The 56,857-nt window shown below is 66.7% G+C and carries 51 protein-coding genes, 2 tRNA genes and 1 pseudogene (1 of these 54 cut by a window edge); 26 read left to right on the top strand and 28 right to left on the bottom strand.

Annotated features, from left to right (window positions below):
• The 4 genes from H261_RS23295 to acs form a co-directional block, all read right to left on the bottom strand.
• On the bottom strand, positions 1-329 hold the beginning of the coding sequence (locus H261_RS23295; protein ID WP_081608886.1) for a bacteriohemerythrin. Its footprint begins 1,297 nt before the window's first position; the window shows 329 of its 1,626 coding nt (coding positions 1-329); it begins with the start codon at positions 327-329; the stop codon falls past the left edge of the window.
• 243 nt (positions 330-572) lie between these two features.
• Positions 573-1,517 carry a trypsin-like peptidase domain-containing protein gene (locus H261_RS08940; protein ID WP_008616646.1) on the bottom strand — a complete coding sequence of 315 codons (945 nt, stop codon included), beginning with the start codon at positions 1,515-1,517 and terminating at the stop codon, positions 573-575.
• Entirely contained in the window at positions 1,518-2,324 is an 807-nt protein-coding gene (locus H261_RS08935; RefSeq protein WP_235062902.1) for an alpha/beta hydrolase, read from the bottom strand. It lies immediately after the preceding gene.
• A gap of 82 nt (positions 2,325-2,406) precedes the next feature.
• On the bottom strand, positions 2,407-4,344 hold the full coding sequence (gene acs, locus H261_RS08930) for an acetate--CoA ligase (RefSeq protein ID WP_008616643.1): 1,938 nt from the start codon (positions 4,342-4,344) through the stop codon (positions 2,407-2,409).
• Positions 4,345-4,686: 342 nt separating this feature from the next.
• Here acs and H261_RS08925 point away from each other — a divergent pair, with 342 nt between their 5' ends.
• The 6 genes from H261_RS08925 to H261_RS08900 all read left to right on the top strand — a co-directional run bounded on the left by H261_RS08925 (position 4,687) and on the right by H261_RS08900 (position 8,199).
• Positions 4,687-5,073, top strand: a complete 387-nt coding sequence (locus H261_RS08925; protein ID WP_235062901.1) for a hypothetical protein — start codon at positions 4,687-4,689, stop codon at positions 5,071-5,073.
• Positions 5,063-5,785 (top strand): response regulator transcription factor, encoded by a 723-nt coding sequence (locus H261_RS08920; protein ID WP_008616641.1) that lies wholly within the window; start codon positions 5,063-5,065, stop codon positions 5,783-5,785. Before H261_RS08925 ends, H261_RS08920 begins: the two co-directional genes overlap by 11 nt.
• Positions 5,778-7,262, top strand: coding sequence for a sensor histidine kinase (locus tag H261_RS08915; RefSeq protein WP_008616640.1), 1,485 nt, complete (start codon positions 5,778-5,780; stop codon positions 7,260-7,262). Before H261_RS08920 ends, H261_RS08915 begins: the two co-directional genes overlap by 8 nt.
• 102 nt (positions 7,263-7,364) lie before the next feature.
• Positions 7,365-7,649, top strand: coding sequence for a hypothetical protein (locus tag H261_RS08910; protein ID WP_008616639.1), 285 nt, complete (start codon positions 7,365-7,367; stop codon positions 7,647-7,649).
• An 18-nt stretch (positions 7,650-7,667) separates the two neighbouring features.
• Positions 7,668-7,964: a hypothetical protein gene (locus H261_RS08905; RefSeq protein ID WP_008616638.1), complete on the top strand. Its 297-nt coding sequence runs from the start codon at positions 7,668-7,670 to the stop codon at positions 7,962-7,964.
• 25 nt (positions 7,965-7,989) lie between these two features.
• Positions 7,990-8,199 carry a hypothetical protein gene (locus tag H261_RS08900; RefSeq protein WP_008616637.1) on the top strand — a complete coding sequence of 70 codons (210 nt, stop codon included), beginning with the start codon at positions 7,990-7,992 and terminating at the stop codon, positions 8,197-8,199.
• On the opposite strand, the gene H261_RS08895 is transcribed toward H261_RS08900, so the two are convergent.
• Complete coding sequence (locus tag H261_RS08895; protein ID WP_008616636.1) at positions 8,196-10,697, bottom strand: cation:proton antiporter; 2,502 nt, start codon at positions 10,695-10,697, stop codon at positions 8,196-8,198. The genes H261_RS08900 and H261_RS08895 overlap by 4 nt on opposite strands.
• Positions 10,698-10,875: 178 nt before the next feature.
• Positions 10,876-11,712 (bottom strand): autotransporter outer membrane beta-barrel domain-containing protein, encoded by an 837-nt coding sequence (locus H261_RS08890; protein WP_008616635.1) that lies wholly within the window; start codon positions 11,710-11,712, stop codon positions 10,876-10,878.
• Between the two features lie 37 nt (positions 11,713-11,749).
• On the opposite strand from H261_RS08890, the gene H261_RS25410 reads away from it, so the two are divergent.
• Together H261_RS25410 and H261_RS08880 are read left to right on the top strand one after the other, a co-directional pair.
• Positions 11,750-11,977, top strand: a complete 228-nt coding sequence (locus H261_RS25410; protein WP_161625019.1) for a hypothetical protein — start codon at positions 11,750-11,752, stop codon at positions 11,975-11,977.
• A gap of 351 nt (positions 11,978-12,328) precedes the next feature.
• On the top strand, positions 12,329-13,612 hold the full coding sequence (locus H261_RS08880; RefSeq protein WP_008616633.1) for an Hsp70 family protein: 1,284 nt from the start codon (positions 12,329-12,331) through the stop codon (positions 13,610-13,612).
• On the opposite strand, the gene H261_RS08875 is transcribed toward H261_RS08880, so the two are convergent.
• On the bottom strand, positions 13,609-16,971 hold the full coding sequence (locus H261_RS08875; protein WP_008616632.1) for an indolepyruvate ferredoxin oxidoreductase family protein: 3,363 nt from the start codon (positions 16,969-16,971) through the stop codon (positions 13,609-13,611). The genes H261_RS08880 and H261_RS08875 overlap by 4 nt on opposite strands.
• A gap of 214 nt (positions 16,972-17,185) precedes the next feature.
• On the opposite strand from H261_RS08875, the gene H261_RS08870 reads away from it, so the two are divergent.
• Positions 17,186-17,662: an Lrp/AsnC family transcriptional regulator gene (locus tag H261_RS08870; RefSeq protein WP_040476078.1), complete on the top strand. Its 477-nt coding sequence runs from the start codon at positions 17,186-17,188 to the stop codon at positions 17,660-17,662.
• Between the two features lie 129 nt (positions 17,663-17,791).
• Entirely contained in the window at positions 17,792-19,972 is a 2,181-nt protein-coding gene (locus tag H261_RS08865) for a tetratricopeptide repeat protein (protein WP_008616630.1), read from the top strand.
• 22 nt (positions 19,973-19,994) lie between these two features.
• Here H261_RS08865 and H261_RS08860 read toward each other — a convergent pair whose 3' ends face one another.
• Together H261_RS08860 and H261_RS08855 are read right to left on the bottom strand one after the other, a co-directional pair.
• Positions 19,995-21,101 carry a CaiB/BaiF CoA transferase family protein gene (locus tag H261_RS08860; protein ID WP_008616629.1) on the bottom strand — a complete coding sequence of 369 codons (1,107 nt, stop codon included), beginning with the start codon at positions 21,099-21,101 and terminating at the stop codon, positions 19,995-19,997.
• 132 nt (positions 21,102-21,233) lie between these two features.
• Positions 21,234-22,016 carry an enoyl-CoA hydratase-related protein gene (locus tag H261_RS08855; protein WP_008616628.1) on the bottom strand — a complete coding sequence of 261 codons (783 nt, stop codon included), beginning with the start codon at positions 22,014-22,016 and terminating at the stop codon, positions 21,234-21,236.
• A gap of 191 nt (positions 22,017-22,207) precedes the next feature.
• On the opposite strand from H261_RS08855, the gene H261_RS08850 reads away from it, so the two are divergent.
• The gene (locus H261_RS08850; protein ID WP_008616627.1) at positions 22,208-24,235 is read left to right on the top strand and encodes an elongation factor G; all 2,028 of its coding nucleotides are present in this window, start codon (positions 22,208-22,210) and stop codon (positions 24,233-24,235) included.
• An 82-nt stretch (positions 24,236-24,317) separates the two neighbouring features.
• A complete protein-coding gene (locus H261_RS08845; protein WP_008616626.1) occupies positions 24,318-24,587 on the top strand; it encodes a hypothetical protein in 270 nt (89 codons plus the stop codon).
• A gap of 46 nt (positions 24,588-24,633) precedes the next feature.
• Here H261_RS08845 and pseI read toward each other — a convergent pair whose 3' ends face one another.
• Together pseI and pseG are read right to left on the bottom strand one after the other, a co-directional pair.
• Positions 24,634-25,680, bottom strand: a complete 1,047-nt coding sequence (gene pseI / locus H261_RS08840) for a pseudaminic acid synthase (RefSeq protein WP_008616625.1) — start codon at positions 25,678-25,680, stop codon at positions 24,634-24,636.
• Entirely contained in the window at positions 25,677-26,666 is a 990-nt protein-coding gene (gene pseG / locus H261_RS08835) for a UDP-2,4-diacetamido-2,4,6-trideoxy-beta-L-altropyranose hydrolase (protein ID WP_008616624.1), read from the bottom strand. Before pseG ends, pseI begins: the two co-directional genes overlap by 4 nt.
• 58 nt (positions 26,667-26,724) lie before the next feature.
• Here pseG and H261_RS08830 point away from each other — a divergent pair, with 58 nt between their 5' ends.
• From H261_RS08830 to H261_RS08815, 4 genes are read left to right on the top strand one after another with little or no spacing between them, the layout of a single operon-like run.
• Entirely contained in the window at positions 26,725-27,198 is a 474-nt protein-coding gene (locus tag H261_RS08830) for a GNAT family N-acetyltransferase (protein ID WP_008616623.1), read from the top strand.
• 37 nt (positions 27,199-27,235) lie between these two features.
• Positions 27,236-28,264, top strand: a complete 1,029-nt coding sequence (pseB, locus tag H261_RS08825) for a UDP-N-acetylglucosamine 4,6-dehydratase (inverting) (protein WP_008616622.1) — start codon at positions 27,236-27,238, stop codon at positions 28,262-28,264.
• Positions 28,261-29,457, top strand: coding sequence for a UDP-4-amino-4,6-dideoxy-N-acetyl-beta-L-altrosamine transaminase (pseC, locus tag H261_RS08820; protein ID WP_040476077.1), 1,197 nt, complete (start codon positions 28,261-28,263; stop codon positions 29,455-29,457). Before pseB ends, pseC begins: the two co-directional genes overlap by 4 nt.
• Entirely contained in the window at positions 29,454-30,191 is a 738-nt protein-coding gene (locus H261_RS08815; protein ID WP_008616620.1) for a cytidylyltransferase domain-containing protein, read from the top strand. The genes pseC and H261_RS08815 overlap by 4 nt, the downstream gene beginning before the upstream one ends.
• Before the next feature lie 67 nt (positions 30,192-30,258).
• Here H261_RS08815 and H261_RS08810 read toward each other — a convergent pair whose 3' ends face one another.
• Both H261_RS08810 and H261_RS08805 read right to left on the bottom strand, forming a co-directional pair.
• The gene (locus tag H261_RS08810) at positions 30,259-32,541 is read right to left on the bottom strand and encodes an NADP-dependent malic enzyme (protein WP_008616619.1); all 2,283 of its coding nucleotides are present in this window, start codon (positions 32,539-32,541) and stop codon (positions 30,259-30,261) included.
• A gap of 229 nt (positions 32,542-32,770) precedes the next feature.
• Positions 32,771-32,857 (bottom strand) — tRNA-Leu (locus H261_RS08805).
• A 92-nt stretch (positions 32,858-32,949) separates the two neighbouring features.
• Between H261_RS08805 and lipB the strand changes: the two genes are divergently transcribed.
• Entirely contained in the window at positions 32,950-33,618 is a 669-nt protein-coding gene (gene lipB / locus H261_RS08800) for a lipoyl(octanoyl) transferase LipB (RefSeq protein WP_008616618.1), read from the top strand.
• Positions 33,619-33,714: 96 nt separating this feature from the next.
• On the opposite strand, the gene glnA is transcribed toward lipB, so the two are convergent.
• Positions 33,715-35,127, bottom strand: a complete 1,413-nt coding sequence (gene glnA / locus H261_RS08795) for a type I glutamate--ammonia ligase (RefSeq protein WP_008616617.1) — start codon at positions 35,125-35,127, stop codon at positions 33,715-33,717.
• A gap of 82 nt (positions 35,128-35,209) precedes the next feature.
• Positions 35,210-35,548, bottom strand: a complete 339-nt coding sequence (locus tag H261_RS08790; RefSeq protein ID WP_008616616.1) for a P-II family nitrogen regulator — start codon at positions 35,546-35,548, stop codon at positions 35,210-35,212.
• Positions 35,549-35,784: 236 nt separating this feature from the next.
• On the opposite strand from H261_RS08790, the gene H261_RS08785 reads away from it, so the two are divergent.
• Together H261_RS08785 and H261_RS08780 are read left to right on the top strand one after the other, a co-directional pair.
• Positions 35,785-36,945, top strand: coding sequence for an aminotransferase (locus H261_RS08785; protein WP_008616615.1), 1,161 nt, complete (start codon positions 35,785-35,787; stop codon positions 36,943-36,945).
• A gap of 51 nt (positions 36,946-36,996) precedes the next feature.
• Positions 36,997-37,073 (top strand) — tRNA-His (locus H261_RS08780).
• 97 nt (positions 37,074-37,170) lie between these two features.
• Here the strand turns inward: H261_RS08780 and H261_RS08775 are convergent.
• The 4 genes from H261_RS08775 to H261_RS08760 all read right to left on the bottom strand — a co-directional run bounded on the left by H261_RS08775 (position 37,171) and on the right by H261_RS08760 (position 41,112).
• Complete coding sequence (locus H261_RS08775; protein ID WP_008616614.1) at positions 37,171-38,541, bottom strand: tetratricopeptide repeat protein; 1,371 nt, start codon at positions 38,539-38,541, stop codon at positions 37,171-37,173.
• Positions 38,528-39,637: a hypothetical protein gene (locus H261_RS08770; RefSeq protein WP_008616613.1), complete on the bottom strand. Its 1,110-nt coding sequence runs from the start codon at positions 39,635-39,637 to the stop codon at positions 38,528-38,530. The genes H261_RS08775 and H261_RS08770 overlap by 14 nt, the downstream gene beginning before the upstream one ends.
• Positions 39,638-39,728: 91 nt before the next feature.
• A complete protein-coding gene (locus H261_RS08765; RefSeq protein WP_040476076.1) occupies positions 39,729-40,217 on the bottom strand; it encodes a flagellar biosynthesis regulator FlaF in 489 nt (162 codons plus the stop codon).
• A gap of 40 nt (positions 40,218-40,257) precedes the next feature.
• Complete coding sequence (locus H261_RS08760) at positions 40,258-41,112, bottom strand: hypothetical protein (RefSeq protein WP_008616611.1); 855 nt, start codon at positions 41,110-41,112, stop codon at positions 40,258-40,260.
• A 196-nt stretch (positions 41,113-41,308) separates the two neighbouring features.
• On the opposite strand from H261_RS08760, the gene H261_RS08755 reads away from it, so the two are divergent.
• The gene (locus tag H261_RS08755) at positions 41,309-41,686 is read left to right on the top strand and encodes a flagellar biosynthesis regulator FlaF (RefSeq protein ID WP_040476075.1); all 378 of its coding nucleotides are present in this window, start codon (positions 41,309-41,311) and stop codon (positions 41,684-41,686) included.
• On the opposite strand, the gene H261_RS08750 is transcribed toward H261_RS08755, so the two are convergent.
• The 6 genes and pseudogenes from H261_RS08750 to H261_RS24760 form a co-directional block, all read right to left on the bottom strand.
• Positions 41,687-42,709 carry a glycosyltransferase family 9 protein gene (locus H261_RS08750; RefSeq protein WP_008616609.1) on the bottom strand — a complete coding sequence of 341 codons (1,023 nt, stop codon included), beginning with the start codon at positions 42,707-42,709 and terminating at the stop codon, positions 41,687-41,689.
• 4 nt (positions 42,710-42,713) lie between these two features.
• Positions 42,714-44,627, bottom strand: a complete 1,914-nt coding sequence (locus tag H261_RS08745) for a tetratricopeptide repeat protein (protein WP_008616606.1) — start codon at positions 44,625-44,627, stop codon at positions 42,714-42,716.
• Positions 44,620-46,623 (bottom strand): flagellin glycosyltransferase Maf, encoded by a 2,004-nt coding sequence (locus H261_RS08740; protein WP_040476074.1) that lies wholly within the window; start codon positions 46,621-46,623, stop codon positions 44,620-44,622. The genes H261_RS08745 and H261_RS08740 overlap by 8 nt, the downstream gene beginning before the upstream one ends.
• 114 nt (positions 46,624-46,737) lie before the next feature.
• Entirely contained in the window at positions 46,738-48,300 is a 1,563-nt protein-coding gene (locus H261_RS08735; protein ID WP_008616603.1) for a flagellin N-terminal helical domain-containing protein, read from the bottom strand.
• 498 nt (positions 48,301-48,798) lie between these two features.
• Positions 48,799-51,507 carry a type I DNA topoisomerase gene (gene topA / locus H261_RS08730; RefSeq protein WP_008616602.1) on the bottom strand — a complete coding sequence of 903 codons (2,709 nt, stop codon included), beginning with the start codon at positions 51,505-51,507 and terminating at the stop codon, positions 48,799-48,801.
• 33 nt (positions 51,508-51,540) lie between these two features.
• Positions 51,541-51,672: pseudogene (locus H261_RS24760) on the bottom strand (DprA-like winged helix domain-containing protein); the annotation flags it as partial.
• Positions 51,673-51,892: 220 nt separating this feature from the next.
• On the opposite strand from H261_RS24760, the gene H261_RS23815 reads away from it, so the two are divergent.
• The 3 genes from H261_RS23815 (at position 51,893) to H261_RS08715 (ending at position 53,783) form a co-directional block, all read left to right on the top strand.
• Positions 51,893-53,080, top strand: coding sequence for an integrase family protein (locus tag H261_RS23815; protein ID WP_081608883.1), 1,188 nt, complete (start codon positions 51,893-51,895; stop codon positions 53,078-53,080).
• Positions 53,081-53,145: 65 nt separating this feature from the next.
• Positions 53,146-53,430: a toxin-antitoxin system TumE family protein gene (locus tag H261_RS08720; RefSeq protein ID WP_008616593.1), complete on the top strand. Its 285-nt coding sequence runs from the start codon at positions 53,146-53,148 to the stop codon at positions 53,428-53,430.
• A complete protein-coding gene (locus tag H261_RS08715) occupies positions 53,427-53,783 on the top strand; it encodes an HVO_A0114 family putative DNA-binding protein (protein WP_008616589.1) in 357 nt (118 codons plus the stop codon). Before H261_RS08720 ends, H261_RS08715 begins: the two co-directional genes overlap by 4 nt.
• 40 nt (positions 53,784-53,823) lie before the next feature.
• Here the strand turns inward: H261_RS08715 and H261_RS08710 are convergent, their stop codons facing one another.
• Genes H261_RS08710 through H261_RS23810 form a run of 3 tightly spaced genes read right to left on the bottom strand, consistent with a single transcriptional unit; the run spans position 53,824 to position 55,054 of the window.
• On the bottom strand, positions 53,824-54,330 hold the full coding sequence (locus H261_RS08710; protein WP_152426784.1) for a helix-turn-helix domain-containing protein: 507 nt from the start codon (positions 54,328-54,330) through the stop codon (positions 53,824-53,826).
• Between the two features lie 21 nt (positions 54,331-54,351).
• A complete protein-coding gene (locus H261_RS08705; protein WP_008616582.1) occupies positions 54,352-54,765 on the bottom strand; it encodes a MucR family transcriptional regulator in 414 nt (137 codons plus the stop codon).
• Positions 54,755-55,054, bottom strand: coding sequence for an HU family DNA-binding protein (locus H261_RS23810; protein ID WP_161625018.1), 300 nt, complete (start codon positions 55,052-55,054; stop codon positions 54,755-54,757). Before H261_RS23810 ends, H261_RS08705 begins: the two co-directional genes overlap by 11 nt.
• Before the next feature lie 167 nt (positions 55,055-55,221).
• Between H261_RS23810 and nrdR the strand changes: the two genes are divergently transcribed.
• From nrdR to H261_RS08690, 3 genes are all read left to right on the top strand, one after another.
• Positions 55,222-55,683, top strand: a complete 462-nt coding sequence (gene nrdR, locus H261_RS08700; RefSeq protein ID WP_008616579.1) for a transcriptional regulator NrdR — start codon at positions 55,222-55,224, stop codon at positions 55,681-55,683.
• Positions 55,684-55,748: 65 nt separating this feature from the next.
• A complete protein-coding gene (locus tag H261_RS23805) occupies positions 55,749-56,543 on the top strand; it encodes a hypothetical protein (protein WP_081608882.1) in 795 nt (264 codons plus the stop codon).
• A 16-nt stretch (positions 56,544-56,559) separates the two neighbouring features.
• Positions 56,560-56,857: exonuclease domain-containing protein (locus tag H261_RS08690; protein ID WP_008616577.1), on the top strand; the 298-nt coding region annotated here is incomplete at its 3' end.

The following is a 56,857-nucleotide window of genomic DNA, read 5'->3' as shown; positions in this document are numbered from 1 at the left end:
ATGGAATCGGCGAACGAGGCGGTCACGCCGTCGCGCCGGCCGGCGCGCCAGTCGTTCAGCACCGCCGTCGCCTCGTTGGCGAAGCGGTCGTGATTGGCCTTGTGGCCGGAGAATTCGGGATAGCCGTTGCCTTCCAGCAAGGCTTCCTCGCGGCGGAAATGGTAGGCGGCGAAGTCGATCATGCGCTCGAGCAGGAACTCGATGTCGTCGGGGTGGGCCTGACGCACCGCCATGCCGCGCAATTCGTCGATCATGGTGAAAAGTTTCCGGTGATCCTCGTCAATGGCGACGATACCCACCGAGAATTGAGAGCCCCATTGTACCGCCATGATGCATGCCTCTGGCCAGCCAGTGCGCGTCGCCGGGCCGGCCCTCGCATCTGGCGTGATGATAAGAAATCAAGACGGTATCTTCCGGCAAAGCCAGACGACATCGACTTGACGCCAGTCAATGGGGCACTAAAGGCAAAAACAGTTTAAGTTCAGTATTTATGGGGATCATTGTTGACGTAGATCAAGATGATCATGGTTTTTATTTCCCCCCTGCATAGGCACACGGCCGTTCGGCCAATCCTACTTATCGGAAGAAAAGCGGGCGCCGGGAAAGATCCGGACGATCCAGTCGCGAAGGGGAGAGACGCGGGTGAACCACGAGGAATCGCCATAGCTGGCGTTGCCCGATCCGTTGGAATTCACCCCCACGACCACCCAGCCGTTCCCCTGGGGCATCCAGGCCGAGCCGCCACTGTCGCCCGACCCCAGCAAGCCGACGAGGGGCGTGGCCGGTTTATTGGAGCCGCCATAGGGATTGGCAAGACCGCCGTCCTCGCGCGGCAGCCAGACGCTCAGATAATTGCCGGAATCGCCGTCGCGGGGCGGGGGCGACGCCAGTTCGGCCACCTCGTCCACCACGCCCTGCGCGGCGGCCTTGTCGGAACCGCGATAAAAGCGGTCCTCCTCGCCGATGGAACCGATGCCACGGCTGCCGAATCCCACGAAGGTGATCAGCCGGCCCGCCTCGCCCGTTCCGCCGTAAAGCACCGGCGGCGGCCCGGCCTCGGCCAGGGGCTCGACAAGACGGAGAATGGCCAGGTCGAAGCCCGTCCGGCTGTCGAAATCGCCGTTCCACTTCGGGTGCGTCCAGACCCGGTCGGCGGCCAGAATCTTCCCGCCGGGGGTGCGGACCACATAGGCGTCGGCCGTGGCCGGCAGCTCAAAAATATGGGCCGAGGTTAGCACATAGGCATGGCCGGCATCGTTGCCGATCCAGGTGCCCGAGGCATCGCCCCAGGTCCGGCCATCCTCGGACAGGGCGAGCACCGCCCGGAACTGCGGCTCCGCCGCCAGCCGGAGATTGGCGCCGAACCCCGCCCATTCCCGTCCCTTGCCGCCGCCCTCGTCCCGCCAGAGGCTGTCCTGGATCACCACGGCCGACGCCGGGACATGCGCCGCGGCCACGGCCGCCGCCAGGATAGCGGCCCCCACCCATTTCCCCGGCTTCCGATACAGTCCCGGCATTCACTGGCTCCGGCGCGTGATGAAGTCGATGATCCGCTGGCCGGCGCCGTGCTCCCACACATCGTTATGGCCGGCCTCGGGCAGGAACAGCCCCTCCTTGACGCTGCCGGCGGCGTTCAGTACCGCATGCCCCATGCTGACCGGCACCAGGCTGTCCTTGTCGCCATGCACCACCAGAAGCGGCATCCGCAGGCTGGAGGCCTTGTACAGGTTGTCGTAGCGGTCGCGGGTCAGCAATTGGGCCAGCGGCGGCAACACATAGGCGGGCGCCAGATCGGCCAGCGAGGTGAACGGACATTCCAGCACCAGCATCATCAGTTGGCGGCGGATGGCCATTTCCATGGCAACGCCCGAGCCCAGCGACTCGCCGTAGAGCACTAGGCGGCGGGCCGGCACGCCCTGGCCGGTCAGCCAGCCGACCGCCGCCTCGGCGTCGGCGTAGAGCCCCTGCTCGCTCGGACTTCCAGCGTTGCCGCCATAGCCCCGATAACCGGCCAGCAGCACCCCGAATCCGGCATCGAGAAAGGCGCGGGCCTTGTGGGCGCGGTCAGCCAGGGTGCCGGAATTGCCGTGAAAGAAGACGATGGTCGGCCGGCCGGAGCTTTTCGGCGGCGCATACCAGCTGGTGACCATCCAGCCGTCGGCGGTCTTGATCGACACCGGCACCATCTCGGGCAGGCCCGCCTGGTCAGGGCGGGTACGGGTGGCATCGGGATGGTAGATCAGGCCGCGCTGCATCAGGGCGACGAAGCCGACCAGCAGCAGGTACGCCCCGCCCAGTCCCAGCGCCGTCTTCACCATGATCATCAGCACGCCGCCGCCCCTCCCAAAAGGGTGGGGCCCGCGAACGGCTCCGCGGGCCCCGGTCTCCCCACTTGAGCGTGGAGTATTAGCCGCGATTCATGCGGCTGTCGATCAGGTCGTCCACCACGCTCGGGTCGGCGAGCGTCGAGGTGTCGCCCAGCGAGCCGAAGTCGTTCTCGGCGATCTTGCGCAGGATGCGGCGCATGATCTTGCCCGAACGGGTCTTGGGCAGGCCCGGCGACCACTGGATCAGGTCGGGGCTGGCGATGGGGCCGATTTCCTTGCGGACCCAGTTGACCAGTTCCTTGCGCAGATCCTCGCTCGGCTCCTCGCCCGACACCAGGGTGACGTAGGCGTAGATGCCCTGGCCCTTGATATCGTGCGGATAGCCGACCACGGCGGCCTCGGCCACCTTGGGATGGGCGACCAGGGCGGATTCCACCTCGGCGGTGCCCATGCGGTGACCGGACACGTTGATCACGTCGTCGACGCGGCCGGTGATCCAGTAATAGCCGTCCTCGTCGCGACGGGCGCCGTCACCGGTGAAGTACATGCCCTTGTAGGTGGCGAAGTACGTCTGGATGAAACGCTCGTGATCGCCGTAGACAGTGCGCATCTGGCCGGGCCAGCCGGGCTCGTCCAGGCAGAGGTTGCCCTCGGCCTTGCCTTCCAGGACCTTGCCCTCGGCATCGACCATCACCGGCTTGACGCCGAAGAACGGACGGGTGGCCGAACCGGGCTTCAGCGGCGTGGCGCCCGGCAGCGGGGTGATCAGGATGCCGCCGGTCTCGGTCTGCCACCAGGTGTCGACGATGGGGCAACGGTTGTCGCCCACCACGCGGTGGTACCAGGTCCAGGCCTCAGGATTGATGGGCTCGCCCACCGACCCCAGCAGACGCAGCGACTTGCGGCTGGTCTTCTTCACCGGCTCCTCGCCTTCGCGCATCAGCGAGCGGATGGCGGTCGGCGCGGTGTAGAAGATGTTGACCTTGTGCTTGTCCACTACGTCCCAGAACCGCGACACAGTCGGGTAGTTGGGGATGCCCTCGAACATCAGGGTGATGGCGCCGTTGGCCAGCGGGCCGTAGACGATGTAGGAGTGGCCGGTGACCCAGCCCACGTCGGCGGTGCACCAGTAGATCTCGCCCTCGTGGTAGTCGAAGACGTACTGGTGGGTCATGGAGGCGTACACCAGGTAGCCGCCCGTGGTGTGCAGCACGCCCTTCGGCTTGCCGGTCGAACCCGAGGTGTAGAGGATGAACAGCGGGTCTTCGGCGTTCATCTCCACCGGGGTGTGAGTGGGCGCCGCCTTGGCGACGATGTCGTGGTACCAGTGGTCACGGCCGCTGACCATATGGATGTTGCCGCCGGTGCGCTTGACGACGATGACGCTCTTGCACGACCAGCAGGTCTCCAACGCCTTGTCCACATTGGCCTTCAGCGGAACCTTGCGGCCGCCGCGCAGACCTTCGTCGGCGGTGATCACCAGATTGGAATCGCAATCCTGGATACGGCCGGCCAGGGCGTCGGGGGAGAAGCCGCCGAACACGATGGAATGGACGGCGCCGATACGGGCGCACGCCAGCATGGCCACCGCCGCCTCGGGGATCATGGGCAGGTAGATGGTGACGCGGTCACCCTTCTTGATGCCCATGTCGGTCATGGCGTTGGACAGGCGGCAGACGCGCTCGTGCAGGTCGCCGTAGGTGATGTGGGCGGACTCGTTGGGGTCGTCGCCTTCCCAGATGATGGCGGTCTGGTCCTTGCGGGTGGCCAAGTGGCGGTCCAGGCAATTGGCCGCCACGTTCAGCGTGCCGTCCTCGAACCACTTGATGCTGACGTCGCCGGAATAGCTGACATTCTTCACCTTGGTGAAGGGCTTGATCCAGTCGATGCGCTTGCCGTGTTCGGCCCAGAACCCGTCGGGGTCCTTCACCGAGCGCTCATACCATTCATTGTACTTCTTGTCGTCGATGAGAGCGTTCTTCGCAGTCTCAGCGGGAACAGGATAGACCTCGGACATCTTGGGGGTGTCTCCCTTTTCTGATTGACCCGCGTCCATCCGTAGGCTGGCGCGGGATGTTTCCCCGGTAGGCAGGCGACGATTATGTTCGACTCGCCAGGACGACACAAGCCCGCTCAAAGGGGTAGGTGTCATGCCGCCATCAAATGGCCGCCAGGGTCCATTCGGATATGTCCGGAAGAGCAAATGGCGGGGTGGGTGGGCGCGCACGCCGGTGACGGCTTTTCCCGACAGAGCCCCCTTTGCGGCGCTCCCTCTGTGACCCAAGCCATACCCGAGCATTCGAGTATGGATTAGGATGAGGACAAATCCCCCGAGGGAGCGTCGAAGGTCGTGTGGCGAGTGCTGACTGTCGTACTGATGATGGGACTGTCGTCCTGTTCCACGCCGCCCGTCCCGCCGTTGGAAACCCCCATTCCCAAGCCGCCGCCGCCGCGGCCCGAACCGCCCCGCTTCCGCCCGACCCCGGCCCCCGCCACACCCGAAAGTCTGACCGGGCTGAGCCGCGACGAAGCCCGCGCCCTGCTGGGCCGTCCGGCCAGCGAGACGGCGCGCGCCATGGGCACGGTCTGGCGCTACCGCCGGGGCGATTGCGCCCTGTCGCTGGTGTTCTATCCCGAGGTGGAGACCAATGTGGAGCGGGTGCTCAGCTACGAGTTCGAAGGCCGCGAGGAGGCCGGCGCCTGCTTCAGGCGCCTGCGGGACGCGGGAGGGCGCAATGGCAAGTGAGTCCCCCCTGATCGGCATCGTCGACGACGACCCGCTGTTCCGCGAAACCCTGGCGGGCAATCTGGCCGACGCCGGCTATGGCGTGCGGGCCTGGGAGTGCGGCGAGACCTTCCTGGCGGCCATGGAAAGCGGCCGGCGGCCCGACCTGCTGCTGCTGGACTGGAAGATGCCCGGCCTCAACGGCATCGAGGTGCTGCGGCGGATGCGCGCTGCCCAGTTGGCCCTGCCGGTGATCTTCCTGACCGTGCTGAGCGACCAGATCTTCGAGGAGGCGGCGCTGCTGGGCGGCGCGGTGGATTTCGTCGAGAAGTCGCGCAGCTTCACCATCTTGGAGCGGCGCATCCAACTGACGCTCGGACGCAACGCCGCCGAGCCCGGGGCCGCCCCCGCCCGGGTCGGCGGCCTCAGCCTGGACAGCGCCAGCCGCCGCGCCCAATGGCGGGGACGGCCGGTGGACCTGACGGTCGGCGAGTTCGCCATGGTCGAGACTCTGGCCGCCAAGGCCGGCCGCGACGTCAGCTACCGCGAATTGTATGATTCCGGACGCGGCAAGGGCTTCCACGGCGGAGCCGGCGAGGACGGCTACCGCACCAACGTCAGGGCCGCCATCAAGCGTATCCGCGAGAAGTTCAAGGCCATAGACCCCGATTTCGAGCAGATCGGCAACTATCCCGGCTTCGGCTATGTCTGGCAGGCCGGCCGCGATGCCTAGGCCCGCGCTGCGGCTGCGCTCCTTCGCCGTCAAGCTGGCCAGCGTCGCCCTGATCTTCGCCGTGGTCCCGGTATTGCTCTACCTGCAGTTGGAAACGGTGGAGAACCAGCGCAACGCCCTGATGCTGCGGCTGGCCCAGGAACAGGGAAAACTGGTGGGCGAGGCGCTGTTTCCCCTGCTGGAGCAGTTCTCACCGCGCAACGCCGACCGCATCGATCCGGCGGTGAAGCGCCTGGCCGAGGGCGGCATGTCGGTCAAGGTGCTGTTCCGCCCGGCCCCGGCCACCGGCGCCCGCACCTTCCTGCTGGTCGCCTCGGCCCCCGAGACCGGACCGCAGCAGGCCCGCGCCGCCATGGACCGGCTGGTGGACAGCGGGGTCCTCGCCCATCTGGCCGCCAGCTGCGAGGGCCGCGCCCCGCTGGCCGTGCGGCTGGCCGGGGCGCAGGAGGGGGCGGAGCTTCTCACCTATCTGGCGCCCCACGCCACCCGCCTGGGCTGCTGGGTGGTGCTGACCGCCCAGCCTACCGGCACCCTGCCGGAACAGGTGATCGGCCGCCCCTACTGGCAGTCGCCCGACGTGCAGGTGGCGGCCTCCATCTACCTGCTGATGGCGGTGCTGGTCCTGTCCATCCTCACCGACGCCTGGGGCAATCTGCGGCGTTTCCAGGCGGTGGCTCGCTCGGTGATCCGGGGCGAGTCCAAGGTATCGTTCGCCACGGGCAACCGGGTGCCCGAACTGGCCGAGACGGCCGCCGAGCTGGATTCCATGGTCGCCACCCTCAAACGGTCGGAACGGCTGCTGCGCCAGGCGGCGGAAGAGAACGCCCACGCCCTCAAAGCGCCCCTGGCGGTGATCTCCCAATCCCTGGAGCCGCTGGGCCGCGCCGTTCCCGCCGGCAACGCCCGGGCGCTCCGCGCCCTCGAACTGATCGGCCGGTCGGTGGAGCGGCTCGACGGCCTGGTTTCGACCATCCGCCGCACCGACGAAACCATCGCCGCCCTGATCGACCTGCCGCGCCGCCGGGTGGAAGCCTCCACCCTGCTCAACCGGCTGGGACGCGGCTACATCCGCATGGCCGCCGAACGCTCCATCGGCCTGGACATCGCCGTCGCCGCCGGCCTCCAGGTGTCCGGCCGCGACGAGATGCTGGAAGTGATCGCCGAGAACCTGCTGGACAACGCCCTCGATTTCTCGCCCCCCGGCGGACAGGTCGCCATGCGTCTGCGGGAAGAGGAGGGCATGGCGCTGTTGCGGGTCCAAGACAACGGCCCCGGCGTGGCCGAGGACGAACTGGAGCGCATCTTCGAACGCCACGTGTCGCGGCGCTCCGCGGGCCAGGGCGGCGATGTCGAGCATTACGGCCTGGGCCTGTGGATCGTGCGCCGCAACGCCGAAGCCATGGGCGGGCGCGCCTGGGCCGTCAACGCCCCCGAAGGCGGCCTGGAGGTCAGCGTCGCCCTCCCGCTGAGCGACTGAACCGGCGTCACAGCTTTATCACAGCCTTCTCACCCCCCGGTCCCGGCGGCAGGCGTATTCCTATCCGTGATGGGTTCATCCCAGCTCTGAAGGAATCAAGCCATGACCATCCGCTCGAACACCCCCGCCCGCCCCGCGACGGCCCTGGCCGCGGTCGTCCTGGCCATTGCCCTGTCGGGCTGCGCCAACATGACCAACCAGCAGCAGCGCGCCCTGTCGGGCGGCGCCATGGGCGCGGCCGGCGGTGCGGCCATCGCCGCCATGGCCGGCGGCGGCGTGGTGACCGGAGCCCTGATCGGTGCCGGCGGCGGCGGCGCCATCGGCGCCCTGCTGCCCGACAACTGGACCGGCCGCACGTCGTCGTCCGGGACCAAGACGTCCCGGTAGAACCCCCAGGAGGCGATCATGAACACCTTGATCCTTCGCTCCGCCCTGCTGGCCGCCGCCGCCGCCCTGACGCTGGCCGGCCCCGCCCAGGCCGACCCGCCGTGGAAGCACAACGGCCCGCCCGGCTGGTCCCGGCACCATCACGGCGGGCCGGACCACCGCGGCTGGCGCGGCTGGGACGACCGGCATGGCCATCGCCACGGCCCGCCGCCCTTCGTCTACGGCTATCCCGGGGTCGTGTACCTGCCGCCGCCGGTGGTCTACGCGCCGCGGCGCCCCGGCATCAGCATCCACCTGCCCCTGGACCTGCGCTAGGGGCGCGACGCCACAGGAGGAGACCATGCCGACATCCCGCCTCGCCCGCGACGCCGATATCGACTGGGATCTTCTGCGTCTCCTCGCCCGGACGGAAGCGGCGCTGACCTGGCCCGACGGCCCGCCGGACGAACCCGAGCCGTCGATCCCCCAAGGGCTGGATTTGCGCCACCCGGGAGACCTGGATTTGGTATCGCGGACGGTGATGCTCGCCGAGCTCCCGGCTCGGAACTAGGTGTTCGAGATGGCGCCGACCGGCCGGGGTGCCGCACGGGAGCGCGAGGCTTCGTGGATGCATTCCCGGAGGATGGGGTTGGTTTCGATCAGTGCGTCGAAATCGCGGGCCTGAAGGACCAGCAGCGAACAAAACCCCAGGGCGACCACGTCGGCATTGCGCCGCTCCCGGGACAGCAGCGCCATCTCGCCAAAGAAATCGCCGCTGCCTCGCCGGATGCGCGACGTCCCAGTCCAGACCTCGACGGCTCCGGACCCGACGAAATACATGCAATTTCCGACGTCGCCCTTCCTGATCAGGCTATCGCCGGGAACCGCCAGCATGGGACGCAGCAAGCCGGTGATCTCCGCCAACTGTTCCTGGGACAGGGCAGTGAACAGGGGAACCCTGGCAACCAGTTCCTGGGGACCGAGATGAAGGTCCAGGGCAGGCCGCCTGGCAAGGCGGCGGGAGCGTTCATCCAGTTCGGCCAGCAGGTCCTTGAGAACTTCGTGGCCGATGGCCGCCTCGGCGCGCAGCCGCAGATACTCCGCCTCCTCGATGCGCACGGCGGCGCGCTCCAGATACTGGAGCTGCAGCGCCCGCGAGAAATCGGCGTATTGCAGGCGCAATCCCGCCAGCGCCGTCTCGACGCTTTCCATGCGGGCGGCAATGGTCGTCATGATGGTCGCCGCGGCCTCGGCGCTGACCATCTGGGGCAGCTTGGTCCGGGCGAATTCCGTCAGTTCGCCGATGGCGGCCTGGACCATCAGCAGCACCTCGAAACGGTTGGCGATCTGCGCCGACAGCAAGCCGTCCAGGCCGAACCGGCGATGCAGCGCCAGCGCCAGCCGGAACCGCCAGCGAAACCCCGCGAACAGGGCCTGGGCTTGGTCATAGCCCCCGGCGCCGCCGGTCTTGACCCCATCCTGCAGCCGGGCGGCGCCGGCCAGCAGGGTCCGGGTGATGCGACCGCTGACCGTTCCCTCGTGATAATGGCGCAGATAGATGGCGTGCTCGCGGTCGGCCAGCATCATCAGGCCGCCGCGCACATCGTCCTCCCGGCTGAGCGCCGCGTCGCCGCCCACCTGGATTTCCGCCGCGCCCAGCCGCTCGGTATAGCGGTCGGCCAGTTCCACCGCCAGGTCCCGCTCGATGCCGTAATCGGCGGCGGCGTCGGTCACCCGTCGGCGCACCTCGGTCAGGGCGGTGGTGATGGCCCGGCTGCGCACCGCCATGTCCGACGGCGACAGCCGGTCCAGGCCGAGCAGACGGATCAGCGGCCGCAGCAGCGGCGCATTGACGAACAGGGTGAACAGCACGAAGGCGGTGCACATCACCGAGACGAACGATTTCACGTCGGCGGGGATGCGGGGGTTCTCCACCACCGCCAGGGCCAGGGCCAGCGAGATTGCCCCGCGCAACCCGCCCCACAGCACCACGGCGCGCAGCGGCATGCCCACCGGCTCGGCCCAGCCCAGCGCCGTCAACCCGGGGAACAGTCCGAACAGCACCATGGCGCGGGCGGCCAGCGCCGAGACGATCAGCACCGCCAGGACCACGAAATCGCCGCCGTCCATGCCCGCCAGCATCTCGGGAACCCGCATGGTGGCCAGCAGGAAGATCAGCGAACTGGCCCAGTACCCCACCTGCCGCCAGACATCGACCAGACTCGCCCAGGTCTCGGCCGAAACGCGGGTGCGGCCTTCGTAGCTGACCGCCAGAGCGGCGGTGACCACCGCCACCACCCCCGATACGTGGAGGTAATGCTCACCCAGCAGGAACACCAGATAGGCCGCCGCCACCGTCAGGGTGATCTCGGCGACGCTCTGGCCGCGCAACAGGACGAAGCTCCAGCACACCAGCCGCCCGCAGGCATAGCCGAAGGCCAGCCCGCCGGCGAAACCCCAGGCAAAGGCCAGGATACCCCCCAGCACGTCGGACTGGCGCTCGCCGGTCAGCATACCCAGGAACAGGGCGAACAGCGAGATGGCCGCCGCGTCGTTGAACAGGCTCTCACCCTCCACCAGCAGGCTCAGGCGGTGGGGGACGCCCAGGTCGCGGAAGATCCCGACCACGGCGATGGGATCGGTGGTCGAGACGATGGCCGCCAGCAGCAGGCAGGCGATGATGCCGATATCGGACACCCCGGCCAGGGCGAACCCGACCACGAAGGTCGACAGCAGCACCGCCACCACCGCCAGAAGCAGGATGGGCGCCAGATCGTCCATCAGCCGCCGCACGTCGATCACCACGGCGGTCTCGAACAGCAGCACCGGCAGGAACACCAGGATGAAGGCTTCCGACGACAGGTCGAAATGGCCCAGGGCGCCGAGGAAATCGGCGACCGGCCCGCCGCCCAGCATGGAAGCATTGCCGACGACCAGCCCGAGGACGATCCCCGCCGCCGCCAGAACCAGGGAGAACGCGACGTTGGCCCGTGCCGCGACCGGCACCAGCAAGGTCACCAGCCCCAGCAGCCCGGTGACGCCCAGCATCACCATGGAAATTCCCTGCATGCCCCTCCCCTTCCGGCCCGAACCGCCGAAGACGGCAACGCGCCGGCCCGACGGCCACGGCGACGCGGCCGGCGGCAATGCTATCGGCCGGCGCGTTCAAATGAAAGGCGTTGGTGGCGCCACCCCCAAGCACCGCCGGCCGGGAACCCTCCCGGCCGGCGGTCGTTCCTCGCGGCGATCAGAAGCTCAGGCGAAGATTGGCGGAAACCCCGAGTTCCTGCTGGGTCTCGCGTCCGACATTGGCCGTGCCCTCGAAGGTGAGGTCCAGGCCGGGGGTGATGGCCGAGGCGGTGCCGATGGACAGGCGGGCGGATTTCTCGGAAAGGGCAATCAGCTCCCTTTCATGCTCATAGGCGGCCGAGAAATAGCCCTGGGTGGAATCCGTCAGGGCCATCATGGCCCTGGCGCCGGCCCGGGCCAGCCAATGGGGGGAGGTGTCGCCCGGGACAAGGGTGTTCTCGCTGTCCCGATAGGTTTCGACCTTGCCATACTGGCCGCTGAAGCCGGAGAAGAGCTTCACGGCGAAGCGGTCGTTCAGGGGGATCAGGTATCCGACGTTGACGGCCGAGAAGAACGTCCTGGAATGGTTGCTTCCCGTCACCTTGCTTCCCGAGTTGTAGTCGCGCGTATCGATGAAGGAATGGGTGTAACCGACCAGGGCGTCGAAGGTGAGATTCTCGGTGGGGGCGAAGCCGATATACGGGGAAATGGTCAGCGAATCGGAGGATTGATCCAGCCGCCTGGCCCTGGAATTCCGCCCATCGGTCTCGGCCCGGCCGTAGCTCAGGGCCACACCGGCCAGCACCTGATCATTGATGGCGAAATCGACGCCGCCGACCGCGGTGTAGATATCGGTCAGGCGACGCTGCTCGCGGTCACCATCGGGAAGGATGCGGAGATAGGTGTAATCGACGCTGCCCCACGTGGCGACTCCGGACGCGGTCTCGCCGCCGGAAAGGCCGGTCGCCCCCTCGGACAGGCTGGTTTTCCTCGGGCCGGAATTCTGCTTGAACATGTTCCCGGACTGGAGAACCCGCCCCAGGCTGCCGCTGATGGCGTTCGAAATCGTCCGGACGACGTTCTGGGTCGATGCCTGGGTGACGGTGGTGGAGGTTGCAACCGCCGTCGGGAGGGTGCTGCTGCTGCTGCCCGAGGCATGGACAACACCCGTCGAACAGGCAAACGAGAAGACGCCAATTGCAAGTATCCGAGTGCGCCGCATCATATTACTCCAGAAGTGTGTTTTGACTGGTTGGCCAGGGATCTTCCTGGAATTCTGAACAAGGAAATACAGGTGCGCCTGCGACGCTCAGCCCGCGACGCAAGATCGGTCGATACCTAATTTTAGCGGATGCCATTCCCCCCGCCATACCCTCCAGGATAGCGAAAGCTGGTGCGGGCGACAATCCCCTTGGCATACATCAGCGCGTCGAAGTTCCGGCGTTCGAGACGGAAAAGCCGATACCCCCGCGAAAAGCCCGGGACTCGTTCCGCGCCCTGCCCGGCGGGGCGGGGCCGCGAATCTGTCTGGTGTTTTCACATGGCCGACACTATGACTGCGGCCGCACTCTCCCTCCCCGCCCAGGATTGGGGGCGGGAGCTCCGTCAGACGCATCACGCGGGACCATCACATGTTCGTCGGAATGGATTTCGGCACCACCAACAGCGCCGTCGCCCTGGCCGGAGCCGACCGGAACGTGGAGGTGCTGAACTTCGCCACTTCGGCCGGCCCGGCCTCGACGCTGCGCTCGGTGCTGGCCTTCGAGAATGCCCGGCGCGACGCCCAGCGCCGCATCCTGCCCCTGGTCGGCCATGACGCCATCGACGCCTATCTGCATGGCGACGGGGATTGCCGCTTCCTGCAATCCTTCAAGTCCTACCTGACCAGCCGGTCCTTCACCAGCACCGCCATCCATGGGGCGCCCTACTCCCTGGAGGACCTGGTGGCGCTGATCGTCGTCCGGCTGCGGCAAACCGCCGAGGCGGCGGGGGCCAGGGTCGAGCGGGTGGTGGCCGGCCGCCCGGTGCGCTTCGTCGCCGAGGGCGGCGAGGAGGAGGACGGCTACGCCACCGGCCGGCTGGTCGAGGCCTTCGCCAAGGCCGGCATCCACGAGGTGGTGTTCGAGTACGAACCCATCGCCGCCGCCTATTACTATGAAAGCACGCTGCGCCAGGACCAGACCGTGCTGGTGGCCGATTTCGGCGGCGGCACCAGCGATTTCTGCCTGATCCGCCTGGGGCCGGGGCGCGCCGGGCTGGCCCGGCCCGAGGACGCCATCATCGGCACCGCCGGCGTGGGCGTCGCCGGCGACGCCTTCGACCGCCGCATGGTCGAGCACGGCCTGTCCGACCATTTCGGCAAGCGCACCACCTATGTCAGCGACGGCAAGGTCCTGCCCATGCCGGCCTGGGTCTACGCCAAGCTGGAACGCTGGCACCATGTGGCCTTTCTCAACACGCCCTCGACGCTGCGCCTGCTGCGCGACCTGCGCCGCCATGTGGAACACCCCGACCGGATCGAGCAATTGCTGGCGCTGATCGAGCACAATCTCGGCTATCACCTCTATCGCGCGGTGGAACAGGCCAAGCGCGACCTGTCCCAGGCGGACGAGACCGTGCTGCGCTTCGACCACGATCCGGTGGTGGTGGAGCGCCGCATTACCCGCGCCGAGTTCGAAGGCTGGATCGGCAAGGAACTGGCCGCCATCGAAACCTGCGTCGACGGCTTGCTGGAGGCCACCGGCACCGGGCTTGCCCAGGTGGACCGGGTGTTCCTCACCGGCGGCTCGTCCCTGGTGCCGGCGGTGCGCGCCATCTTCGCCAGCCGCTTCGGCGAAGGCCGCCTCAGCGCCGGCGGCGAGTTCATCTCGGTCGCCACCGGCCTCGCCCAACGCGCCCGCGAAGTCTTCGCCTAGCTCCTGGATAGGCCTGGCGCCTCCGTGGCGATGCTGTCGAGCAGGGTCTGGCGCCGTATCGCGGCGGCCTCGGCCTGCCCCTCCCTGACCCGGCCGTATCCCCGGATGCCGTCGGGCAGCTCGGCCAGCTGGATGGCGGCCTCGTAGGTCGCCGGGGTCAGCCGGGCCAGAACCCAGGCGATGTCGGCCTCGTATTGCGCCGCCAGCCGGCGGGCGTTCCGCCGTTCCCGGCCGAAGCGGAAGGGATCGAGGACGGTGCCCCGAAGCCTTCCGGCCCGGGCCAGCAGGCGCAAAAGCGGCAGGGCGACGCCCTCCGGAACGGTCAGCTTTCCCTTGCGCCACCGGGATATCCAGGGATGGGCAAAGTGGAACTCGAGCCGCCAGGGGCCCTCGAAATCCTGCCGCAGGCCGTTCAGGAAGCCCTCGTCGCTCAATTGGCGGGCGACTTCGTACTCGTCCTTGTCGGCCAACAGATGGGCGTAGCCGGCGGCCACCGCCCCGGCCAGACGGGAAGCGCCCGGCATCACGGCGCTTTCGGCCTCATGGACACTCCGCACCAGGGCTTTCAGCATCCCGGCCTGGGCCGCCCCCCGGCGATCGGCGAGATGGGCGGCGAAGAACTCCACCCGCGCCGGCAACTCGGCGGGAGCCTGGACATCGCCTCCGCCATCCGGCGCGGCGAAGCCGGGCTCGGCAATGGCCAGGCGGCCGGCTCCAAAGGCCAGGCGGTTGTCCTCGGCGGCGGCCTCCATGCCGGCGATGGCCTGTTCCAGCGCGGCAAGGGGCACCGGCAGCAACCCTTGCTGAAAGGCCGCGCCGAGCAGGATCATGTTGGCCATGACGTTGCTGCCGAACAGCCGGTCGGCCAGCCCCGAGGCATCCAGCGCGGTCAGCGCGCCGTCGGCCCGCGCCTGCAGGAACCCGGCCAGCACCGCTCCGTCGGGCAGAAGCCCGGGATGGCGCGTGAAGTCGCCGGTCGGCGCCACATGCGTGTTGGCGACGATCCGGGTCCGATGGCGGCCGATGGCCTGGACGGGATCGTTGCCGCAGGCCACCACCAGATCGCAGGCGATCAGCACGTCGCACTGGCCGGCGGCGATGCGGGCCTGATGGGGCTGGCCCGACGCCACGATGCGCAGATGGCTGAGGACCGCCCCGCCCTTCTGGGCGAAGCCGGTGAAGTCCAGGACGGAGATTCCCTTTCCCTCCAGCTCGGCGGCTTTGGCCAGCACCCGCGCCACGGTCACCACGCCGGTGCCGCCGATGCCGGCGAACAGGATGTCGGCGTCCTTTCTGGCCGGGCCGGCCGGCGGCGGCAGATTGGCGATCCGCGCGGCGCCCCGGTCCGGGGCCGGCTTGCGCCGCCGCCCCCCCACCACCGTGACGAAGCTGGGGCAATAGCCCTCGACGCAGGTCATGTCCTTGTTGCAGGAGGTCTGGTCCACCATGCGCTTGAGGCCGAACGGACCCAGCCGCGGCACGATGGACAGGCAGTTGGAGACCTTGCCGCAATCGCCGCAGCCATCGCAGACGGCGTCGTTGATCACCGCATGGCGGGCCGGCGGAGCCATCTTGCCGCGCTTCTCGCGCCGCCGCTTCTCCGTGGCGCAAAGCTGGTCGTAGACCAGGACGGTGACGCCGGGAATATCGCGCAGTTCCAGCTGCACCGCCTCGATATCCCTGCGGTGGTGCAGCGTGGTTCCGGCGGCGAAGTCCCTGACGTCGTGGCGGGCCGGCGAATCGCTGACCACGGCGATGCGCCCGACGCCCTCGCCGCGCACCTGATGGGTGATGGCGGCGACCGTCAGCGGCCCGTCCACCGCCTGCCCGCCGGTCATGGCCACGGCGCCGTTGACGAGGATCTTGTAGGTGATGTTGGCCTTGGCCGCGACCGCCTGCCGGACGGCGAGGCTGCCCGAATGGTAATAGGTGCCGTCCCCCAAATTCTGGAAGACGTGGCGGGCGGCGGTAAAGGTGGACTGCCCGACCCAGTTGGCGCCCTCGCCGCCCATCTGGGTGATGAAGGCGGTGTCGCGGTCCATCCAGCACGCCATGACGTGGCATCCGACTCCCGCCTGTCCCCGGCTTCCCGCCGGTATGCGGGTGGACGAGCTGTGCGGGCAGCCGGAACAGAAATAAGGGCGCCGCGCCGGTGATTTGACCGGCGGCGGCGGCGGGACCGGGACCAGGCCGTCGGCCACCTGGACGAAGCGCTCCATGCCGGCCCGGCGCGACAGGCAGGCGGCCAGGGCGCGGGCGACCCGCCACGGCCGTATCTCGGCGATCTCGGGCAGCAATTCCGCCCCGGCCTCGTCGCTCTTGCCCAGGATCACGGGGCGGGTATCGCGGGGGGCGTTGTAGAACAGCTCCTTGATCTGCGTCTCGACCACCGGCAGCCGTTCCTCGACCACCAGGAGCAGCTCCAGCCCGGCGGCGAAGTCGAGCAACCCCTCGCTCTCCAGCGGATAGGACAATCCGACCTTGTAGACCCGCAAGCCGATCCGCGCCGCCTCGTCCTCGTCGATGCCCAGCAGGCGCAGCGCCTCCTGGAGGTCGCGGAACGCCTTGCCGGTGGCGACGATGCCCAGCCACGCCCGCTCGTCGCCCATGACCCTCCGGTCGAGGGGATTGGCGCGGGCGAAAGCCAGGACGGCCTTCTGCTTCACCAGGAGGCGCTCCTCGATGGCCGGGCTGGGATAATCGGGCCAGCGGATGTGCACCCCGTCGGCGGGGAAGGCGAAATCAGGGATGGCGTAGCGATGGTCGAGGTCGGGCAGCCGGGTGCACACCGTCGCCTCGACGCACTCGGAAATGGCCTTGAAGCCCACCCAGCCCCCGGAAAAGCGCGACAGGGCATAGCCGTACAGGCCGAATTCGAAATAATCGCGGATATCGGCGGGATTGAGGACCGGCATGCGCCAGCCGATCATCGCCGGCTCGCTTTGCTGGGGAAAGCTGGTGGACACCCCGCCGTGATCGTCGCCGACCACCACCAGGACTCCGCCCTGCGGCGAGCTGCCGAAGGCATGGGCGTGCCGGAAGGCGTCGCTGGCCCGGTCGACCCCCGGCCCCTTGCCGTACCACATGGCGAACACGCCATCGACCGTGGCCTCGGGATCGATTCCCGTCTGCTGCGAGCCCTGCACGGCGGCGACGGCCAGTTCCTCGTTGATCGCCGGCAGGAAGCGGATGGCCTTCGCCTCCAGCTCGGGCTGCCGCCGCCACAGGGCCTGGTCAAGGCCGCCAAGGGGGGAGCCGCGATAGCCGCTGACGAAACCGGCGGTGCGCAGACCGGAGCGGCGGTCGCGTTCGGCCTGGAGAAACAGAATGTCGATCAGCGCCTGCGTGCCGGACAGCATCCTCGGCGTATCCGGCGGGACAGCGGCGGTCGAATGCGCATGGCCGGCGGTCGGGTCTGACATTGGAACGGCTCCTCATACGCTTCCGGCGACGTCACCGCCAAGGCAGATGAGATAGGTTGCCTCATTCCCAGGAAAATGAATTTGCTATCTGGCGTGACATAACCGATTTTTAGGTAAAGCATTCCTCATTTAAGCACTATATGAGAATAAAATGGTTGCAGCTAAATTGGATTCGTTCGAGAAAGCAATTCTTTCCGCACTGCAGCAAGACGCGCGCCTGACCACACAGGAACTGGCCGAGAAAATCGGCTTGTCGGGAACACCGTGCTGGCGCCGGACGAAGGCGCTCGAGGAGGCGGGTATTATCCGCCAGTACGTCGCCTTGTTGGACCCGCGCAAGATCGGGCTTGGCGAATGCGTCTTTCTTCATGTCACCCTGAGAGGCCACGCCAACGGGGAAGGCGAGGTCTTCGAGAAGGCGGTCTGCGCCCTCCCCGAGGTCCTGGAATGCCATGCGACCATGGGAGAGGCCGATTACCTGCTGCGGGTGGCCATACCAAGCATCCAGGGCTATGGCGAATTCCTCCAGCGCCACATTTTCGGCATTCCGGGCGTCGCCCAGATCCGTTCCAACGCATCCCTGCGCCAGGTCAAATCCGAAACGGCCCTGCCCCTGGATTATGCGTAATGCCAAGGCTCACCGCCCGGCCCCCGGGCGGGAGCATTCGGATTTCCGCCGCGACTTGTTCCGTGCCGCCTTGCCTCTGCGGCCTCCTCCGTGCCATCGTTTCCCCAGTACAATTGTGGGGAAAACACATTGGCCGACGACTTCGCCAAGGCAGTCCAGCTCCATCAGGCGGGCAGGCTCCTGGAGGCCGTGGAGATCTACCAGCGAATTCTCGTCTCCAATCCCTATGACGAGGGGGCCAATCACCTGCTGGGGGTCGCCTGCTCCCAGATGGGCCAATTCGACCTGGCCATCCACCTGATCAGCGAGGCCATCCGCGCCAACGACCGGGTTCCCGACTACCACGTCAATCTGGGCAACGCCCAGTTCAGCGCCCGCCGCCTGCCCGAGGCCGAGGCCTCCTATCGCCGCGCCCTGGCCCTGAACGTCGATATTCCCGAGGCGTTGTTCGGCCTGGGCAACACCCTGGCCCAGACCGGCCGCCTGGACGACGCCCTGGTCGCCCACGAGCGGGCGGTGGCGCTGCGCCCTGCCTTCGTCGAGGCCCTGGCCAACATGGCCGGAGTGCTGAACCGCCTGGGCCGTCCGGCCGAGGCGGTGGACAAGCTGCGCCGCGCCGTGGCCGAACGCCCGGGAGAGGCCAGCCTGCACGCCGATCTGGGCCGCGCCCTGCTGGCCACCGACCGGCCCGCCGAGGCCGACGCCACCGCCGCCCGCGCCCTGCGCCTCGCCCCCGACAGCGCCCCCATCCTGGTGGCCGCCGCCGACGTGATCCGGGCGCGCGGACGCCTCGAGGAGGCCATGGAGCACGCCTCCCGCGCCGCCGAGCTTTCCCCCAATTACCCGCCAGCGGTGCTGATCCTGGCCCGGCTGCTGCGGGCCATGGGGCGCGACGAGCGGGCGGCGGAGACTTATCTGCGGCTGGCCGGCATCGAGAGCGCCGGGGTGTCGCACCTGTTCGAGGCGGCCAACGCCATGAACGAGATGCGCCGCCTGCCCGAGGCGGTGGCGCTGTATCAGACCCTGCTGGCCCGCGAGCACGATCATTCCGAGGTGTGGAACAACCTGGGCAACGCGCTGCGCGAGCAGGGCGAACTGGACCGCGCCGCTGAATGCTACGAGACCGCAGAGAAGCTCTGCCCCGACGACCCCATCGTCATGTCCAACCGGGCGGCCCTGCTGGGCAGCCTGGGCCGCGTCCAGGAGGCCGAGGCCCTGAGCCGCCGGGTGGTGGAACTGTCGCCGGGGGCGGCGGTCCCGCTCAGCAATCTCGGCCAGGCCCTCTACGCCCAGGGGCGCATGGAGGAGGCCCGGGAACAGTTCGATGCCGCCGGCCTCGCCGACCCGGACAACGACGACATCCGCTTCCACCGGGGCATCGTCCGGCTGATGCTGGGCGAGTTCACCGAAGGCTGGGCGCTGTACGAGGCGCGCTGGGGCAACCGCAAGCGTGCCGATGTCCACCGCCATCCCGGAACCCCGCAATGGCGGGGCGAGGATGTGGCGGGCCGCACCCTGCTGCTGTGGTCGGAACAGGGTTTCGGCGACACCCTGCAATTCGTCCGCTACGCCCCCCTGGCGGCGGCGCGCGGCGCAAGGGTGATCCTGGAGGTGCAGCCCGCCCTGGTCTCGCTGCTGCAAGGCATGCCGGGCATCGCCAAGGTGGTGGCGGTGGGCGGGGAGACCGGGCCGGTGGACCTCCAGGCGCCGCTGATGAGTCTGCCGCTGGCCTTCGGCACCACGCCGGACACCATTCCCGCCGCCATTCCCTATCTGGCTCCGCCGCCCGAACGGCTGGAGCCCTGGACCCGGCGGCTGAACGCCAGCCTGCCCCCCGGCTCCCGCATCGGGCTGGTGTGGGCCGGCGATTCCCGCGACCACGACATCGAATGCACGCTGATCGACCGGCGGCGCTCGCTGGCTTTGGCCCAATTGCAGCCGCTCCTGGCGGTGACGGGCGCCGCCTTCGTCAGCCTGCAGGTGGGCAGGCAGGGGCTTCAGGCCAGGGACGAGACGCGGGTCGCCGACCTGACCTCGGGCATCACCGATTTCGCCGATACCGCCGCCCTGATCGCCGGCCTCGACCTGGTGATCAGCGTCGACACCTCCACCGCCCATCTGGCCGCCGCCATGGGCAAGCCGGTCTGGCTGCTGTCGCGCTTCGACGGCTGCTGGCGCTGGCTGATGGGCCGCGACGACAGCCCGTGGTATCCGACGCTCAGGCTCTACCGCCAGCCCAAGGCCGGCGACTGGGAGACGCCCTTGGCCCGCATGGCGGCGGACCTGGCTGCCTGGTTGAAAGGACGGTAGCGGGCGGGACGCCCGCCCGTCCTCAGGACCATCCGGCGACAACCGTCTCGGCCGACGCCTCGGCCAGCGGCTTGCGGCGGCGGGGGCGCTCGCCTTCCATCAGCACGGGCAGCAGCACCTCGACCAGACCCTGCCCGCTGACATGGGTGAAGCCGCGCTCCACATGGTGGGGGTGGGTGGCGACCTCGTGGGGTTCCAGCACCGGCTCGAAGGTGCAGTCGGCGGGCTCCAGCAGGGCCGTCCACTCGGCCAGGGTGCGGCTGGCGAACAGCGTCTCCATCTCGGCGATCAGGTCGTGCTGGGGCAGGGGCTCGCCCTGACGGGCGATCCAGTCGGGCTTGCCGATACTGGTGCAGAACGCCTGCCAGAACTTCTCCTCCAGCGCGGCGATGGCGGCGAAGCGGCCATCCTTGGTCCGGTAGATGCGGTAGAAGGCGGCTCCGCCGTTGATCAAATCGTGCTCGCGCCTGGGGTCGCCCCAGCGCTGCGCCATGGTCAGCACGCCGCCCATCCACGACAGCGCCGCCTCGGCCAGGGAAATATCGATGGTGGTGCCCTTGCCGGAGGTCGAGCGCTTCAGCAGCGCCGCCAGGATGGCGTTGACCGCCAGCATGGCCCCGGCATGGTCGGCCAGCGGCGGAAAGGTCATGATCGGGCGCTCGGCGGGGCCGCTGGCCGCCAGCAGGCCGGTGACCGCCAGATAGGTGACGTCGTGGCCCGCCCTGGTGGCGAAGGGGCCGGTGCCGCCATAGCCCGACAGGGCGCAATGGACCAGGCGGGGATTGATCTGGTGCAGGCGCGCGATGCCGAAGCCCAGGCGTTCCATCACCCCGGGGCGGAAGCCTTCCAGCAGCACGTCGGCCCCGGCCACCATCTCGGCGAAGCGCGCCTTGCCGTCCGCGGATTTGAGGTCGAGGGTGACGATGGTCTTGTTGGCGTTGGCCAGCTTGTAGAAGGCGGTGGTGCCGTCGTCGTCCACCGGCCCCATGGTGCGCATGGGGTCGCCGGCCGGGCTCTCCACCTTGACCACCTCGGCGCCCAGGTCGGACAGCCACAGGGTGGCCAGCGGGCCGGGAATGTACATGGACAGGTCGAGGACCTTCAGCCCGGCAAGGCAATCGGCGATCATGCTCAACTCCAGAGTTGAATTGTCATCCCGAGCGGAGCGAGGGATCTCATCCTGGCCCGGCATTTCCATTTTGGGTGCGATGGAGCGGGCGGAGATTCCTCCTCCCGATGGTCGTCGGAATGACAGGTTTCCCTAAACGCTCCAGCTCGGCTTGCGCTTCTCGGTCAGGGCGGTGACGCCTTCGCGGCATTCGGCCCCGGCGCGGGCATCGACGAATTGGGCGACGGAATAGCGCATCAGGTCGGGGCCGGCCGGGCTGTCGTCGACCACGCGGAGCATGTCCTTGGCGGCGGCTTGGGCCTTGGGCGCGCCCTTCAGGCAGGCCTCGACCATCAGGTCGCGGGCGGAATCCAGCCTGTCGGCGGCCACCACGGCGTGGACGAGGCCCAGGCGCAGTGCCTCGCGGGCGTCGAAGCGCTCGCCCGACAGCACGTAGCGGCGCATGGCCCGCGTGCCGATGGCGGCGGCCATGGCGGGCATGATCAGGGTGGGGGAGAAGCCGGCGCGCACCTCGGGCAGCGAGAAGCTGGCATCGTCGGCGGCCACCACCATGTCGGACACCGCGACGATGCCCGCCCCCATGCCCAGCGCCGCGCCCTGCACCCGGGCAATCACCGGCTTGGCGCAGCGGTCGATGGCGTCGAGCATCACCGCCATCTGCATGGCGCTGCGGCTGACCTCCTCGGCCTCCTGGTCGAGCATGGCCCGCGTCCAGGCGATGTCGCCGCCGGCGCAGAAGCTGGGGCCCTGGCCCTCGATCACAACCACGCGCACCGCCTCGGCGACCGAGAGTTTCTGGAAGGTCTGGGCCAGGTTGCCGACCATCTGCTCGTCCAGCGCGTTGTGCTGATCGGGACGGCAGAGCGTCACGGTGGCGGTGGCGCCGTTGATCTTGACGTGGATGGTATCGGTCATGGCTTCCCCTTCCCCGGAACGACTGCTCCAGTAAACCACGCCGGGAGGGTATCGACCAAGATGCAAGCAGTGCAGCCTTGTGGCCGGCGGGCACCATTTCCTGTTGCCAGGGGGGGCTTTGACTGGAACCATGGTCCGGCTGGGCGTGGGGGTTCCGGCCTCCAGCCAAAACAAGAAGTTCCGGAGGGTCCATGACGTCCAAGTCTCCTTCCCCGCCGCGTGCCTGCGCCCTGGTCGGGCCGTTCGCCGCCGGCAAGACCAGTCTGCTCGAAGCCATGCTGTTCGCCTGCGGCGCGACGGGGCGCCAGGGCCGCATCAAGGACGGCACCACCACCGGCGATGCCAGTCCCGAGGCCCGCGCCCGCCTGATGAGCGTCGAGCCCAACATCGCCGGCGCCGAATACCTGGGCGAGAAGTGGACCTTCATCGACTGTCCCGGCTCGGTGGAGTTCCAGCAGGATTCCTACAACGCCCTGATGGTCGCCGACGTGGCGGTGGTGGTGTGCGAGCCCGACCCCGCCCGCGCCGTGATGGTCGCCCCGGTGCTGAAGTTCCTGGACGAGCACAAGGTTCCTCACCTGCTGTTCGTCAACAAGATCGACGCCGCCGGCACACGGCTCAAGGAAACCCTCGAGGCCCTGCAGGCGGTGTCCGACCGCCCGCTGGTCATGCGCGAGATTCCCATCCGCGAGGGCGATTCGGTCACCGGCTACATCGACCTGGTCAGCGAGCGGGCCTACACGTACCGCCCCGGCCAGCCCTCGGCGGTGATCAAGATTCCCGACGCGCTGAAGGGCGAGGAAAGCGCCGCGCGCCAGGAGATGCTGGAGCATCTGGCCGATTTCGACGACCACCTGATGGAGGAATTGCTCGAAGACATCCAACCGCCCGCCGACGAGGTCTATGCCGATCTGGGCAAGGATCTGGCCGGGGACCTGATCGTGCCGGTATTCTTCGGCTCGGCCGAGAACGACGGCGGCATCCATCGCCTGCTCAAGGCGCTGCGCCACGACGCCCCCGGCCCGGCCGCCACCGCCGCCCGCCTGGGCATCAAGGCCGACGGTGCCCCCCTGGCCACCGTGTTCAAGACGGTGCACGCCGCCCATACCGGCAAACTCAGCTTCTCGCGCGTCTGGCGGGGCGAGTTCGCCGACAACCAGTCGCTGGAGGCGGGCCGCATCGGCGGCCTCTACCTGATGACCGGCGGCACGCCCGCCAAGGTGGCCAAGGTGGGAATGGGCGACGTCTGCGCCTTCGGCCGCCTGGATTCCGTTTCCACCGGCCAGGCGATCGGCGCCGCCGATGCCGGCATGGCCGGATGGCCCGCCCCGTTGCCGCCGCTGTTCGCCTTCGCCCTGGAGGCCGAGAAGAAGGGCGACGACGTCAAGCTGACCGGGGCCATCGCCAAGTTGGCCGAGGAGGACCCCTCGCTGTCGCTGGACCATGGCGAGTTCGGCGAACAGGTGCTGCGCGGCCAGGGCGAGATTCATCTCCAGGTGGCCATCGAGCGGCTGAAGAGCCGCTTCAACATGGGCGTGGTGACCAGGAAGCCGACGGTTCCCTACAAGGAGACCATCCGTAAATCCACCTCGGTGCACGGCCGCCACAAGAAGCAGTCGGGCGGCCACGGCCAGTTCGGCGACATCCATATCGACATCGCGCCGCTGCCCAGGGGCTCGGGCTTCAAGTTCGTCGACAAGATCGTCGGCGGCGTGGTGCCGCGCCAGTACATCCCCTCGGTCGAGGAGGGCGTCGCCGATTTCCTGCGCCAGGGCCCCTTCGGCTTCCCGGTGGTGGACCTGCAGGTGACCCTGACCTCGGGCAGCTATCACGCCGTGGACAGTTCCGACATGGCCTTCAAGACGGCGGCCCGCATCGCCATGAGCGAGGGCATGCCCCAGTGCGAGCCGGTGCTGCTGGAACCCATCCTGGCGGTGGAAATCTCGGTGCCCGCCGAGTTCACCGCCAAGGCCCAGCGCATCGTTTCGGGGCGGCGGGGCCAGATTCTCGGTTACGACGCCAAGGCGGGTTGGCAGGGCTGGGACACGGTCTCGGCCTATCTGCCCCAGGCCGAGATGGACGACCTGATCGTCGAACTGCGCTCGCTGACCATGGGGGTGGGCACCTTCTCGTGGACGTTCGACCACCTGCAGGAAATCTCCGGCCGCGTCGCCGACAAGGTGGTCGAACAGCGCAAGGAGGTGCTGGCCAACGCCTGATCTGGCGTTTCCTGATACTGGCGTTTCCGGCCGTCCCGGTGCTATAGAGCGGGGCTCTGGTCTGGATCAAGGAGCCCCGCCCATGGAAAACCGCGAGATGTTCGAAGAGATCGCCGCCCTGATCGGCTCCATCGCCAAGGCGTTCGACCTTTCCGATACCGACGTGGTGGCCGCCATCGAGCAGGGCGGCCTCGGCATGGAAATGATCACCGACGACGAAGGCCGCAACTGCGTCGAGGCCACCCACGACGGACGGGTCGCCCGCATCTATCCCGGCGCCATCTTCCGGGTCGGCGACGCGGCGCCCGAGAAGGACGAGGATTGCGGCGGCGGCTGTTCCTGCGGGCACTGAGTCTTAATACCGACCCGCGATAAGTTCCACTCAACGCAGGTCGGCATTATTCGATCATCGACCAGTCGAAGGCGGTGCCGCGCGGGACCGTCTTCCTGGCCTTGCGGCCCAGGATTTCCGGCAGGAATTTCGGTTCCAGCCCATAGCCCGGACGGATGGAGCGCACCTTGTCCTCGGTGATGGTCTCGCCGGGGTGCAGATCCTCGACCACGTAGAGCGAGCGGCGGAAGGCCTTCGATCCCTGTTCGCAATCGGCCAGGGCGTAGGAGATGCGCCCGCGCGCCGTCCAGACGGCGCGGCAGTCGCTGACCAGCCGGGCCAGTTCCTCTGGCTCCAGCGAGAAGTGGGAATCCAGCCCACCGTCGGCGCGGCGCAGGGTGAAGTGCTTTTCGACGATGCAGGCGCCCAGCGCCACCGCCGCCACCGCCACCGCCGTGCCCTGGGTATGGTCCGACAGGCCCACCGGCACGCCGAAGGCCTGGGCCATGTGGGGAATGGTGGCCAGGTTGGAATCCTCGGTGGGGGCCGGATACGAGCTGATGCAGTGGAGCAGCGCCAGTTGGTCGTTGCCGGCGCGGCGCACGGTCTCCACCGTGGCGGCGATGTCGCCCAGGCCGGCCATGCCGGTGGACACGATGACCGGCTTGCCCTGGCGGGCGGCGTGGGCCACCAGTCCGGGATCGGCCATCTCGAAGCTGGCGATCTTGAAGGCCGGGGCGTCCAGCCCGGCCAGGAAATCCACCGCCGCCTTGTCGAAGGGCGAGGAGAAGACGATCAGCCCCAGTTCCTTGCCGCGCTCGAACAGCCTGGGATGCCAGTCCCACGGGGTCTGGGCCTCGGCGTAAAGGTCATAGAGCTTGCGCCCGCCCCACGGGCCGCCCTCGATGACGAAGTCGGGGCGGTCGCAATCGATGGTGATGGCGTCGGGCTTGAGCGTCTGCAGTTTGACCGCGTCGGCCCCGGCGTTCGCCGCCGCTTCCAGCAGGGCCATGGCGCGGCCCAGGTCGCCGTTATGGTTGGCCGACATCTCGGCGATGACGAAGGGGGGGTGGTCGGGGCCGATGGGGCGGCCGGCGATGGCGAGATCGGTCATGGGGAAAGGCCTTTCAGGGAAGGAAGGCGTCTGAGCGCGTCGGCGGTGCGGGCGGCGCCCAGTCCGTCGCACAAGCCGGCGGCGGCCTTGGACAGGGACAGCAGGATCGGCGGCCGGGCGGCGAGGTGCCGCAACTGGCCGGCGATGGTGGCGGGGGTGGCCTCCAGGGCGGCGCCCGCTCCGCTCACCAGCCGGACCACGTCCTTCTGGTTGTCGGCGATGACCAGCATCAGGGTGGGCAGGCCGAGGCAGCAGCGCTCCCAGGTGGTGGTGCCGCCCGCGCCGATGGCCAGATCGGCCCCGGCCATCAGCCCGGCCATGTCGCCGGTTCCCACCAGCACCCGCGCCCCGGCCATGGCGGCGGCGCGGGCCAGCACGGTCTCCAGGTGCGGCGCCTTGGCGCCCATCACCACGTCCACCGCCACCTCCAGGCCCGAGGCGGCGATGGCGTCCAACACCCGGAGGGTGACGTTGTCGGGATCGGTGCCGCCCAGGCTGACCAGGATGCGCCGCAGCGATCCGTCCCGCCGCGCCAGGGACGCCGGGCGCGCCTCGGCGAATTGCGGCCGCAACAGGGCGTAATCGGCTCCGGCCAGGACGATGCCGCCGTGGGGCACCAGATCCCGGTACTCCCCGGCCCGGCGCCCGTGGGTCTGGTCGAGCAGCAGGTCGCAGTGATGGCGGCGGGTGGGCAGGTCGTCGATGACCATCACCGCCCGGCTCATGCCACGGATGCGGGCCTCCTCGGCGGCGCCGATGCCGTAATGGTCGACCACCGCCAGGGCCGCCCCGAAGGGCAGGCGCTCGGGCGGCACCACCGGATAGGGCAGGGCCGGCACCAGTTCCTCGGTGCCCGGCGCGGCGGCGAACAGGCATTGGGCGCCGCGCCGCGCCAGCTCGCCGGCCAGCGTGAGGCAGCGCATGACATGGCCGGTGCCGATGGCGGCGGAGGCGTCGGCGCGGAAACAGATGGTGAGCGTGACCATGGCCTGGAATATGGGTAGAATCCGGCTCTCAGTATAGGCGGGCCGAGGGGGAGGGCAAATGGAGTTCCGCAGGGCCGAAGACGGCGATTGCCAGGACCTTCTGGTCTGGCGCAACGATCCGGTGACCGTGCGGCATTCCCTGACCGGGGCCGGGGTGGACGCGGCGGCGCACCGCGTCTGGTTCGCCCGTGTCCTGGCGGATTCCGCCCGCATCCTGCTGATCGCCGAGGACAAGGGGGAAAAACTCGGCATGGTGCGCTTCGACCGCCACGACGACGGGGCGTGGGAGGTGGGCATCAACCTCGCCCCCACCGCGCGCGGGCGAGGGCTGGCGGCCGGCGTGCTGGCCGGGGCGGTGGCCGCCGCCTTCCCCGCCGCCGCCCGCCCGCCGCTGGTCGCCCAGGTCAAGCATGACAATCCCGCCAGCCGGCGCATCTTCCTGCGCTGCGGTTTCGTCCTGGCCGACGAGGTAGACGGGGTGGGAACCTTTCGCCTTGCCCGTTCTTGTGGAGTTGGGGGGCGCGTGCCATGATCCGCCCAGCAAATGTTGCCGCCGAAGGAGTGATGCCTTGACCGCGTCCAAGTACTACGACATCGACCTCGATCTGGAAGGCAAGTCCATCCTGGTCACCGGCGGCACCGGCTCGTTCGGCAAGAAATTCGTGAAGACGGTGCTGGAGCGTTACAACCCGCACCGCCTGATCATCTTCTCGCGCGATGAGCTGAAGCAGTTCGAGATGGCTCAGACCTTCGATCCGGCCGAGCATCGCTGTCTGCGTTACTTCCTGGGCGACGTCCGCGACCGCGAGCGCCTGCAGATGGCCATGCGCGAGGTGGATGTGGTGGTGCACGCCGCCGCCCTGAAGCAGGTCCCGGCCGCCGAGTACAACCCGTTCGAATTCGTGCGCACCAACATCCTGGGCGCCGAGAACGTGGTGCAGGCGGCGCTGGCCAACAAGGTCGGCCACGTCATCGCGCTATCCACCGACAAGGCCATGAGCCCCATCAACCTCTACGGCGCCACCAAGCTGGCGTCCGACAAGATCTTCGTCGCCGCCAACAACCTGTCGGGCTCGGTGGGCTCGAAGTTCGCGGTGGTGCGCTACGGCAACGTGGTCGGCTCGCGCGGTTCGGTCGTGCCGTTCTTCCACAAGCTGATCCAGTCCGGCGCCGCCGAGCTGCCCATCACCGATCCGCGCATGACCCGTTTCTGGATCACCCTGGAGCAGGGCGTGGATTTCGTGCTGTCCTGTCTGGACAAGATGCAGGGCGGCGAGACCTATATCCCCAAGATTCCCTCCATGCGCATGACCGACCTGGCCGAGGCCATGGCGCCGGGCCTGCCCCACAAGATCATCGGCATCCGTCCGGGCGAGAAGATCCACGAGGTGATGATCACCGAGGATTACGCCCGCAACACGGTGGAGTTGCCCGACCGCTACATCATCCAGCCGGTCTTCGCCTTCTGGACCACCGAGCACCTGATCGACGCCGGCGCCAAGGTGGTCCCCGACGACTTCCGCTACGGCTCGGACAACAACACCGACTGGATGGACGGGCCGCGGCTCCATTCCATGCTGTCGGGGCTGGAACTGTGAGCGGGGAGCCTTTTCTCCCCTACTGCCGCCATGTGGTGGACGAGGACGACATCGCCGCCGTGGCGGCGGTGATGAAGGGCGACATCCTGACCACCGGCCCGTCGGTGGCCGCCTTCGAGGACGCCCTGGCCCGCACCGTCGGCGCGCGGCATGCCGTGGTCTGCGCCAACGGTACCGCCGCTCTGCATCTGGCGGTCCTGGCTCTCGGCATCGGTCCCGGCGATGCGGTGCTGGTGCCCGCCCAGACCTTCGCCGCCACCGGCAATTGCGCCCGCTATGTGGGGGCCGAGGTGGTGCTGACCGACGTCGACCCCGACAGCGGCCTGATGCGCGTCGGTGACCTGGAGGCCGCCATCGCCGCCCATCCGGGCAAACGCTTCCGCTCGGTGCACCCGGTCCACCTCAACGGCCAGTCGGCGGACATGCCCGGCCTGGCGGCGGTGGCCCGCAAGCATGGTCTGGCCATCATCGAGGATTGCTGTCACGCGCTGGGCACCATCGCCGCCGACGGGGCGGTGATCGGCGATTGCCGCCATGGCGACCTGAACGTCTTTTCCTTCCACCCGGCCAAGACCATCGCCATGGGCGAGGGCGGGGCGATCACCACCAACGACGAATCCCTGGCCGCTCGCCTCCGCCTGCTGCGCAGCCACGGCATCACGCGGGATTCATCCATCTTCGTGGACGAGGTGGAGGGCTTCGATTCCGAGGGCCAGCCCAATCCCTGGTACTACGAGATGCAGGACCTGGGCTTCAACTACCGGGCCTGCGACATCCAGTGCGCGCTGGGTCTGAGCCAACTCGCCAAGCTGCCCCGCTTCGCCGAGACCCGGCGGCGGCTGGTGCGCCATTACCGCGACAGGCTGGCGCCCCTGGCGCCCAAGGTGAAGCCCATCACGCTCTCGGGCGGCGAAGCGGTGTGGCACCTGTCGGTGGCCCTGATCGATTATCAGGCCTGCGGCACCACGCGAGCCCGGGTGATGAACGCGCTCCGGGCCAGGGGGATCGGTACCCAGGTCAACTACATCCCCGTGCACAAGCTGCCCTATTACCGGACCCTGCTGGGCGAGATCAGCCTGCCCGGCGCGGAGGAATACTACCGCCGTTGCCTGTCCCTGCCCCTCTCGGCGGCCATGACCGAGGCCGACGTGGACCGGGTGGTCGAGGCTCTGCGCGAAGTGCTGGGGCTGTGACCGCCGCAATCATCGTCCAGGCCCGCATGGGCTCCACCCGTCTGCCGGGCAAGATCCTCAAGCCCCTGGGCTCCATGACCGCCCTGGCCCAGTGCCTGTGCCGCTGCGCCGCCATTCCCGGCATCGACAAGGTGGTCTGCGCCATCCCCGAGGGCGAGGCCGAGGCGCCGGTGGTGGCGGAGGCCGAACGTTGCGGCGCCCTGGTGGCGCGCGGCCCCTCCGACGACGTGCTGAAGCGCTACGCCATCGCCGCAAGGGCGGCGGGGGCCGACGTGATCATGCGGGTGACCAGCGACTGCCCGCTGATCGATCCGCAATTGTGCGGGCGGATGCTGGCCAGGCTGCAAGACGAGGGGCTGGATTACTGCTGCAACAACCTGCCGCCGTCCTGGCCCCACGGGCTGGATGCCGAGGTGTTTCGCGCCGCCGCCCTGTTCGAGGCCGAGGGCAAGGCCGCAGAGCCCTTCGACCGCGAGCACGTCACCCCCTGGCTGCGCCGCGCGCCGCACCTGAAACGCGGCAACATAGCCCGCGACGGCGAGGACCTGTCGCAGATGTGCCGCTGGACCCTGGATTATCCCGAGGATTACGCCTTCCTGGCCGCCCTGTTCGAGCGGCTGCCCGATGCCATCGTCCCCATGGAGGATGTGCTGGCGGTGCTCGCCGCCCATCCCGAACTGGCGGAAATCAACGCCATGCACCACGGGGTCAGGGCCGGGGGCAAGGCAAAATAAGGAAGCGGGCGGGAGACGCCCGCGCTCCGTCGACCTTGGAGCGCGGGCGTCTCCCGCCCGCTTTATCCTATCGCCCCCGCCCAGCGTGCATCTGGGCGTCCACCGCCGCCAGGGCGGTGATATTGACGATGTTGCGCACGGTGGCCGAGGGGGTGAGCACGTGGGCCGGTTGGGCGATGCCCATCAGGATCGGCCCCACCGACAGGGCATCGCCCGCCACCTTCAGCAGGTTGAACGAGATGTTGGCGGCGTCCAGCGTCGGCATGACCAGCAGGTTGGCGGCACCCTTCAGCTTGGAATTGGGGAAGATGCGGGTGCGGATTTCCTCGGACAGGGCGGCGTCGCCGTGCATCTCGCCCTCGGCCTCCAGATAGGGGGCCTTCTCGCGCAGCAGGGCCAGGGCGTCGCGCTGGCGCTGGGCCGAGGCAGTGGAACGGTTGCCGAAATTGGCGTGGGACAGGAAGGCGACCTTGGGCTCGATGCCGAAGCGCCGCACTTCCTCGGCGGCCAGCAGGGTCATGTCGCAGATCTGTTCCGGCGTCGGCTCGGGCGTCACGTAGGTGTCGCAGATGAAGAAGGTCCCGGCCGGCATGATCAGCAGGTTCATGGCCGCCGGCACCTTGACGCCGTCCCGCGTGCCGATGACGTTGAGGATGTGCGACAGGTGCTTATCGTAGCGGCCGATGGTGCCACAGATCATGGCGTCCACTTCCTTGCGCTTCAGCATCAGGGTGCCGATCACCGTGTTGCGGGTGCGGACCACGGTGCGGGCGTATTCGGGGCTGACCCCCTGGCGCTCCATGATGGAGTGGTAGAGGCGCCAGTATTCGTTGAAGCGGGGATCGTCCTCGGGATCGCACAGGTCGAAATCCTGGTCGATGCGGATGCGCAGGTCCAGATCATGGATGCGCTTCTCCACCACCTCGCGCCGGCCGATCAGCACGGGGCGGGCCAGCCCTTCGTCCACCACGGTCTGGGCGGCGTGCAGCACGCGGCGGCCTTCACCCTCGGTATAGACGATGCGGCGCATGTCCTGGCGCGCCCGGTCGAACACCGGCTTCATCACCAGGCCCGAGCGGAAAACGAACTGGTTGAGCCGGTCCATGTAGACGTCGAAATCGATGATCGGGCGACGCGCCACGCCGGATTCCATGGCCGCCTTGGCCACCGCCGGGGCGATCTTGATGATCAGGCGGGAATCGAACGGCTTGGGGATCAGGTATTCCGGCCCGAAGGTCAAGGGCGCGGTGCCGTAGGCGGCACGCACCCGCTCGTCGGATTCGGCCATGGCGAGATTGGCCAGGGCGTAGACGCAGGCCAGCTTCATGGAATCGTTGATCTCGGTGGCGCCCACGTCCAGGGCGCCGCGGAAGATGTAGGGGAAGACCAGGACGTTGTTGACCTGGTTGGGATAGTCCGAGCGGCCGGTGGCGATGATGGCGTCGGGACGCACCGCCTTGACCTCGTCGGGGAGGATTTCCGGGGTCGGGTTGGCCAGGGCGAAGACGATGGGCTTGGCCGCCATGGTGTCGACCATCTCGCCGGTCAGCACGCGCGGCGCCGACAGACCCAGGAAGATGTCGGCGCCCTCGATGACCTCGGCCAGGGTGCGCATGTCGGTCTTCTTGGCGTAGATCGACTTGTACTGGTCCATCAACTCGGTACGGCCCTCGTAGACCACGCCCTTGATGTCGGTGACCCAGACGTTTTCGCGCTTCACACCCAGCTTGCACAGCAGGTTGAGGCAGGCCAGCGCCGCCGCGCCGGCGCCGGATGCCACCACCTTGACGTCGGCGATGTTCTTGCCCACCACGCGCAGCGCGTTGACCATGGCGGCACCCACCACGATGGCGGTGCCGTGCTGGTCGTCGTGCATCACCGGAATCTTGACCCGCTCCTGCAGCTTGCGCTCGACCTCGAAACACTCGGGGGCCTTGATGTCTTCCAGGTTGATGGCGCCGAAGGTGGGCTCCATGGCGGCGATGATGTCCACCAGCTTGTCGGGGTCCAGCTCGGCCAGCTCCATGTCGAACACGTCGATGCCGGCGAACTTCTTGAACAGGACGCCCTTGCCCTCCATCACCGGCTTGGCGGCCAGCGGGCCGATGGGGCCGAGGCCCAGCACGGCGGTGCCGTTGGTCACCACGGCCACCAGATTGCCCCTGGCCGTCACGTCGGCGGCGCTGTCCTCGTCGGCGACGATCAACTCGCAGGCGGCGGCCACGCCGGGGGAATAGGCCAGCGCCAGGTCGCGCTGGGTGGCCAGCGGCTTGGTGGGGGTGACGCTGATCTTACCGGGGGTGGGCAGGCGATGGTATTCCAGCGCCGCGTCGCGCAACTCGTCGGACATGCTCATGGAACGGAGACCTCTGACGCAATGTTATTTCTCGAAGGCGGCGATACCATACTCGCTTGAGGGCGCCGCGCAAAGCCTCCGATCGGGGGAATTACGGAAAACCACAGGAAATGCAATGGTATGGCGGCATGACCACTGCCTCGGCGGCGGGTTACAAAGTTGCGTAAACTTCCCGGAAACGACCAAGCCCGCCGGGGTCGCCGGCGGGCCTGATGGTAAAGAATGGTGCGGCCAAGAAGACTCGAACTTCCACGGGTGTTACCCCACAAGCACCTCAAGCTTGCGCGTCTACCAATTCCGCCATGGCCGCGTTTTCCGGTAGCCTCGAAGGACTTGCCAACGAGGAGACAGGGGAATACCAAATCACCTCGCCCGAATCAAGCGCGCATCCCGGAGTCCCTGATGAATTCTCCCGTCGAGTGGCGGATTTCCGATTTTCCCGTCGATTATCCCCAGGCGGTGGCCGCCATGGAGGAGCGCGTCGCCGCCATCCGGGCCGGCACGGCGCCCGAACTGGTATGGCTGCTGGAGCACCCGCCGCTCTATACGGCGGGGACCAGCGCCGACCCGCGCGACCTGGTCGAGCCCGAGCGTTTCCCGGTGTTCGAGAGCGGGCGCGGCGGCCAGTACACCTATCACGGCCCCGGCCAACGGGTGGCCTATGTGCTGCTCGACCTGAAGAAACGCGGCGCCGACGTGCGGGCCTATGTCTGCAATCTGGAGGAATGGCTGATCCGCACCCTGGCGCGCTTCGTGGTCCGGGGCGAGCGGCGTCCGGGCCGCGTCGGCATCTGGGTGGAGCGGCCCGGCGGGCGCGAGGACAAGATCGCCGCCATCGGCGTGCGGGTCCGCCACTGGGTGACCTTCCACGGCATCGCGCTCAACGTCGACCCCGACCTGTCCCACTTCGCCGGCATCGTGCCCTGCGGCATCCGCGAGCACGGCGTCACCTCGCTGTGGAACCTGGGGCTCACCCCCACCATGGAAGACGTGGACTGCGCCCTGATGGCCACCTTCCCCGAGGTGTTCGGCCGCGAGACCGACCGACCGTACATTCCCCCGGCCGGATAAAGAAAGACCCCCGCCAGTTTCCTGACGGGGGCTTTCCTGACTGGTCCACCATCCCCTTGTCAGGGACGGCAGAGAGCGCAGACACCCTTATTCGGATCAGACCGAATAGTACATCTGGAACTCGACCGGATGCGGGGTGTGCTCGAAGCGGTAGACTTCCTCGTACTTGAGCTCGATGTAGGCCTCGATGAATTCCTTCGAGAACACGTCGCCCTTGCACAGGAAGTCGTGGCTGGCGCGCAGGGCCTCGAGGGCCTCGCGCAGGCTGCCGCACACGGTCGGGACCTGCTTGAGCTCCTCGGGGGGCAGATCGTACAGGTTCTTGTCCATGGGATCGCCGGGGTGGATCTTGTTGGCGATACCGTCCAGGCCGGCCATCAGCATGGCCGAGAAGGCCAGGTAGGGGTTCGCGCCCGGGTCGGGGAAGCGGACCTCGACGCGCTTGCCCTTCGGCGAGGCCGAGTAGGGGATGCGGCAGGAGGCCGAACGGTTGCGGGCCGAGTAGGCCAGCAGAACCGGGGCTTCGAAGCCGGGGATCAGGCGCTTGTAGCTGTTGGTCAGCGGGTTGGTGAAGGCGTTGATGGCCTTGGCGTGCTTGATGATGCCGCCGATGTAGTACAGCGCCATATCCGACAGGTCGGCATAGCCCGAACCGGCGAACAGGGGCTTGCCGGCCTTCCAGATGGACTGGTGGACGTGCATGCCCGAGCCGTTGTCGCCATAGATCGGCTTCGGCATGAAGGTCGCGGTCTTGCCATAGGAGGCGGCGACATTGTGGACCACGTACTTGTAGATCTGGATCCAGTCGGCGGCTTCGACCAGGCCGCCGAACTTGATGCCCAGTTCGTGCTGCGACGAGGCCACTTCGTGGTGGTGCTTCTCGATGGGCAGGCCCATCTCGCCCATCACGGTCAGCATCTCGGCGCGCATGTCCACGTGGCCGTCCACCGGCGGAACCGGAAAGTAGCCGCCCTTGACGCCCGGGCGGTGGCCCAGGTTGCCCTCGGCGAAGTCGCGGCCCTGGGCCTCGACACCGTCTTCCGAGCGCAGCTCGTAATAGCCCTTGTTCATGCCGAGTTCGTACTTGACGTCGTCGAACACGAAGAACTCGGCCTCGGGGCCGAAATAGGTGGAATCGCCCACGCCCGAGGACTTCACATAGGCCTCGGCGCGCTTGGCGATGGAGCGCGGGTCGCGGTCATAGAGCTGGCCGGTGGCGGGCTCGACGATGTCGCAGTTGATGATCAGCTGCGACTGGGCGGCGAAGGGGTCCATGACGGCGGAAGCCGGGTCGGGCTTCAGGATCATGTCGGACTCGTTGATGCTCTTCCAGCCGGCGATCGACGAGCCGTCGAACATGATGCCTTCGTTCAGCATGTCGGCGTCCACGGTGGACACGTGCTGGGCAGTGTGCTGCCACTTGCCGCGCGGATCGGTGAAGCGGAAATCGACGTACTTCACGTCGTTTTCCTTGATCAGTTCGAGGACCTTCTTGACGTCGTCGGACATGGTCACATTCCTGAGAGTTGAGAGTTGAACACGCTAGCCCGTCCCGCGCCCGTATCGAGGAGCGGCGGGAGGGGCGAAAAACTCAGATGGCGTCGCTGCCGCGCTCGCCGGTGCGGATGCGGATGGCCTCTTCCACCGTGGAGATGAAGATCTTGCCGTCACCGATGCGGCCCGTATGGGCGGCCTGCTGGATGGCCTCGACGGCGCGCTCCACCAGATTGTCCTCGATGACCAGCTCGATCTTGACCTTGGGCAGGAAGTCCACCACGTACTCGGCGCCGCGATAGAGCTCGGTATGCCCCTTCTGCCGGCCGAAACCCTTGGCTTCAGTCACAGTAAGACCCTGGAGGCCGACCTCGTGAAGGGCTTCCTTCACCTCGTCCAGCTTGAAGGGCTTGATGATGGCTTCGATCTTCTTCATGAACCCGCCGCTTTCGGATTGGCGTTGCGAACCCGCGTCAAAACGCGCGACTCATTTAGCACGCATCGTGCCAGTTCGGCCACCGTGAAAACACGGGGCGCGGCAGGAATCTCAAGGCAAAGATGCCCTATTTTCAGGCATTTACGCCTATTTCATGGGCAGACGACATCCTCTTCACCTGGACCCGCCTTCCGGGCTAGGCTGGACTCTCCCGATTCCGCTCCGGAGCCAGCCCGTTGAAGCCCGCCAACTCCATCCTGTCGTCGTTCGGCACCACCATCTTCGAGACCATGTCGCGCCTGGCCCAGGCCCACGGCGCGGTCAATCTGGGCCAGGGCTTCCCCGAAGGGCTGGAGCCCGCCGACGTGGTCGCCAGGGCGGCCGAGGCGGTGACCGCCGGCCCCAACCAGTACCCCTCCATGATGGGCATCCCGGACTTGCGTCGGGCCGTCGCCGACCACGACCGGCGCTTCTACGGCCTGGACCTCGACCCCATGGCCGAGGTGATGGCGACCTCGGGCGCCACCGAGGCGCTGGCCGCCTGCCTGTTCGGGCTGATCGAGCCGGGCGACGAAGTGGTGCTGATCGAGCCGCTCTACGACAGCTACCTGCCGATCATCCGCCGGGCCGGGGGCATCCCCAGACTGGTCCGGGTCGAACCGCCCCATTGGAATCTGCCGCGCGACGCCCTGGCGGCGGCGTTCTCGCCCAAGACCAAGCTGATGGTGCTCAACACGCCGATGAATCCGGCGGGCAAGGTGTGGGGCCACGACGAGTTGGAATTCCTGGCCGGGCTGCTGGAGCGTTACGACGCCTATTGCGTCTGCGACGAGGTCTACGAGCATCTGGTCTATGATGGGCGGCGCCATGTGCCGCTGATGACCCTGCCGGGCATGCGCGGCCGCTGCCTGAAGATCGGCTCGGCCGGCAAGATTTTCTCGCTGACCGGCTGGAAGGTGGGCTGGGTGATCGCCGCCCCCGAGGTGCTGGCGCCGGTGGCCAAGGCCCACCAGTACCTGACCTTCACCACGCCGCCCAATCTTCAGGCCGCCGTGGCCTGGGGCCTGGGCAAGGACGATGCCTATTACCACGGGTTGGCCGCCATGCTGGCCGAGCGCCGCGACCGGCTGGCCGCCGGCCTGCGCACGGTGGGTTTCGAGGTGATGGACACCGGCGGCAGCTATTTCATCACCGCCGATTTCCGCCCCCTGGGTTTTGCCGGCGACGATGCCGAATTCTGCCGCCACATCACCGAACGGGCGGGCGTGACGGCCATTCCGGTCAGCGCCTTCTACCAGGGCGGCGACGTCGACCGCTTCGCCCGCTTCTGCTTCGCCAAGACCGAAAGCGCCATCGACGAGGCGGTGACGCGGCTCGCCAACTATTTCCGAGGATAGCCCCTTGACGGGCGCCCCCGGATTTGGCTAAACATGCGGCCTCTCCCGGTGGCGGGTGTAGCTCAGTTGGTTAGAGCGCCAGTTTGTGGTACTGGATGTCGTCGGTTCGATCCCGATCACTCGCCCCATCCCCCCTTTATTTGTCCGTGATGTCCTTCGGCCCCTGACAGGCCCCGGGACGCTCCCCCCTTGCGGGGAGAGCGTTGCACCAGGCCATGGCGAAGATCACGGCTTGCGCACGGCCCAGTAATCGCCGTCGATGTCGCCGTCCGAGCCGCCGCGGATGCGGGCGCGCTCGCACGCCGCCTCGGTCAGGCCGTGGCGGGCGATGAGGGCGCGGATGTAGGCCGGCGACTGGGCGTAGCGGCCGGTGGGGCGCAGGGTATAGCCCTCGCCGTCGCCCGCCTCCACCGAGAACAGCAGCCAGCCGCCCGGCGCCAGGGCGCGGGCGGCGGCGGCGAAGATATCCTCGAGGTCGCCCACATAGATGAACAGGTCGGTGGCCAGCACCGCCGAGAGGTTGACGCCGTGGGCCAGGGCCGCGGCGGCGTCCGCCTCGTACAGCTCGGCATAGAGCCCCCCCGCCGCCGCCAGTTGCAGCATGCGCGGCGACAGGTCGACGCCGATGAAGCGGCCGGCCGCCCCCTGGAAGGCGCGGGCGGTCAGGCCGGTGCCGCAGCCCAGGTCGATGACGGTATCCAGCGGCGCGCCGCCGCCCACCCGGTCGAACAGGGCGCGCAGCGTGGCGGGCGCCTGATACTTGACGTCCTCCACCAGATGGCTCTCGAAACGGTCGGCATAGGTGTCGAAGAAGCCCCGCACATAATCGGCCGGGGCGCGTTGCGTATTGGCCCCGGTCAGCGCGGCGATCATGTGGCCGGCCTCGCCGTCCCCGGGCTCGAGGCCGAGCGTCGTGCGGTAGGCGGCCAGAGCCTCGCCGTTGCGGCCCTGCTTCTTGCGGGCATGGCCCAGGGCGCGCCATAACCGCACGTCGGCGGGATGGGCGTCCAGCACCGGGTTCAGCACCGCCTCGGCCTCGGCATGCCGTCCCGCCTCGCCCAGGATGTCGGCCAGACGCAGGGTGGTGTCCGGTCCGGGCTCCAGGCCATGGGCGCGGCGGGCCAGATCCTCGGCTTCGTCGCGCCGCCCCTGGGCCAGGCACAGCCCGGCCAGGTTATGCAGCGCCAGGGCGGCCTGGGGGGCGAAATCCAGGACGGCGCGGTAGCGGCGCTCCGCCTCGGCCAGATTGCCGGCCACCTGCTCCAGCCCGCCAAGATTGGTCAGGGCCGCCACATGGCCGGGCGCCCGCTCCAGGCATCGGGCGAAGGCCGCCCGCGCCTCGTCGCGGCGCCCCAGGGCGGCCAGCACCACGCCACGGCCGTACAGGGCGTCGGGGGAACCCGACACCGCCGCCCGGTCGAGGAATTTCAGCGCCAGGGACAAATCCCCCGCCTGATGCACGGCCACCGCCACGGCCATCAGACCGGGATGGCCGGGGGGCACCTTGCCCAAATCCCGCGACAGGGTGCGGGCCTTGGACAGGTCGCCCATCCCGGCCTTGGCCAGGGCTTCATCGATTCGGTCAAGCTTCGCCATGGGGTCTTTCCGCCAGATGTTGTATCAAATCCGCCAGGCGGGCCGGAGCCTCGCCGTGGCGCGTTCCGTCGGGCCGAGGCTCCCCCGGCCCGGCCGCCAGCCACTCCGCCACCGCCGCCGGCACCTGCCCGCTTTGGGTCGCCAGCCCTATGCCGGGCCGCCGCACCGACCGCTCCAGGTCGGCGCGGACCAGCCCCGGCTGCAGGCTGAGCACCGGCTTGCCCTGCAGCCAGGCCTCGTAGAGCAGGATCGAGGCCATGCCGGCCACCCGGTCGGCGGCCAGCACCACCTGACGTCCGGCGACGTCCCTGACGATGCCGCCGCCCAGTTCGCCCCGGCATTGTTGCCACAGATCCTCCAGCGCCGCCACGTCGTCGCGGGGGTGGGGCACGATGGCCAGGTCCAGGGTTCGGGCATGGGGCCGCAAGACCTCGCACAGCAGCGGCAGCACGTCGCGCTCGGTATAGCCGCGCCAGCCGGGGGTCTCCGGCCCGGCACCCTGGTCGCGGGCCACCGGCTCGCCGATGAAGGCGATCAGGTCGCGTCCGCCGCGTCCCAGGCCGAGACGCGCCCGCACGTCCCGCCGCCAGCCGGGGCCGGCGGCGGCGATCTCCCCGGCCAGTCCGGCCAGTCCGGGATGGCCGGTGACCCGCAGGCAATGCTCGGGCACGCCCTCGGCCAGCGCCTCGTCCCGCGCCTTGTCGTCCATGACGGCATAGAGGTCGGGAACCAGCAGCGGCCCGCCATCCATCTCCAGGCGAGCCCGGTAGTTCATCCAGTTGTCCAGCACGCCCGTCACCGGCAGGCCCCGCCGGCGGGCGGCGCGGGCCAGCGACAGGGGCAGGCGGTCGGCCAGCGAGGTGCCGAAGCACAGGCCGTCGACGCCGGCATCATCCAGCCACGCCTCCAGGTCGCCGCCCCCCGGCGGCGGCAGCCGCCTCAGGCCGGCCGGGGCGTTGCGGCCGAGAAAGCCGTGGTCGAGAATCGCCACCCCGGCGCCGCGGCCGGCCAGCAGCACGGCGACGGGCAGGATGGCGTTGGCGCCGCCCGGATCGGCGGCGGCGAACAGCAGGACGGGACGGGACGGCGGGGTCATGACGGGCCGGAATGGAACGGGGCGGAATCAAAAATCCCCGGACAGGGCATCGGGCCGTGTCCGGGGATCGAAGGACGCATCCTCGCCGCGGTCAGGCGGTGGCGCTGATCGGCGTGTGGGCGGCTCCGGGCGCCGGGGCATAGGCGCCGGCGGTCGCGGCGGAAGCGGCGGCGGGAGCGGCCTCACCGGCGGCGGCGGCGGCTTCCCGCGCCTCGCGGGCCAGGGAATCGCGCAGGCCGCTGGCGATGTTGCGGTTGATGTTGACCAGAACCTCCATCTTGGCGGCATCGGGCTCGGTCAGGGCGGCGACGGTGTGGAAGTCCACGAACTGGCAAAGGCTCAGCATGTTGACGACGGTCTCGGTCGTCTCGCCCGCCTCGGCCTTGCCGATCAGGTCCGCCTGGAAGATGGTCCAGAGCTTCCAGTTGAGCCGCAGCGCCTCGCGCATGCCTTCGGGCTCGCCACGGGACGCCGACGCCATGCGACGGGCCGCCTCGGTCAACGCCCAGGCCTCCGTTTCCCGAGGATTGCCTTCCTGGGGAAAATTCGCGGCGTGGGCTGCATTGCTGTAAGGATTCATAACCACTCCCATTACGTCTCAGGAAGGTAAGCCCATCGACTCATGAAAACAAATTGACCACGGACCCCGGCTGATAGGTGTCGTTGGTCTGCGCCTTGACGATCTGTTCGTTGGACGCCTGCTGCGCCTCGAAGCTGACGGACAGGGCCTGGAGCTGCGAGGCGATCTGGAGCTTCATCTCCTGCGCCTTCCTGGCCACGTCCTTCTTGATGTCGGCGACCTGGGCCTGCTGGTGGTCCTGGATTTCCGAAATCCGGTCCTTCACCCGGTCCACCTCGCCAGCCACCATGTCCAGGCGGTTGTAAAGCTGCGACACCAGGAGGTTGACCCGGCTGAGGCCGGCGGACAATTCATAGCTTGATCCGGTGGGCGGATCGGCCTGGTCGTCATCGACGGTGAAGTGGTCGATGCCGATGCCGTTCAGCCGGATCTGGCCCACCCCTTCGTCGCCGTAGAACGAGAATTCCGTCCCGTCGAGGATGGGCAGGCGGCTCAAGGCGTCGTTCAGGTTGTCGACACCGGAATCGAACTCGGTGGTGTCCAGCGGGTCGCCCACCGAGGCGTGAAGCTGCAACGACGCGTTCTGAATGTCCAGGTCGCCGATCTGGTCGAGACGCTCGGACACCAGGGAGACGCTGTCGGCCACCAGATTCTGGTATTCCTCGAGCTTCGGCAGCTGTTCCTTCAACTTTATGAGTTCAGCGTCGAGCGAGGTATCATAGCGGTCCAGCGCCTGGCGCTGCAGAACCTGCATCTTGTCATTGTACTGATTGGCATAGGAATTCTGGAGGTTGGCGAACGTCAGATTGAAGGCCGGACGCGCCGACATGCCGGACAGGGTGCTGAGCATCTGGGTAAGGTCGCCCGTATAGGCGCTGAGCACGGTATCGGTCACAATAACCTCCGACGCGTTCGGGCAAGCTCGTCACCCGTATCGGAGCCTAGCACCCTTCCGTTAAGAAATCCATAAATCGCCCCCGGAGGGAGTGGCCCACCCCGGTGGGGTTAACGGTTTTCTAACCGGAACCGGCAAAGAATGTCGGGCTAAATCAATGCCATCCGCCGGCATGCCGCAAATCCCGGAGTCCCCCATGACCGAAGAAATCGGTGACCTCTCCTCCCTTCCCCTGCCCGAGCAGGAAGCGCTCAGCCTGGCGGAGGCGGCCATTGCCCTGGACCGGGCCCGCAGCGGCGACAACCGGGCGGCGGAACTGGTGGCCGCCCTCAACCACAATCTCGAGGTCTGGGTGGCCATCCGCTCGCTGGCCCGTTCGCCGGGAAGCCCCCTGCCGCCGAACCTGAAGGCCAACCTGATCCGGCTGAGCGAGTACGTGGCCCACACCACCTTCACCAACGGCGCCACCATCGGCGATTCGGCCCTGAACACCCTGATCAACATCAACATGCAATTGGCCGAAGGCCTGCTGGAAGGCCAGAAGAACGCCCCGCCGGTCCCCGGCAAGGGCTGATCACCCGCCGCCGGCAGCGGCGGTCAGCGCCCCCCGCACCCGGCCCGCGACCTGGTCCCAGCCTTCGCCGTGCCGGGCGCGGAACAGCCGCGCCGTGGGGTACCAGGGGCTGTCCTCGCGATCCAGAAGCCAGCGCCAATCGGGAAAGTCCGCCAGGACGACCCAGACCGGACGGCCCAGGGCGCCGGCCAGATGGGCGGGCGCGGTGCAGGAGGAAATCACCAGGTCCAGCGCCTGCATGACCGCCGCCGTCTGATCGAAATCGGTGAGCTGCGGCCCCAGATCGATGAAATTGGGCGGCATGGACCGCCCCGCCAGGGCCGCCGCCGCCGGCCCCTTCTGAAGGCTGAAGACGGTGACGCCCGGCACGTCCAGCAGGGAAAGACAGGGCGCCAGCCCGGGCGACCGGCGGCCGTCATAGGGAACATCAGGATTGCCGCCCCACACCAGCCCGACCTTGAGGCCGCCATGGGGGGCCAGACGGGCGCGCCAGGCGGCCACCGCCTCGGGCAGGGGAGTGAGATAGGGAACGCGGGCCGGGATGGTCTGCGCCGTGGTCCCGAACAGATAGGGCAGCGACATCATGGGAACCATGAAATCGGGGGGCGTCATCGCCTGCCCCGATTCCAGGACCGCCGACACGCCGGGCGTGGTGGACAACAGCCGGCCGAGGCCGGGCTGGCAGCCCACCACCACGCGGGCGCCACGCCGGGCCAGGGGCTCGGCGTAGCGCACGAACTGGATATTGTCGCCGAATCCCTGTTCGCCCACCACCAGCACGGTCTCGCCCTTCAGCGGCTGACCGCGCCAGCGGGGGCCCGGAATCGGCTTTTGCGGCCGGTGCTCGTTGAGCGGCAGCCCCCTGCGGTAATCGCCCTGCAGCAGCAGCAGCTGACCCAGGGACATGCGCAGCCGCGGATCGTCCGCCCCGGCCTCCAGGGCCTGCCGGTAAACGGCCGCCGCCCCCGCCAGATCACCCGCCTGGATGCGGGCGAAGGCCTCGGCGAGGGGATCGCCGCCCACGCGGCTAGGCCTTCTTTTGACGGTGGGCGAGAACGCTTTGCAGCTTCAGGGAGATTTCCTTGCCCAGCACCCCCGGATTGGCCAGCGCCGAGGCCAGGACCTGGTCCCGCAGCCCGGCCCGGATGGCGCCGAGCCCGGAATCGCCGGCCAGACGGGCGGCGATCTCCACATACTGCGCCTCGCTGCCGGCGATCCATTCCGGACGGCCGGCGGCGCGCAGGATCGACGCTCCGGCCCGCCCCGCCCGGCAATCGGACCGCAGGGAAACCACCGGCACCCCCATCCACAGATCGGTGGCGGTTTCCGCCAGGCCGGCCACCGGCAGGGTATCGAGAACCACGTCCACCATATGGCAGAAGGCCCGGCCCGGCGACCCGGCCGCCAGGGTCACCGGCTCCTGGAAGTGCACCCGGCCGGCCACACCATACTCGGCGAAGGCCCCCAGGGCCCACTCGACCAGTTCATCTTCCCAGGCATCGCGGCCGCCGATCAGCAGGTGCGATCCCGGCGCCGCCCACAGCACCCGCGACCACAGCGCGACGGAGGCGTCGTTGAAGCGCGACGGCTCGCCGTGGACCCCGAACATGGCGAAGCCCCGCGTGTTGCGCGGCAGGTCGAGGATCTCGTCCTCGGCGCCCAGGCTCTGGGGATAATCGAAGGCCAGCAGCGCGCTCACCTCGACGATCATGTCGGGCCCATAGGTCCGCCGGTCGATGTCCGCGGTCTCGGCGTCGGACAGGACCAGCCCGGCGCCGGGAAGCCGGTCGCACATGGGAGAGGTCACCCAATGGACGACCAGGGGCGTCCGCTCCCCCTTGAACACCGGGAAGCGGGCGTGATCGGACGGGGCGCAGAGATTGATCAGGCACGCCACCTGATCGCCGCCCACGATGCGGCCCAGGGTGGCGTCGTCGATATTGATGCTTTGGCGCGGCCGCATCACCGAGGTGCGCATGGATTCGGTGATGTGGTCGTGGCGGGGATTGAGGGTGTAGAGCACCGTATTGGGAATCTGCCGCACGACCGGCGCCACGCAATGGGCCAGGGGGCTGTCGTAGACCTGGTCCCACATGATGCCGAGCAGGGTGGAGGAGGCGTCCACATCGGCCTTCACCCGCCGCAGCGGCGCCTCGCACCCGGCGGCATAGGCGTCGGCCAGGGCCGTGGCCGCCGGCCGGCCGGCATCGGATTGCAGGGCCAGGGTTCCGGCCAGACGGCTCCGCAGCCTGTCGTCGTCGCCCGCCAGTTCCCAGGCCAGCTTCTGATGGGCCAGGGCGGTGGCGTGCCGCACCTCGCCCATCAAGGCCTCGGCCATCAGCACGTGCAGCCACGGCTCGGCGGGCTTGTGGTGGAGGGCGGCGCGCAGCATGGACGCGGCGGCGGAAGGACGCTTCAGGGCCAGCAAGGTCCGGGCGGCGACCATCATGCAGTCCACGTCGTCGGAATGGATGCGCAGGTGCTTCTCGGCCTGGGCCAGCGCCTCCTCGAACATGCCCAGCTGGAGGGCGGCCTCGGCATTGGTGGCGTGGTGGGAGATGCCCACGTTGCGGATGCCATCCATGTACGACGCCATGCGGTGGGGCAGCAGGGCGGCGGCATCGGGGCGCGGCTTCAGGCAGACGGCGAGCTTGCCGTAGTAAAGGCCGTCGGTCAGCCGGCCGATCCGGGTACACACCCCGGCCAGTCCGTCCACCAGTTCGCGGCAATCGGGATTGAGAGCCAGCCCGCGTTCCATCAGCTGGATCGCCAGGCCGGGATCGTCGTTGTAGTAGGAGACCATGCCCATGGCGAGAAAGACGTAGGGGTTGGTGCTCCCCTCCCCCAGGCGCCGGCTGCAATACTCCATGATCTCGTTCGACGAGGCGGTTTCGACCATCCCGCTCAGAGCGTGGATGTCGGCGGAGATTTCATCAGTCATAGCACCACTCCGTCACCTTCTCGAACAGCTCCTCGTCGGATTCGAAGACCTCGATGTTCTCGAAGAACCAGTCGGCCTGGATCGCCAGCACCCGGAGGATGTCCATGAACTCCTCCTCCACGATGGTCCAGAATTCGTCCGTGCGCTCCGGCGGCTGCACCCGACGCACGTAATAGGCCAGGCACATGGCCGACATCAGCAAGGTGCCGCGGACAAAGTACTGGGCGACGGTCGGCGGCCCCTCGTTCTCGGTGATCAGCGTATTGCACAGGTCCAGCATCAGCTTGTTGAGGTCGCGGCCGCTGCCGTCCAGCACGACCTGGACCTTGTCCAGCAGCGCCTTGATGGTCTCGGGCCAGTTCTCCCGCTGCCAACGCTCGTCGAAATGGCCCTCGGCGGCGGGCAGGAGCGAACGCTCCCAGGCCCGGGCCAGGTCGCGCGCCTTGGTTTCCGGCGTGGATTTCAGCCGGATGGACGAAGAACTCATGGGGCGCGTGTTCTCGATCAGCAATCCGTCGCTGCAGTTGAACACCTCGGCGGCGGGCCGATAGCGGCCGATGGCGCGGCCGAGCGCGTCGCGGGTCCACAGCATGATGGCCTCGGTATGGGCCACCCCGCCGAAATTGGCGACCTCCACCTGATCGAACACGGTATCGAAATTCATCGCCCCGTCCACGCCGTCCTTCTGGTCGTCGTCGTGGCGGTAGAGCGAGTGCTTCGAATGGTGGCGTCCCTGGGTCCGGGTGCCGAGATCGACGCCGAACAGGTATAGCTCGCGGAACCCCATGGCCAGGGCGGCGGCAACGCCGGTATTGGTGACGGTCGGCCCCGACTCGTCCAGGGTATGCTGGTCGCCGGGGCTGAACATGGTGTACGAACTGAGCGAATTGCGGAAATAGAAGACGGGAGTCCGGAACATCTCCTTGACGCGGGGATCGACCGTGTTGGACGCGATCAGCACCGTGTCGGCATAGCCAAACTCGTCGGCCACCGCCTTGAGCGCCCGATAGGGGGCGGCTCCGTTCTCCAGCAGCATCTGGAAGTCGGGCTGGATGCCATTGGCCATCAGGACCCGGGCGGCGGTGCCGCACGAAATGATCACCGCGCGGTCCTTGTAGGCCTTGATCACCTCGATGTCGTCATCCAGGGACGGGCCGGAACCGACGATGAAGACCGGCGTCGGCATGGGATACGGGCTCTGCCTGAAGATCCGATAATCGGCATTGCGCAGGTTCATGTAGGAGGCCCGCACCATCTCCATCTCGTCGTGGAAGAAGCCGAGGCCGATGCCGATCAGCTGGGCGTCGCGGTAGAATTCGGTGATGGCCGCCGTCAGGATGGCGCTGGGATAGGCCTGCTGGAAGCGGGTCCAGTCCACCATGATCGGGCAGGAATAGCGCAGATGGGCCCGGACCCGCCGGGCGATCTCGGACGGCTGCTCCGAGACCTCGATGGTCACGTGATGCCGCCCCTTGGCCGCCATTTCCAGGATGCCCACCCAATCCATCACCGCCAGGGAATGGACCAGGAAATCCAGATTGGGTTCGACGATGCACACCGAGATGGGATCGACCTGCTCCATCAGCACCGGGATGTGGTAGCCGAGGCCGAGGCCGAAGCTGACCACATGGAAACCCTGGGGTCCGGAAGGATAGCGCAGGAACGCCAGGCCGGCATCGGTTCCCCGCCGGAGAATGCGGCTGAGGAAGCGGTTGGTGATCAAGTCCACGTTGTAGCTGGACAAGGGAGCCATGTTGACGCGGGATTCGGGGGCCAGGGCCAGGGCCTCGGCGGCCTTTTCCGAACGGCTGCGCCCGCCCGGGCCATAGAGGAACTCGCCGCGGAATTCCACGTCCCAATCGCCGTCGGCGTTGCGCACCAGGCTGCTTTGGGGAACATGGCTGGCGAGTTGGGCGGCCAGATGCGGAACCCAGGTCTGAAAGGCCTTTAGATTCCGGGAAACCCGCTCGGTATCCAACCCGTTCTCCGTACTCATCTCGACGCGGTCCCTCCAATGGCTCTGCGGCGTGCCGGCCCCTGGAACGCGGCCCGGAAAAAAGAAAAGAGGTGGCAGAGCCACCTCTTTCCCCTAAATCTGCGCCATTCCGACTTAACGGAACAGGGACAGGATCGACTTTTCGTTCTGACCGGCGAAGGACAGCGCCTGGATACCCAGCTGCTGGCGGGTCTGCAGGGCCAGCAGGTTGGCGCCTTCCTCGTTGAGGTCGGCCAGGGTCAGCTTGCCCGAGCCCGACTGCAGCAGGTCGACGTAGTTCTTGGTGAAGTCCAGACGGGTGTTCAGCAGGGCGACGTTGGTACCCAGGTTCTGAGCGTGAGCGCGCAGAGTCTGAAGGTTCTCGTCCAGCTTGGTCACCAGACCCTGCACCACGCCGGTGAGCTTGGAGTCCAGCACGTACTGGCCCGACACGTTGGTCAGGGTCTGGCGGGACGACACCTGGGCGCCGTAGGCGATCGTCAGGTCGCCGCCGGACGCGAAGGCCACGCCGCGCACCTTGCCGGTAGCGGCGGTCAGGCTGCCGGTGGAGTTACCGACCAGGAGCGAGCCCGTACCGACACCGCCGGCCGTGCCGAGGGTCAGGCTGAGCGCGCTCGACACACCATTGGTGAAGGTGTCGGTGGTGGTGAAGGTGGTGCCGGTGTTGCCGGCCGAACCCACGGTGAAGCTCAGGGTTTCGCCGGCATAGCTGAAGGTGTAGTTGCCCGAGGCCAGACCGCTGCCGGTCAGGCCGTTGAAGCCGACCGTGATGGTGCTGCCGATGGCGATGGCCGCGGCGCTGATGCCGCCGCTGGCGGAACCGCTGTACTCGATGGCCAGACGGTTGCCGTTCTGCACGCTGCCGGCGGTGATGTCGAAGGTGTCGCCGTTGGCTTCGGTGCTGACGCGGAAAGCGAAGGAATCACCGTTGGCCACCGCGGTGGTGGTGGTGAAGGCCTGGAAGTCGGTGCCCTGCTCGGTCAGCGAACCGGCCGAGTAGACGGTGAACGACATGACGGCCGAGCCGTACGAGAAGGTGTAGAGACCCGAGGTCAGCGCGACGGCGGTACCGGCATAGGTGGTCCGCACGACGCCTTCGCCCAGCGACACCGAGCTGGCGTCCTGGAAGTTCAGCTGGAAGCCGCCGTTGGAGGTCACCGCCTTGGAGATATTCAGGCCGGTGGCGCCGACGCGCACGTCGACCGAGGTCACCTCGAGGGTGGAGCCGGTCAGGTTGGAGAAGCTGACGGTCAGGGTCTGGCCGGCACCGGCGACCAGGTTCTGGCCCTGGTACTGGGTATCCAGCGCCAAGTTGTCCAGCTGGCTGCGCAGGGCGTTGAACTGCTGCACCAGGCTGCCGATCTGGGCGCTCGACGCGGACTGCGCGTTCAGCGCAAGACCCTTGAGCTGCTTGACCAGCGTCGAAACGCCGGAAATGCCCTGCAGAGCGGTGGACAGGGAGGAAACGCCCTGATCGATGTTGTCCTTCTTGCCCTGGAAGTCGCTGGCGCGATCGGACAGGGCCTTGGACTGGAAGTAGGCCACCGGATCGTCGATGGCGCTGCCGACCTTCAAACCGGTCGACAGACGGCCCTGGGTACGATTCACGAGGCCCTGGGTGGATTGCAGCGCCAGCAGGTTGCTGCGGACGGCCGAAGTAAGGGTGACGTCAGACATAACAAAGTCTCCTTTCTAGAGAGGCCGGTGCGATTCTCGCCCCGGGCTTCCTTACATTCCCCGCAACCGGCAAGCCACTGGCTGCGGGTCGCATGCAGGGAGCACACTTCCTAACAACATCAGTCTAGATCAACTGACAGTCCCGGTGCAACCGAATTTTCGTCAATCACTTCAACGCGCTGCCCCCTCCGGGAGTAAAGGATTTATTAACCATCCATCTCAAAAGAGAAGCTTCCGATCACAAGGAATAGAGGCGAAATATTCCGGCAGAAAATTCTGAAACGGATTCTGATGGCCGACAGTGAAACACATCAAGTTATCGGCCGATGCCGAGCCGAGCCGATATCAAGCCCGGGATGCCGCCCCGGGCGCCTGATCCGCTATTTCGCGGGCATCCGCGGAAATGCCGCGCCCCCCCGCCTCCCGATGGATGTATTCCATCCATCGGCGGCAAGTCGGGCCGGCTGTTCCTTGATCCTTGGCCCCGGCGCGGGCCGGTCACGTCTTGGCGGCGGCTTTCCCGGCGGCCGGCTTCTTGGCCGGAGCCTTCTTGGGTGCGGCCTTCTTGGCGGCGGCCTTCTTGGCCGGAGCCTTCTTGGGCGCGGTTTCCGCCTTGGCGGCGGGGGCCGCCTTGCGCCCCCTGACCGGCTTGGACGGCCCCTTGGCCGCCTTGGCGGCGATCAGGACCAGGGCGGCTTCCAGGGTCACCGTGTCGATGGCGCTGTCCTTGGGCAGGGTGGCGTGCACCCCGTCGCGCGACACATAGGGGCCGTAGCGCCCCTCGTGCAGGGTGACCGGCTTGCCCTCGTGCTCGCCCAGCGTCCTGAGCGGGCCGTTGCCGCCGCGCCCCTTGGCCTGGGACAGGAGCTCCATGGCGCGGTTCATGCCGACGACCAGCACATCGTCGTCCTTGGCCAGCGATTTGTAGACCCCGTCATGCACCACATAGGGGCCGAAGCGCCCGACGCCGGCGCTGATGGACTTGGCCGTCTCGGGATGAGTGCCGATCAGGCGCGGCAGGGCCAGCAGCCGGCAGGCGATGTCCAGGGTGACGCCGCCCGGCTCCAGCCCCTTGTACAGAGACACGCGCTTGGGCTTGGGGGCCTTGACCGCTTTTGCGGCCTTCTTGCCCTTTTCCGGCACGGGGGCGGGCTCGGCCTTCAGCGTCGTCTCGTCGCCCAGTTGGACGTAATGGCCGTAGGGCCCCTTGCGCAGGGTAACCGGCAGGCCGCTCTCCGGGTCGTTGCCCAGGTCCTTGGGGCCTTCGCGCACCTCCTCCTCGCCCTCGCCGCCGGTGGTCAGCGGCCGGGTGAAGCGGCATTCGGGATAGGCCGAGCAGCCGATGAAGGCGCCGAACTTGCCCAGCTTCAGCGACAGGCGTCCGGCGTTGCAGGTGGGGCAGGAGCGCGGGTCGTGGCCCGAGCCGTCGTCGGGGAAGAAGTGCGGCCCCAGCAATTCGTCCAGCGCGTCCAGAACCTGTCCGACCCGCAGGTCCTTGGTGCCGTCCACCGCGCCGGAGAAGTCCTTCCAGAAGACCTCCAGCACCTTCTTCCAGTCGATGCGCCCGCCGGAGATGTCGTCCAGCTGGTTCTCCAGATCGGCGGTGAAGTTGTACTCCACATAGCGGCCGAAGAAGCTTTCCAGGAAGGCGGTGACCAGCCGGCCCCGATCTTCCGGAATGAAGCGCCGCTGATCGAGGCGGACATAATTGCGTTCCTGCAGCACCGACAGGATGGAGGCGTAGGTGGACGGCCGGCCGATGCCCAGCTCTTCCATGCGCTTGACCAGGCTGGCTTCGGAAAAGCGCGGCGGCGGCTGGGTGAAGTGCTGCTCGGTGCGCATAGCCTTGCGCTCCATGGCATCCTTCTCGGTCACGTCGGGCAGCAGCTTTTCCGCCTCGTCGTCGTCGGAATCGTCCTTGTCCTCGCGGTAGACCTTGAGGAAGCCGTCGAACACCACCACCGAGCCGGTGGCGCGGAAGACGATGCCGTGCCGGTCGCCGGCGATGTCGACGCCCACCTGATCCAGCTCGGCGGCGGCCATCTGGCTGGCGATGGTGCGCTTCCAGATCAGTTCGTAGAGGCGCAGTTGGTCACGATCGAGATAGCGGGCCACGTCCTCGGGACGCCGGGCCAGATCGGTGGGGCGGATGGCCTCGTGGGCCTCCTGGGCGTTCTTGGCCTTGGTCTTATAGAGGCGCGGCGCCTCGGGGACATAGGCCTTGCCGAAATCCTCGGCGATCACCGCGCGCGCCCCGGCGATGGCCTCGGCGGCCATCTGCACGCCGTCGGTTCGCATATAGGTGATCAGACCCACCGTCTCGCCGCCGATGTCGACGCCTTCATACAGGCGCTGGGCCAGCTGCATGGTGCGCGCCGCGGCGAAGTACAGCTTGCGGCTGGCCTCCTGCTGCACGGTCGAGGTGGTGAAGGGCGGATAGGGATTGCGCCTGGTCCGCTTGCGCTCCACCGCGGCGACGGAATAGCGGGCGGACGCCGCCTTGGTCTCGGCGTCGCGGGCCAGCGCCTCGGACGACAGGTCGAACTTGTCGAGCTTCTTGCCGCCCAGATGGGTCAGCCCGGCCGACAGCAGCGCCCCCTTGGGGGTCAGGAAGTCGGCGGCGATGGTCCAGTATTCGCGGGGATTGAAGCTCTCGATCTCGGATTCGCGCTCGCAGATCAGGCGCAGCGCCACCGACTGGACGCGTCCCGCCGAGCGCGAGCCCGGCAGCTTGCGCCACAGCACCGGCGACAGGGTGAAGCCCACCAGATAGTCCAGCGCGCGGCGCGCCAGATAGGCGTCCACCAGTTCCTGGTGGATGTCGCGGGGATTGCGCATGGCGTCGAGCACGGCGGATTTGGTGATCTCGTTGAACACCACCCTTTTCACCTCGACGCCCTTCAGCGCCCGCCTTTCCTCCAGCACCTGACGGACATGCCACGAGATGGCCTCGCCCTCGCGGTCCGGATCGGTGGCCAGGAACAGTTTGTCGGCGCCCTTGACCGCCGCGACGATCTCCTTGATCTGGCGCTCGGACTTGCCGTCCGTCTCCCAGTCCATGGCGAAGCCCTCGTCGGGCCGCACCGAGCCGTCCTTGGGCGGCAGGTCGCGGATATGGCCGTAGGAGGCCAGGACGTGGAAGTCGCTGCCCAGATATTTATTGATGGTCTTGGCCTTGGCCGGAGACTCGACGACGACGACTTTCATCCGCACCCGATCACATCCGAAGGGCTTACGGGCTCAGCCGACCAGCAGCGAGACCCGGTTGCCGGGATGGCGTTCCAACCGCCCCGCCAGTTCGACTTCCAGCAGGACCCAGGACACCATGGAGGGTGACAATTGGCATTGGCGGATGATTTCGTCAACCCCAATCGCACATCATTGATTTTATTGTTTTTTTCTCAATTTCAATGTCCTAACGGGGGGCTGAACTGAGAATGCATACAGAACACAACGCCAACATAACGTACACGAGTGTACTTCGCTGCTTACCGGTTGCTTTCCCGAAAAGGCTGCCGACATTCGAATAAGAAAGGCGGAAATCCGCCATTTCTCTGGATGAGCAAAGCCTAACACGTCGAAGGAATCCACTGTGCCTAAAATTCGCCTAACCACCACCGCTCTTCGCAACCTCGTGCCGCAATGCACTGATAGAATCTACTGGGATGAAACTCTGCCGGGGTTTGGCGTCAAGGTCACCCCCAATGGGCACAGGAGCTATGTCGTTCAGTACCGCAACTCGTATGGCGTAGATCGACGCATGACACTTTCAGATGTGCGAGTGCTGACCATTGAGCAAGCTCGAACCAGAGCGAAAGAAGTGTTGGCGAAAGTAACTCTGGGCGGCGACCCCGCCAAAGACAAGCAGGATGACAGAAAGTGCATCACTATAAATGATATACTTGATTTGTACATGGCAAATCATATTGAGAAAAAAGGAGCAAACACGCAGCGTTCCTATAGAGCAATGTATAAAAATTATGTGCGTCCATTCATGGGAACTAAGCCATGGAAGGATGTCACCCAAGATGACTGCCAGAAGCTACTCGATCATGTGACGGAGACATCGGGAGAAGGGAATGGCAACAATGCCGTTGGCTACCTTCGATCCGCCTGGAACTGGTGTATCCCAAAAATTCTGCCGATGAACAGCAACCCAACATTTAAAGTTGAGATGAACGAGAAGAAATCAAGAGATGTTGTGATTGATGAAAATGAATATAGAGAGCTATACAAAGCCCTCATTGCCCATCGAGCGGCAAACCCTCAAAACAACCCATCAATGTATCTGGCAATCGAAATGATTATTTTCACAGCCGCCCGAAAAATGGAGGTGTTGTCAATGCAGTGGGATGCCATAAAAGATGGATATATTCATGTGACTGACAAAGGAAATTCACGGCGTCGCAAGCCGAAGATCAAGCAAATCGTGATCACGGACCCCGTTCAGGAACTGCTTGGCCGAATCCCGAAAAACTCAAAGTGGCTTTTTGCTCGTTCCACGGCCCCGGAATTACACATCACCTCAGTTGACGAAGTATGGTGTGATGTCCGAAAGGAAGCTGGCTTGCCCCATGTGAACATCCACGATCTTCGCCGATCATGGATTACGTTCGCCATTGATGACTTGAAGATTAGCCTTGAGACGGTCTCGAAGGCAGTTGGGCACTCAAGCCCGGAGGTCACCAGAATCCACTACAACAAGATTGCCCGGAAAACCAAGCTCAAGGCGAATCACGACATTGCAGAGGGATTGGCATCTGCAATGATGGGCGATTAGATGCATCAGCCCGCAGCAATCTATGGCCGTGGATACCATAAATCTGATATGGTTCTGAGGATCGGATGAAGGCGACCCTTATTATCCACACCAAGGCGGTCTACGACGATGGGTCCATCGTTGAGATGACAGTATGGGCAGTGCCGATGCAGGTTCAAGGCAGCGGCCATGGTTTCAAGTACTCGCTGTTCTACGGTCGAGATGGAAGGCGGATCGTCGGCTACGACAACGAGGCTGGAAAGGGCGATCACCGGCATCTTGATGGCGATGAGACTGCGTACTCATTCTCCACCATTGAGCAGTTGATTGAGGATTTTAAGGCCGATGTCAGACGGCGGAGGGCAAATTGAACCGGATCAATGTTTCCATCGGCAACGGGCATAGCGATCCTCTTGATGACATGGGCAAGAGAGTGATCGCGGCATGGCATAACGCCGAACATGGAAAAATCGGTGAACCCGAACTCAACGTGACATTCGAGTCTATGGAAGCTTTTCTCCGTCACGTTACGCCGAAGCGATTGGAAATGGTTCGCTTCCTTCGGGAGCACCCCACGACATCAGTTGCAGAACTCGCCCGGCAACTCGGTCGAGATTATAAAAACGTCTATGAAGATGTGGACGCCCTGGCCGCTGCGGGGTTGATCGAAAAGGAAGGTCGGTCGATCAGGGCGATTGCAGACGAGATAGTCCTGAAGCTTTAGGGAATTTCCAGAGCAGCATGGTGTTCCGCCAAGCCCCCCATTATTTGGCACCACCCAGAGCCTTTGCCATCGCCAGAACCTGATCCCTGACCTTGGGGTCATTGATGCTGAAATAGGCCCGTACCAATTCGAGAGTTTCCCGCTTCGTCATCGGATCATCGTCGGGGACATCAACTGACTTGGTGACATTGCCCCGGATCACTTCGACCGGCGATGCTGCCTGGGCAGTCACAGAGATTTCTTCGAAAAAATAGCCGACGCGAACATCCAGAACGCGGGACAGGTCGAACAGCCTCGAAGCCCCCACCCGATTGGCTCCACGCTCGTATTTTTGGACCTGCTGGAAGGTCAGCCCCAGACATTCACCAAGCCTCTCCTGGCTCATGCCCAGCAGGGTCCGGCGAAGCCGAATTCGGGCACCGACATGGACATCAATGGGATTGGCACTGCCATCGTCCAAGCGACCTCTGGTAGACCGGCCAGCCTTCTTGGCGACCTTGGCAGGCTTGGGGGTGGCTGTGGGCTTGGAACTCTTACGTGGCGGCATGGTGATCCCTTCCCCTGCTCATCAGGTGGCTGATTTGGGCCGACGATTCTTCCGCGTGAAGCCAAGCCCCGCTGCCTTGGCGAGTTCGGATCGGCGTGCAGCATATTCCGGTGCGACCAAGGGGTAATCCCTGGGCAACGACCACTTGGCCCGGTACTCGTCGGCGGTCAGTCCGTGGCCGGTCAGGAGATGCCGCTTGAGCATCTTCTGGTGGTCGCCGCATTCCAGACAGACGATATGGCCGGGGGTCACTGACCGCTTCACGGAAACGGCTGGTTGCTGCTGTTCAGCAGGTGCTGCGGCGGGGGCGTCCATGCCAACCAAGGTCAAATAAACGGACTTGATCAGGTTCGGAACTTCCCTGGCTTCCACCGTGTTCCCCCCCAGATAGGCAGTCACAATCTTGGTGGTCAGAGCCTTGATGTCATCGGCCATTGATGGTGTCCTTCAGGCCCTTACCGGCAGTGAATTTCGGCGACTTGCTTGCGGGAATGACGAGGGTTTCGCCAGTACGTGGATTTCGGCCAGTGCGATGAGGGCGTGATGCAACTGAGAAAGACCCGAAGCCGACCAGACGCACATCATCGCCGGACTTCATGGCGGTAGTGATGGCTGCAAAAACAGCGTCAATGGCACTCCCTGTGTCGGCCTTGGTCATGTTGGAACCATCGGCGACGGCATTGATCAATTCGGACTTGTTCATGTCACCCCCTACGAAAAGCATGGGTTCATGATTTACACGAGGTGCTTGTGCCGTCAAGCTCCCCAAAATTTCACAAGTTGCCGGAAATTCTGGTGCCGATCTTCTCGGATGCCGATGCCACCGTTCTTGCTGGCGGTCATCATTTCCTTAATGATTGCCCAGGATATCGGTAGGGGGGAGGCAAACAAATGCGATGCCCGTTTTGCGGCCAGGATGATACCCAGGTGAAGGATTCTCGCCCGACCGATGACAATGCGGCCATCCGTCGCCGCCGAGCTTGTCCAGGGTGTGGATCACGGTTCACCACCTTCGAGCGGGTTCAAATTCGTGATCTGGTCGTGGTCAAAAAGGACGGATCACGCTCGACCTTCGACCGGGAGAAAGTGGTCAAGTCGCTTCAGATCGCCCTACGAAAACGCCCAGTCGAAGATGACCAGATCGAACGGATTGCCAATGGCATCTACCGCCGCCTTGAGAGCTTGGGAGAAAACGAGGTTCCGTCCAAGCTCATCGGCGAACTGGTCATGGACGTGCTGATGGAACTCGATCAGGTCGCCTACCTCCGTTATGCATCGGTCTACCGAAACTTCCGTGAGGCCAAAGATTTTGGGGATTTCCTGGGGAAGATGGGAACCAGCAGCGGGGATTGATACGCCCTGACGATCCCACCACAAGGCATTGCCCTACCATACCCTTCCGTTGGAATGTGCTTATCATGTTCAGCCGATATGTGGGCATCGACTACTCCGGGGCGGAAACGCCAACAGCGAACCTCAAAGGACTGCGGGTCTACGTCACAACTGGGGCGGCTGATCCCATTGAGGTCCCACCACCGCCGTCTCCTATTCCGAATCCGACCCCTCGAAAATATTGGTCCCGCAAGGGTATCGCCCACTGGCTCGTGGACCTGCTCTCAGATGAGGTGCCGACCTTGGTTGGCATCGATCACGGCTTCTCGTTTCCGCTCAGATATTTTGAAGTGCATGGTTTGCCTCCTGATTGGCCGACCTTCCTTGATGATTTCCATGCTCATTGGCCCACTGACGGCGATCATGTCTATGTCGATTTCATTCGGCATGGTGCCGTGGGGAATGGTGCGGATCGCACCGGCAACACTCGGTGGCGGCGACTGACTGAGGAACGGGCCGGTGGAGCCAAATCGGTATTCCACTTCGATGTGCAGGGAACCGTCGCAAAATCTACTCATTCCGGAATTCCCTGGCTCCGCTTCATCCGTCAGAAGCTTGGTCGCCGTGTTCATTTTTGGCCGTTCGATGGGTGGGAAATTCCCTCAGGGGGGTCAGCCATTGTTGAAGCCTATCCTGCCCTCTGGAGCCGAGGTTTCCCCAGGCAGGATCGCACCCCAGATCAACATGACGCATTCAGTATCGCGGCATGGATGTCACGAGCAGACCGGGATGGCACCCTTCCTGGGTTCTTCCACCCCAACCTTTCACCACCACAGCGAACTGTAGCTGAAGTTGAAGGCTGGATTCTGGGTGTCGCCTGAGGAAGAGGAGCGTGGAATGCAGGAGATGGGTGATCACGAGAAGATGGCTGTGGCGTTGGAGGTCACCGGCCAGTATCGCGTCCTTCGTAAATTGCTCCACCGCCAGAATCTTGCTCCGCACGATGGTTCCAAGACTCGATTGGGCATTTTTATCGACGTGGAAACCACGGGTTTGGACCCGACCAAAGATGAGATCATCGAGTTGGCAATGGTTCCGTTTGTCTATGGGCTGGATGGTCGGATTTTCGAAGTCCAGGCTGCATTCCAAGGTCTGAGGCAGCCTGCAAATCCCATCCCAGCGGAAATCACCAAGC

The sequence above is a fragment of the Paramagnetospirillum caucaseum genome, from assembly GCF_000342045.1.
Classification (GTDB): domain Bacteria; phylum Pseudomonadota; class Alphaproteobacteria; order Rhodospirillales; family Magnetospirillaceae; genus Phaeospirillum; species Phaeospirillum caucaseum.
Note: the sequence above shows the minus strand (reverse complement) of the source record. Positions and strands in the feature narration are given on the sequence as shown.

What these genes read in the sequence shown, in the direction of transcription:
- topA (WP_008616602.1), bottom strand. Translation starts at nt 51,507, where the DNA reads ATGAAAGTCGTCGTCGTCGAGTCTCCGGCCAAGGCCAAGACCATCAAT.
- H261_RS23805 (WP_081608882.1), top strand. Translation starts at nt 55,749, where the DNA reads ATGTTCAGCCGATATGTGGGCATCGACTACTCCGGGGCGGAAACGCCA.
- H261_RS08705 (WP_008616582.1), bottom strand. Translation starts at nt 54,765, where the DNA reads ATGGCCGATGACATCAAGGCTCTGACCACCAAGATTGTGACTGCCTAT.
- H261_RS08720 (WP_008616593.1), top strand. Translation starts at nt 53,146, where the DNA reads ATGAAGGCGACCCTTATTATCCACACCAAGGCGGTCTACGACGATGGG.
- H261_RS08810 (WP_008616619.1), bottom strand. Translation starts at nt 32,541, where the DNA reads ATGTCCGACGAGTTGCGCGACGCGGCGCTGGAATACCATCGCCTGCCC.
- H261_RS08830 (WP_008616623.1), top strand. Translation starts at nt 26,725, where the DNA reads ATGGAGTTCCGCAGGGCCGAAGACGGCGATTGCCAGGACCTTCTGGTC.
- H261_RS08775 (WP_008616614.1), bottom strand. Translation starts at nt 38,541, where the DNA reads ATGGCGAAGCTTGACCGAATCGATGAAGCCCTGGCCAAGGCCGGGATG.
- H261_RS08770 (WP_008616613.1), bottom strand. Translation starts at nt 39,637, where the DNA reads ATGACCCCGCCGTCCCGTCCCGTCCTGCTGTTCGCCGCCGCCGATCCG.
- H261_RS08860 (WP_008616629.1), bottom strand. Translation starts at nt 21,101, where the DNA reads ATGATCGCCGATTGCCTTGCCGGGCTGAAGGTCCTCGACCTGTCCATG.
- H261_RS08735 (WP_008616603.1), bottom strand. Translation starts at nt 48,300, where the DNA reads ATGTCTGACGTCACCCTTACTTCGGCCGTCCGCAGCAACCTGCTGGCG.
- nrdR (WP_008616579.1), top strand. Translation starts at nt 55,222, where the DNA reads ATGCGATGCCCGTTTTGCGGCCAGGATGATACCCAGGTGAAGGATTCT.
- H261_RS08745 (WP_008616606.1), bottom strand. Translation starts at nt 44,627, where the DNA reads ATGACTGATGAAATCTCCGCCGACATCCACGCTCTGAGCGGGATGGTC.
- H261_RS25410 (WP_161625019.1), top strand. Translation starts at nt 11,750, where the DNA reads ATGGCGTTCGAAATCGTCCGGACGACGTTCTGGGTCGATGCCTGGGTG.
- H261_RS08850 (WP_008616627.1), top strand. Translation starts at nt 22,208, where the DNA reads ATGACGTCCAAGTCTCCTTCCCCGCCGCGTGCCTGCGCCCTGGTCGGG.
- H261_RS08915 (WP_008616640.1), top strand. Translation starts at nt 5,778, where the DNA reads ATGCCTAGGCCCGCGCTGCGGCTGCGCTCCTTCGCCGTCAAGCTGGCC.
- H261_RS08755 (WP_040476075.1), top strand. Translation starts at nt 41,309, where the DNA reads ATGACCGAAGAAATCGGTGACCTCTCCTCCCTTCCCCTGCCCGAGCAG.
- H261_RS08870 (WP_040476078.1), top strand. Translation starts at nt 17,186, where the DNA reads ATGGTTGCAGCTAAATTGGATTCGTTCGAGAAAGCAATTCTTTCCGCA.
- H261_RS08875 (WP_008616632.1), bottom strand. Translation starts at nt 16,971, where the DNA reads ATGCTGTCCGGCACGCAGGCGCTGATCGACATTCTGTTTCTCCAGGCC.
- H261_RS08900 (WP_008616637.1), top strand. Translation starts at nt 7,990, where the DNA reads ATGCCGACATCCCGCCTCGCCCGCGACGCCGATATCGACTGGGATCTT.
- H261_RS08710 (WP_152426784.1), bottom strand. Translation starts at nt 54,330, where the DNA reads ATGCCGCCACGTAAGAGTTCCAAGCCCACAGCCACCCCCAAGCCTGCC.
- H261_RS08740 (WP_040476074.1), bottom strand. Translation starts at nt 46,623, where the DNA reads ATGAGTACGGAGAACGGGTTGGATACCGAGCGGGTTTCCCGGAATCTA.
- H261_RS08935 (WP_235062902.1), bottom strand. Translation starts at nt 2,324, where the DNA reads ATGATCATGGTGAAGACGGCGCTGGGACTGGGCGGGGCGTACCTGCTG.
- H261_RS08910 (WP_008616639.1), top strand. Translation starts at nt 7,365, where the DNA reads ATGACCATCCGCTCGAACACCCCCGCCCGCCCCGCGACGGCCCTGGCC.
- H261_RS08920 (WP_008616641.1), top strand. Translation starts at nt 5,063, where the DNA reads ATGGCAAGTGAGTCCCCCCTGATCGGCATCGTCGACGACGACCCGCTG.
- H261_RS08905 (WP_008616638.1), top strand. Translation starts at nt 7,668, where the DNA reads ATGAACACCTTGATCCTTCGCTCCGCCCTGCTGGCCGCCGCCGCCGCC.
- acs (WP_008616643.1), bottom strand. Translation starts at nt 4,344, where the DNA reads ATGTCCGAGGTCTATCCTGTTCCCGCTGAGACTGCGAAGAACGCTCTC.
- H261_RS08790 (WP_008616616.1), bottom strand. Translation starts at nt 35,548, where the DNA reads ATGAAGAAGATCGAAGCCATCATCAAGCCCTTCAAGCTGGACGAGGTG.
- H261_RS08855 (WP_008616628.1), bottom strand. Translation starts at nt 22,016, where the DNA reads ATGACCGATACCATCCACGTCAAGATCAACGGCGCCACCGCCACCGTG.
- H261_RS08940 (WP_008616646.1), bottom strand. Translation starts at nt 1,517, where the DNA reads ATGCCGGGACTGTATCGGAAGCCGGGGAAATGGGTGGGGGCCGCTATC.
- H261_RS08895 (WP_008616636.1), bottom strand. Translation starts at nt 10,697, where the DNA reads ATGCAGGGAATTTCCATGGTGATGCTGGGCGTCACCGGGCTGCTGGGG.
- lipB (WP_008616618.1), top strand. Translation starts at nt 32,950, where the DNA reads ATGAATTCTCCCGTCGAGTGGCGGATTTCCGATTTTCCCGTCGATTAT.
- pseG (WP_008616624.1), bottom strand. Translation starts at nt 26,666, where the DNA reads ATGGTCACGCTCACCATCTGTTTCCGCGCCGACGCCTCCGCCGCCATC.
- H261_RS08880 (WP_008616633.1), top strand. Translation starts at nt 12,329, where the DNA reads ATGTTCGTCGGAATGGATTTCGGCACCACCAACAGCGCCGTCGCCCTG.
- H261_RS08890 (WP_008616635.1), bottom strand. Translation starts at nt 11,712, where the DNA reads ATGTTCAAGCAGAATTCCGGCCCGAGGAAAACCAGCCTGTCCGAGGGG.
- H261_RS23810 (WP_161625018.1), bottom strand. Translation starts at nt 55,054, where the DNA reads ATGCTTTTCGTAGGGGGTGACATGAACAAGTCCGAATTGATCAATGCC.
- H261_RS08845 (WP_008616626.1), top strand. Translation starts at nt 24,318, where the DNA reads ATGGAAAACCGCGAGATGTTCGAAGAGATCGCCGCCCTGATCGGCTCC.
- pseI (WP_008616625.1), bottom strand. Translation starts at nt 25,680, where the DNA reads ATGACCGATCTCGCCATCGCCGGCCGCCCCATCGGCCCCGACCACCCC.
- H261_RS08765 (WP_040476076.1), bottom strand. Translation starts at nt 40,217, where the DNA reads ATGAATCCTTACAGCAATGCAGCCCACGCCGCGAATTTTCCCCAGGAA.
- glnA (WP_008616617.1), bottom strand. Translation starts at nt 35,127, where the DNA reads ATGTCCGACGACGTCAAGAAGGTCCTCGAACTGATCAAGGAAAACGAC.